This is a genomic window from Rhizobium sp. Leaf262, assembly GCF_001422245.1.
Lineage (GTDB): Bacteria > Pseudomonadota > Alphaproteobacteria > Rhizobiales > Rhizobiaceae > Agrobacterium.
In genome coordinates this window covers 338,042-395,476 of record NZ_LMMM01000016.1, presented here as the reverse complement: position 1 = coordinate 395,476, position 57,435 = coordinate 338,042, and the positions used below count along the sequence as shown (strand labels likewise).

The following is a 57,435-nucleotide window of genomic DNA, read 5'->3' as shown; positions in this document are numbered from 1 at the left end:
CCACCGAAATTGGCAATGCCCGCCGCCGTATTGCCAGCGCTGCCGCCGGAGGCTTCCAGAGCCGGGCCCATCAGCGAATAGAGCAGTTCGGCGCGTTCCGCGTCGATCAGGTTCATCGCACCCTTGGTGATGGCGTTATCGTTGAGAAAGCGATCATCGCAACGGGAGATGATGTCCACGATGGCATTGCCAACGGTCAATACGTCGAATTTTGTCATGAGCCTCTTGTCCGAACCGCATCGACGGATGCGTTATCCGGAACTCGGTCTTAAAGATTTCTGCGGACAAGAAAAGCTAAAACCGCGTGCTGGTTGCAACAGAACCGCGATGCCACAAAAAAAGATCGCGTCATGTGTCTGTCATGCAGCGTTGGTATAGAATGCCCATTGCGTCATCACGGATGTACTGGTGGGGCAAGCGGATGAAAGCGGGGCGACCTCGCTTTTTTCTTTTGTGGACGCGGTTAGCGTTGTTCGGTCCCGATAGATGCGTTAGACCGAAAGCGTCTCAGGCCCGCGAAAGTCTCCCCGCAATGTATGCTGTCGCCGTTAATGTCGCGCCGATCTTCCTTCTCATCCTCATCGGCTGGCTGACCGTCAAAGCAAAGCTTTTCAAAGCGGAAGCGGGCGATGTGCTGAGCGACTTCGTCTTCAAGATTGCCGTCCCGACGCTGATTTTCCGCACGCTGGCCGCAGCGGATTTCCATGGCGCATCGCCGTTTAAGCTGTGGTTGACCTATTTTACCGGCGTGGCGATTACCTGGGCGGCGGGGCAGATGATGACGCGCCACATCTTCAAGCAGGATTTGCGTGTCAGCGTCATCGCCGGCATTTCATCCGCCTTTGCCAACAACATCTTCATCGGCCTGCCCTTGGTGGGCCGTTCTGTCGGCAGCGACGGGATCGTTGCGATCTCCATTCTGCTTGTGGTCCATCTGCCGATCATGATGATTGCCGGGACGATTTTGATGGAGAATGCTACCCATAAGGTCACGGGCGGCGAAAAGCGCAGCGCACTTGCTGTCTTAAAACAGGTTGGCCGCAATCTGGCGCAGAACCCGCTGGTGATCGCGCTGGCGCTTGGCCTGAGCTTCAACATGATCGGACTGCCGATGCCGGTGGTGATGACGACTGTCATCGATCAGATTGCCAGCATGGCGGGCCCGGCAGCTTTGATTTCTCTCGGCATGGCGCTGACCAAATACCCCATTCGCGGCAATCTGCGCATTGCCGTTACGATGACGGCCTTCAAGCTGATCCTGATGCCAGCCTGTGTCTGGCTAATGGCCCATGCGCTGGGCCTCAGCCCCGCTTGGACCGCGGCACTGGTTCTGACATCCTGCGTGCCAACAGGCATCAATTCCTGGCTATTGGCCAACCGCTTCGGCATTGGCCACAGCATTGCCGCCTCCACGATCAGTATTTCCACCCTGTTTGGCGTGCTGAGCGTATCGCTATGGGCCTGGCTGCTGAACTGAGCAGCCGAGGCCGAAGTCCGTTTTTGATTACTTCTGCGCGCTCAGAACCTTGAAGCGCGAGTTGCGGCAGACTTCCTCGCTCTTGCGGAATTCTGTCGAGAGGATCGTTTCGTAAGGTAGGCCGCGATTGGCGACCATCAGCAGCTTGCCGCCGCTGCGCAGCGCCGTTGCCGCCGTCTTGATCAGTGCCTGACCGAGCGCCGGTTCGGCTGCCTGTCCACCCGCATGGAAGGGCGGGTTCATGATGATGAGGTCGTATTTTTCCTTTGGCGGCTCTGCGGCTAGATCCTGCCAGAAGAAGCGGGTCGTCAGGCGCGGGCAGTTTTCCAGAAGATTGGTCTTGGCAAATTCCAGCGCGTTCCAGTCTGCTTCGAACAGGTCGATACGGGCCGTGCGCGAAGACTTCTCAGCGAGCATGATGGAAAGGTAACCCCAGCCAGCGCCGAAATCCGCAGCATTGCCATCGAAATCCGTCGGCAGGCGCGATGCCAGAAGCTCGGAACCGCCATCGATGCGATCATGCGAGAACATGCCGGGCATGGCGGTAAAGCGGCGCTCGATGGTGACGGCGTCCTGCTTGAGCTTGGAAACCGTGGTCGAGACATCTTCGGGACGTCCGAACCAGATGGCCACGCCGTGATATTTCGGTGTCGATTCGGCTTCGATGCCGAGCTTCGACAGTGTCTTGCGGAGTGTGACGATGCCGTCTTCCTTGGAACCGGCAGCAACGATCAGACCGCCAGCCTTGACGCGGGTCAGCGCTTCAGCCAGACGGTTTTCGTTTTCGCCGCGATGCTTGCCGCACAGGATGAGTGCCGCATCGTAATCCTCGCCGGAAATGTCAGGCGTAACCTGCGCGCCCTGCGCCTGCAGCGCTCGGTAGAGTGGGCGCAGGTTCTGGACGGCGGTGATCTCGGCTTCGAAACCATCCAGACGCGGCGCGCCTGCTTCCGCACCCAGAAACAAAACACGCTCGCCTGCTTTGGGCACAGCCAGCATATCTGCGGAAAAGGGGTGGAACAGGGTTTTGACAGCGTCACGGCTCATCGGAGCATCCTTAAGAGCATTTCCAGCAAACGTGCGAAGCGGTTTTGCGTCCGGATAATGCGTTAGAACAATAGAAAAAAGGCGCGGGTAAAATCCCCGCGCCTCGATATCGGTCAGCGCTGACGGCCTTATTCGGCAGCAGCGTCGCCTTCGCTCTTCTTTTCGGCAACGACTTCCTTGCCGGTTGCCTGATCGACAACCTTCATGGACAGGCGAACCTTGCCGCGCTCGTCGAAGCCCATCAGCTTGACCCAAACCTTGTCGCCTTCCTTGACGACGTCGGAGGTCTTGGCAACACGGTCGGATGCCAGCTGAGAGATGTGAACGAGGCCGTCACGGGCGCCGAAGAAGTTGACGAATGCGCCGAAGTCAGCGGTCTTGACGACCGTGCCTTCGTAGATCACGCCGACTTCAGGCTCAGCAACGATGGAGTGGATCCACTTGCGGGCCGCTTCGATTTCCTTGCCCGAGGACGAGGCGATCTTGACGGTGCCGTCGTCTTCGATGTTAATCTTCGCGCCGGTCTTTTCGACGATTTCGCGGATGACCTTGCCGCCCGAGCCGATGACTTCACGGATCTTGTCGACCGGAATGTTCATGACTTCGATGCGTGGAGCGAATTCGCCGAGCTGCGACCGTCCCTCGGTGATGGCGTTGGCCATTTCGCCGAGAATGTGCGTACGACCGCCCTTTGCCTGCTCCAGAGCGACCTTCATGATCTCTTCGGTGATGCCGGCGATCTTGATGTCCATCTGCAGCGAGGTGATGCCGTCAGCAGTACCGGCAACCTTGAAGTCCATATCGCCGAGGTGATCTTCGTCACCCAGGATGTCGGACAGAACGGCGAAGCGTTCGCCTTCGAGGATGAGGCCCATGGCAATACCGGCAACGGGCTTTGCAAGCGGAACGCCTGCATCCATCAGTGCCAGCGATGTGCCGCAGACGGTTGCCATCGAGGACGAGCCGTTGGACTCGGTGATCTCGGAGACGACGCGCAGCGTGTAAGGGAACTGTTCAGCCGATGGCAGCATCGGGCGGATAGCGCGCCATGCCAGCTTGCCGTGACCGATTTCGCGGCGGCCCGGGGAGCCCATGCGGCCTGTTTCACCAACCGAGTAGGGAGGGAAGTTGTAGTGCAGAAGGAAGCGCTCCTTGTACATGCCGGTGAGGCTATCGACATACTGCTCGTCTTCGCCGGTGCCGAGTGTGGCAACGACGATGGCCTGGGTTTCGCCGCGTGTGAACAGCGCCGAACCGTGGGTGCGTGGCAGAAGGCCGACTTCAGAGATGATCGGACGAACGGTGGACAGATCGCGACCGTCGATGCGGCTCTTGGTGTCCAGAATGTTCCAGCGAACGATCTTCGCCTGAAGGTGCTTGAAGACAGCGCCGATGACTTCGGCAGTGTACTTGGCTTCGCCTTCTTCCGGCAGGAAGTGCGCCTTGACCTTGGCCTTGACAGTGTCAACCGCGTTGTAGCGGGCAGCCTTTTCAGTGATCTTGTAGGCATCGCGCAGTTCAGCTTCGGCAAGACCGAGCATTTCCGTTTCGAGAGCGGAGAAATCTTCCGGCTCGAATTCGCGGGGCTCCTTGGCGGCAACTTCAGCCAGCTTGATGATGGCGTCGATAACAGGCTGGAAGCCCTTGTGACCGAACATCACGGCGCCAAGCATGATCTCTTCGTTGAGTTCCTTGGCTTCGGACTCGACCATCAGAACAGCGTCCTGCGTACCGGCAACGACGAGGTCGAGAACCGACTCGTCCATCTCGTCGAGATGCGGGTTCAGAACATATTCGCCGTTGATGTAGCCGACGCGTGCGCCACCGACGGGCCCCATGAAAGGAACGCCAGACAGTGTCAGGGCTGCGGAAGCGGCAACCATGGACAGAACGTCCGGGTCGTTTTCGAGGTCGTGCTGAATGACGGTAACGACAACCTGCGTGTCGTTCTTGTAGCCTTCAGGAAACAGCGGGCGGATCGGGCGGTCGATCAGGCGGGAAACCAGGGTTTCCTTTTCGGAAGGACGACCTTCGCGCTTGAAATAGCCACCGGGGATTTTACCGGCTGCGTATGTCTTTTCCTGGTAGTTGACGGTCAGCGGGAAGAAGTCCTGCCCTGGCTTCGGCGACTTTGCAGAAACGACGGTCGCAAGAACCATCGTCTCGCCGTAGGTTGCGATAACGGCACCATCGGCCTGACGGGCAACTTTGCCTGTCTCAAGTCTCAGAGGGCGGCCTGCCCACTCGATTTCGACGGAATGTTGATTGAACATATCTTGTCCTCAAATGTAGCCTCGGTTCTCACAACAAAGGAAAACACGCGGGCTTTAACACGTCACGGGCAAGACAGCGGGAGGCTTTGAAAAGCGCATTTCTCGCGAAAAATGCGGCAACAGCTGGTCTGTTGCGAAAGCGTCCGGCAATCCTGCCCCATGACAGGTCATCGGTTTGTTTCAGACGGCACCGGCCCATCCGGCCCATCTTCTTTTCGCGTCTTTGAAAAGACTGCGTGTAAGAAAAACCGGCGGGATTTCTCTTCGAAACCCGCCGGTATCAAGTTTTTAGCGGCGGATGCCGAGTGCTGTGATCAGCTTGGTGTAACGGCTTTCGTCCTTCTTCTTGACGTAGTCGAGAAGCGAACGGCGGCTGGAAACCAGCGTCAGAAGGCCACGACGAGAGTGGTTATCCTTCTTGTGATCCTTGAAGTGGCCTGTCAGGTTGTTGATCCGTTCGGTCAAAATTGCGACCTGAACTTCCGGCGAACCGGTATCACCTTCCTTGATGGCATATTCCTTGATGAGGGCGGCTTTGCGCTCTGCAGTAATCGACATCGGACGATCCTTTCTATTTTAAGGAAAAACGGGACGCCAAGGGCCGGGATGTCGTCCAGCACTGGCCATTCATTAGCGCGGGCGCTGCCCAAGCTGCCGCTGCCTATAAACCAATTGGTTCACAAAGGAAAGAGGCGATTGGAACCGCCTCTTCGGGCGCATCGGGCGTTTTCGTGCTTAACCGAAGACGCGCTTTGGGCGGAACTCGCCCTCGGCAATCTCGCCGATGGCGATCAGTTTGCCGCGTGCCGTGGCATAGGCTTCCATTTCCTGCGTCGGCGCATCGCGTCCGCGCAGGAGGATGGCATTGCCCATTTTAAGCCGGTGCGCCTGGTCGTCATTGATGATGAGATGCGGTAGCGACGACAGGGCTTCCGAGGTATCGATGAGATAGGCATCGAGTGCCGCCGATCTCTCGTCACGGTCTTCGATGGCTTCGAACTCGATCAGCTTTGCAAGCGGCACCATGGCCTCTTCCGCGAAAGGAGCGACCATGGAGCGGCGCAGTTGCGAAATGAAGCCGTAGCAGCCGAGATCCCGGCCCATGTCACGCGCCAGCGCACGCACATAGGTGCCCTTGCCGCATTCCACTTCGAAATGCGCGGTATTGGCATCAGGGCAGGCGAGCAGCGTGATACGATGGATTTCGACCTCGCGCGCTGGAATTTCCACCGCCTCGCCACCACGGGCGATGTCATAGGCACGCTCACCGGCGATCTTGATAGCCGAAAACTGCGGCGGAATCTGCTGGATGATGCCGGTGTAATTGGGCAGGAGATCGCGAATGGCCTGTTCGTCCGGGCGGTTCGGCGATGTGTTGAGGACTTCGCCCTCCATATCGTCGGTGGTGCGCTCTTCACCCCAGGAGACCGTAAACTCATAGATCTTGCGCCCGTCCATCACATAGGGAACGGTCTTGGTCGCGTCACCCAGCGCAATCGGCAGCATGCCGGAGGCGAGGGGATCAAGGGTTCCGGCGTGGCCAGCCTTCTGGGCATTGAACAGCCATTTGATCTTGGAAACGGCTTCCGTGGAGCCGAAGTCGAAGGGCTTGTCGAGAATGAGCCAGCCCGAAATCGGCCGGCCCTTCGGCTTACGATGTTGTTGTTTGCGTGGTTTGGACATGCTTCAGTTCTGTTCGTCGTCTTTTTCGTTTGAAGGTCCCAGATCGCGCTGCACCTCCGGCGAACGCAGCAGCGCGTCGATCTTCTTATAATTGTCGAAGCTCGTATCGTCTCGGAAGCGCAGTTCCGGCACGTATTTCATCTGCCGCAAATGCGGCCCAAGTCGCCCACGCAGATATTTGGCGTGACGGTTCAGGGCCTCGATCGTGTCAGTATGATCGGAAACGCCGAGCGGCGTGACATAGGCGGTTGCGATCTTCAGATCGGGCGACATGCGGACTTCCGAAATGGAAATCACTGTCTTTTCGATCAGGTCGTCGCGGACTTCTCCGCGCTGCAGAATTTGCGTCACCGCGGCGCGCACCTGTTCGCCAACGCGCAGCATGCGTTGCGAGGGCGCGGATGATGTTGCTTTTGCCATGTTATCTTTAGCCTCAAACAAAGCGAGCGCCGGTTAAGCCGGCGCCCGACAGTTTATTCTCGTGGGGGCGAAACGCTTAGAGCGTTCTGGTGATGTGTTCTACGCGGAAGCACTCGATCGTATCGCCTGCACGGATGTCTTCGTAGTTCTCGAACGCCATACCGCACTCCTGACCAACCGGCACTTCGCCGACTTCGTCCTTGAAGCGCTTGAGCGTCTTGAGCTTGCCTTCGTGGATGACGACGTTGTCGCGCACCAGACGAACACCTGCACCACGTTCCACCTTGCCTTCGACCACACGGCAACCGGCAACCTTGCCGACCTTGGTGATGTTGAAGACTTCCAGGATTTCGGCATTGCCGAGGAAGGTTTCGCGACGCTCTGGAGACAGGAGGCCCGACATCGCTGCCTTCACGTCATCTACCAGATCATAGATGATGTTGTAGTAACGAATTTCGATACCAGCACGTTCGGATGCAGTACGTGCCTGTGCGTTGGCACGAACGTTGAAGCCGATGATGGCCGCGTTCGATGCCTCGGCAAGCGAGATATCCGATTCCGTGATCGCACCTGCGCCAGAGTGGATGATGCGTGCGCGAACTTCGTCTGTTCCAAGCTTGTCCAGCGATGCGATGATCGCTTCGACAGAACCCTGCACGTCACCCTTGATGAGCAGCGGGAAGTCCTTGCGGCCGGTAGCCTGCAACTGCGTCATCATCTGTTCAAGCGAACCGCGCTGGCCGGTCTGGCGAGCAACGGCCTTGTCACGGGCCAGACGCTGACGATACTCGGAAATCTCACGAGCACGGCTTTCGCTTTCCACAACGGCGAAGCGGTCACCGGCAGATGGCGTGCCCGACAGGCCGAGAATCTCGACCGGCATGGCAGGACCCGCTTCCTTGACGTGGTCACCCTTGTCGTTGACGAGCGCGCGCACACGGCCCCACTGGTCACCGGCTACGATGATCTGGCCCGGACGCAGCGTACCCTTCTGAACCAGAACGGTTGCCACGGAACCACGACCACGGTCGAGCTGAGCTTCGATGACCGTGCCTTCCGCTGTGCGGTTGACATTGGCCTTCAGGTCGAGAATTTCGGCCTGCAGCAGAACGGCTTCGAGAAGCTTATCGAGGTTGAGCTTGTTCTTGGCCGAAACTTCGACGTCGAGAACCTCACCACCCATGGATTCCACGAAAACTTCGTGCTGGAGCAGCTGCTGGCGGACCTTGTCAGGATTGGCCTCATGCTTGTCGATCTTGTTGATCGCCACGATGATCGGCACATTGGCCGCCTTAGCGTGGTTGATCGATTCAATCGTCTGCGGCATCACGCTGTCATCGGCTGCGACCACCAGAATGGCGATGTCAGTTGCCTGGGCACCGCGAGCACGCATGGCCGTAAAGGCGGCGTGACCGGGTGTGTCGATGAAGGTGATCTTGTGACCGTTCTTCTCGACCTGATAGGCACCGATATGCTGGGTGATGCCACCGGCTTCACCCGAAACAACGCTGGTCTGACGGATGGCGTCGAGCAGCGAGGTCTTGCCGTGGTCGACGTGACCCATGATGGTAACGACCGGAGGACGCGACACGAGTTCGCCGCCATCGTCGTCCGACACGTTGAAGATGCCTTCTTCGACGTCGGATTCCGACACGCGCTTGACGGTGTGGCCGAATTCGCCGGCGATCAGTTCGGCCAGATCGGCGTCGATGACGTCGCCCGGCTTCATCATCTGACCTTCCTTCATCAGGTACTTGATCACATCGACAGCCCGTTCGGACATACGCTGCGAAAGTTCCTGAATGGTGATGGTCTCAGGCAGAATGACTTCGCGCATCACCTTTTCACGGGTTTCCTGCATCTGGCCACGACGGAATTTTTCCTGACGGCGACGCATGGCAGAAAGCGAGCGACCACGCGGTGTGCCGTCTTCTTCCAGGTTGGACGTGACCGTGAGCTTGCCACGACGACGTTCTTCTTCCGTTTTCAGACGGGCTGCGGGCTTGGCTGGAACCGGTGCTGCGACCTTGCCGCGAACGGGCATGCCGCCGCGACGGGGACCGCGATCGTCCTCTTCCTCGCCGCCGGGGCGACGTCCGCGTGGACCGGCATTGTCGATCGGTGCCGGAACGGGCGCCGGTATCGTGCGGGTCTGTGGACGCGTATCAGGACGGCTCGTCGTGACAGGTGTACGGCTGGCAACGGGTGCCGGTGCAACCTCGGCGGGTTCAGGCGCCGGAGCCGACTTCGCAGCCAAGGCCTCTTCGGCCGCGCGGCGCGCTGCCTCTTCCTTCTCGGCGATTGCTCGCTGTTCTTCTTCGGCCTTGCGACGGGCTTCGTCTTCGGCACGCTGCTTGGCTTCGATAATATCGCGAGCCTGAGCTTCCGCAAGCGCACGACGGCGTGCATCCATTTCGCCAGCAGACAGGTCGTGCAGAACGTTACCGCGCGGGCGGTCTGGCTGACGCTGTGGCTGCGCAGAAGGAGCTGGACGGCCCTGATTCTGGTTGCCAGACTGGTAAGGTCGCTGAGACTGAGGCTGCTGCGGGCGCTGTGCGGCCGCAGGTGCTGCCGGTCGGGCAGGTTGCGGTGCTGCTGTCACTGTCGGTGTGATGGGCTTCTCGTCTTCTGGACGCAATGGGCGGCGTTTGCGTGTCTCTACGACAACCGCGTTGGTGCGACCACGACCCATATCCTGACGCACAGTTCCCGTCGACGCGCCACTCGGCTTGAGAGTGAGGGTCTTCTTGGGTTGTGCGTTGAGTGTCTTGTCGTCGTTGTTATCGGTCATTCCGTTCCCGTTCCTTCGGACGAGAGCCGGATGACATTCATCAGGCCCTGTCTTTAACTAGCTGCATCCGAACGCGGCGACGGATAAAGTCCGATGACCGCGTCATTGTATTGTCCGGGCAGCGTCTAAATCCGCCTGAGGTTTATCGCCATTGCGATACCGCTCGAGCATCTTTGCGCGCTTCACTACACCTTCACCCGCCTGCCCTGCAAGCGCGCAGGCATGGATAAAAGCATTCTGGCCCATCAGTTCGTCCATTTCCTGCTCACTGAAGAGCCGAAAGGACGGTATTTCCGTCTCGGCGCCTGAGCCGAGGGTCCAGGCCTTGCGGGCCTGATTGATCTTTCTCACGCCATCCGGCGCGGCATCCGTCGCGTGAAACACTGCAAGAGCGTGTCCCGAACGCACGGACGCATCGACTTTTGTAGCGCCACTGATGAACTGTCCCGCTTTCCGGGCCATGTTCATCATACCGGCTACGTTTTGAGCCATCAGCCGGTCCATCATCTCCAGGAGTTCTGGACCAGCTTTGACGTCGGTCTTCAGGGCGCGTGCGAAAAGCTTTTTCGCAATGGCCTTTTCAATCAGGGCACGCTCGGGTGTGACCCAGCATCCGCGCCCTGGCAATTGGCGTTTCAGGTCCGGAACAACGCTTTTGTCCGGGCCTGCGACAAAACGGACCAACTCATCGGGTGTTCCAATCTGCCGCGTTACAATGCACATCCGCTCGCTGCCTGTACCTTCGACCCGCCGCTCGTCGTCCAGCACGTCTTCAGGCTCATGCGCTTGCGAAATCATTCCTGATCGGCGGTATCCGCCTCCTCGGTCGCTGCCTCTTCCTGCTGAGCAGCCAGATCTTCAGCCGTGATCCAGCCAGCCAGAAGGCGGGCCTGAACGATCATGTTTTCAGCTTCGACGCGCGAAACGTCGAGCTTGGAGAAGGTGCCTTCGAACTTCTTGGTTTCGCCATCCTTGCGTTCGCTCCAGCCGACGAGATCGTCCGCCGCGCAGCCTGCAAAGTCTTCGATGGTCTTGACGCCTTCTTCACCCAAAGCGACCATCATCTGCGATGTCAGGCCATCGATCTGGCGCAATTCGTCGGACACGCCGAGTTCCTTGCGCTTGGCGTCCATTTCGGTCTCGATACGCTCGAGATATTCCTTGGCACGGGTCTGGATTTCGACAGCTGTGTCCTCATCGAAACCGTCGATGGAGGAAATTTCGCTGAGGTCGACATAAGCAAGCTCTTCGACCTGGGCGAAGCCTTCGGATGCCAGAACCTGACCGACCATCTCGTCCACATCCAGCGCTTCCATGAAGATGCCGGTGCGTTCGTTGAACTCCTTCTGACGACGCTCGGACTCTTCCTGCTCCGTCATGATGTCGATGTCCCAGCCGGTCAGCTGCGATGCCAGACGTACGTTCTGACCGCGACGACCGATGGCGAGCGACAGCTGCTCATCGGGAACCACGACTTCGATGCGTTCTGCTTCTTCGTCCAGAACAACTTTGGCGACTTCAGCTGGCTGAAGGGCGTTTACGATGAAGGATGCAGGGTCTTGCGACCACGGAATAATGTCGATCTTTTCGCCTTGAAGTTCGCCGACAACGGCCTGAACGCGCGAACCGCGCATACCGACGCAGGCGCCGACGGGATCGATAGAGCTGTCGTTCGAGATAACGGCGATCTTGGCGCGCGAACCCGGATCACGGGCAACCGACTTGATCTGGATGATGCCGTCGTAGATTTCAGGCACTTCCATGGTGAAGAGCTTGACCATGAACTGTGGGTGCGTACGCGACAAGAAGATCTGCGGCCCACGCTGTTCACGGCGCACGTCGTAAACGAAGGCGCGAACGCGGTCGCCGTAACGCAGGTTTTCGCGTGGAATCATCTCGTCACGACGGATGATGCCTTCGCCGCGGCCGAGATCGACGATGACGTTGCCATATTCGACGCGCTTGACAGTGCCGTTGATGATTTCGCCGATGCGGTCCTTGAACTCGTCATACTGGCGGTCACGCTCGGCTTCACGAACCTTCTGCACGATGACCTGCTTGGCGGACTGGGCAGCGATACGGCCGAAATCCATAGGCGGCAGCGGATCGGCAATATAGTCGCCGATCTTGGCATCGACGTTGCGGTCGCGTGCCAGTTCCAGCGGAATCTGCGTGCCGTAGTCTTCAGCCTTCTCGACAACTTCCAGAAGACGCTGAAGACGGATTTCACCGGTCTTCGAGTTGATGTCGGCGCGGATGTTGGTTTCCGAACCATAACGGGAGCGGGCAGCCTTCTGGATCGCATCGGCCATTGCGGCCAGCACGATTTCACGGTCGATGACCTTTTCGCGCGCCACAGCATCGGCGATCTGCAGAAGCTCAAGCCTGTTAGCACTGACTGCCATTTTTATGTCTCCGTAAGTCGTTGTGCCCGCATTGTCAGGGCATACGTTGGAATTAGTCTTCGTCTGCTTCTTCGTTCTGATTGGCGGCAGCGGCCTTGGCCTGCTTGTCCGCTTTCAGTGCGTCGCGAATAAGATCATCGGTCAGGATCAGCTTCGCGTCGGAAAGAGTATTGAACGGGATCGTCACGACCGGTTCTTCACCGTAGCCGATCTGGTCACGCTCAAGCTTGAAACCGTCTTCTTCTACGCTGGCGATCTTGCCGCGAAAACGCTTGCGATTATCGACTAGGATCGATGTCTCGACCTTGACGATATGGCCCTGCCAGCGGACAAAATCCATCTTTCGCACCATCGGCCGGTCGATGCCGGGTGACGACACTTCCAGATGATACGCCTTTTCGACAGGATCTTCCACATCGAGCACGGGCGAAATCGCCATGGAAAGCGCTTCGCAGTCCTGAACGGTCATTGTGCCGTCTTCACGCTCGGCCATGATCTGCAACGTCGAGCCGTTCTGGCTCGACAGCCGAACGCGCACGAGAAGAAAGCCCATGCCTGTCAGGACCGGCTCGATGATCTCGGCGATACGCTGGTCTATACCTGTTTCAGTTATCAGTCTGGGTTCGGCGTCTGCCATTCTGGCCTTCCGGTCTTGCTGTGCACCGAAGGCGTGCCTTCGGTTTTTAGGGCGCCTAACGAAAAAGAGCGGGGCCTTGCGACCCCACTCTTCATCAGACGATCAAGAATTTGAAGGATGATATAAACCCATATGTTGCAAATAGCAAGGATGAGGACGGAAAGGGCGCGAAATTGGCTTTCGTCACAATTTTACCGCCGCATGCGCCGAAACAGTAGCATCCGCGTCGTCGAGGTCTATAGTGACACGCGGATGAACAGCAATTGCATCAATTGGACTGCCCGTGCCCGATAGAAAATCTCCCCTGATGCCGCTCAAGCATCAGACCTACAGAACAATCTGGTTTGCGAGCATCGCCTCGAATTTCGGTGGCCTGATCCAGGCGGTCGGTGCTGCTTGGATGATGACCGCGCTATCGTCTTCGGAAAACATGATTGCGCTGGTTCAGGCCTCCACGTCGCTGCCGATCATGCTGTTTTCGCTCGTCTCTGGCGCGCTGGCCGACAGTTTCGATCGCCGCCGCATCATGATCTCGGCCCAGCTTCTGATGCTGGCCGCCTCCGTCATGCTGACCGCCTTTGCGTGGCTCGGATGGCTTTCACCCTGGTTGCTGCTGTTCTTCACCTTCATGATCGGCTGCGGCACGGCCCTCAATAATCCGTCATGGCAGGCATCCGTGGGCGAAATGGTGCCACGTGAGGACTTGCCTGCTGCCGTGACGCTCAACAGCGTCGGCTTCAACATTACCCGCAGCGTCGGGCCTGCCATCGGCGGCGTCATCGTTGCTGTTGCTGGTGCGGCGGCGGCATTTCTCGTCAATGCGCTCAGCTACTTCACGCTGATCTACGCATTGGCGAAATGGCAGCCGCCCAAAAATACATCGACGCTTCCACGCGAACATTTGTTCGCGGCGATTTCCGCTGGCATGCGCTACGTGGCCATGTCTCCCAATATCGGCAAGGTCCTGTTGCGCGGCTTCCTCTTCGGTCTGTCGGCAAGCGCGATCCTTGCGCTCATGCCACTTGTCGCACGCGATCTGGTCCAGGGCGGTCCCCTGACATACGGCATCATGCTGGGAGCCTTCGGTGTCGGCGCAATCGGTGGGGCGCTGGTCAGCGCCCGTCTGCGCGAGACCATGAGCAGCGAATGGATCGTACGCGTGGCCTTTCTCGGCTTTGCATTCAGTTCGGCCGTCACAGCCATCAGCACAAATGCCGTCCTGACTGCGCTCGTCCTGACGGTATCGGGCGCAAGCTGGGTTTTGGCACTCTCGCTTTTCAACACGATCGTGCAATTGTCCACGCCGCGCTGGGTGGTGGGCCGGGCTCTGTCACTCTACCAGACACTCACCTTCGGCGGTATTGCCGTTGGCAGCTGGCTCTGGGGTTCGCTTGCCGAAAACTATGGCCTGACCTATTCGCTGCTCTGTTCGTGTGTGTTGATGCTGCTGGGTGTGGTGGTCGGCTTCAAGCTGACCATGCCGGCCTTCGCTTCGCTCAACCTCGATCCGCTCAACCGCTTCGTGGAGCCGAACCTGCGTCTCGACGTGAAGCCGCGCAGCGGGCCCATAGCCATTCTGGTGGATTACGAAATCGATGACGCCGATCTCCCGGAGTTCATGTCGATCATGGCGGAGCGGCGGCGTATCCGCTTGCGCGACGGTGCCCAGAACTGGACGCTGATGCGCGATCTGGAAAATCCTGACATATGGACGGAAATCTACCACGTGCCGACCTGGGTGGAATATGTCCGGCACAATCATCGCCGCACCCAAGCCGATGCCGAAAGCTGGGACAGCATCCTGGCGCTGCACCGCGGCAGCACGCGCCCGCGCGTGCATCGCATGATAGAGCGTCAAGCCATTCCGCCACAGGACGATATTTTTCACAAAGCCCATATCGACCCACATTGATCTTGCCGCAGGTATCGTCGCTGACAAGAAATATCGCCAAAGCGCCGGAACCTTTTCGCCTGAAACACTTTTCTGCGTCTCATGTGGTTTAAACAATTGCGCGAGAAGGGGCATGTGCGCGATCAGGGGAGCTTTCCTTTCGCAATCGACTGACAGCCCAGCAACAAGACAGTTCTTATTTTCAAAAAAGTTCTTCGAAAAATAAAACATCGGGCGGCCAAGGCACATGGCCGATACATGGGGTAGAAAATTGCACGAAGAGACGAGTAATATAGGTCCAATTCTCGCCCAACTTTTCAAACAGGCCCCAACTTTCATAGCCCTTTTGCGCGGGCCGGAGCATCGATTCGAGCTTGCCAATCGCAGCTATATGAAGCTCGTGGGCCGCGACGATATTGTCGGCAAAACTCTTGCTGAGGCCTTGCCTGACGCGGTTGCGCAAGGTTTCACGAATATCCTCGACGACGTCTACCGTTCGGGGTCGCCATATTCCGCCTCCGGCGCGCATTACGCGGTTCAGTCCGAGCCCGGCGGACCCGTGACCGAACGTTATCTTGACTTCATCTATCAGCCTATCGTCGGGGATAATGGTCGCGTCGAAGCCATTTTCGTGGAAGGCTCCGACGTGACGGAGCGCACGCTTGCCGAAAGGGAGCGTCGAGAGAGCGAAGCGCTTTACAAGGGCCTGTTCGATGCCATCGATGAAGGCTTTTGCATCATCGAGTTTTTCGATGGTCCGCATGGCCCCAACAGCGACTACATCCATATTCAGGCCAACGAAGCCTATGCCCGTCATGCCGGTATTCCCAACGTGGTGGGGCAGAAACTACGCGAAATGGTGCCGGATGAAGCGGATGCCTGGGTGGCGCGCTACGGAGAGGTGTTGCGCACCGGTAAACCCATCAGGTTTCAGCAGGAACTGGTGGCGACAGGCCGTTACCTCGAGCTGGCGGCAGTCCGCATCGAACCGGAGGAAAAACGTCGGGTCGCCGTGATGTTTCAGGATATTACGGCAAGGCGACGTGCAGAGGCGGCGCTTGCGAAACTCAACGCCACGCTGGAACAGCAGGTGGAGGAGCGCACCGCTGAACTGATGGTCGCGGAAGAGGCGTTGCGGCACAGCCAGAAAATGGAAGCCGTGGGGCAACTGACCGGGGGGCTCGCCCATGACTTCAACAATATTTTGGCCGGCATCAGCGGCAGTCTTGAAATGATGAGCACGCGGTTGGCGCAGGGCCGTGTCGGCGACCTCGAGCGCTACATCAACGGCGCGGTCGGAGCGACGAAGCGGGCAGCCGCACTCACCCAGCGTCTCCTCGCGTTTTCCCGACGGCAGACACTCGACCCCAAGCCGCTCAACATCAACACGCTCGTCGATGGCATGCTGGATCTGATCACCCGTAGCGTGGGTCCAGCCATCGAGGTCGAAACCGTTGGCGCAGCCGGCCTCTGGGCAACCAACGTCGATGCCGGACAGCTTGAAAACGCGCTTCTCAATCTGTGTATCAATGCACGGGATGCCATGCCCGGCGGCGGTAAGCTGACAATCGAGACCTGTAATCGCTGGATAGACGACCGCGCGGCACGCATGCGCGGGCTGGAGCCGGGGCAATATGTGTCCCTATGTGTGTCCGACACCGGCACGGGTATGAGCCAGGAAGTGATAGACCGGGCGTTCGATCCCTTCTACACCACCAAGCCGATCGGGCAGGGGACAGGACTTGGCCTGTCGATGGTCTATGGCTTTGCCGGCCAGTCGGGCGGCGCTGCACGCATTTACTCTGAAGTCGGTAAGGGCACGATGATCTGCCTTTATCTACCGCGGCATTCCGGCGACGTGGAATTGATGGAGATCGAGTCGCTTGCGGTGACGGACGCCCTGCGTGCCGACGGCGGCGAGACCATTCTCGTGGTGGATGACGAACCGCTGGTGCGGATGCTGGCCGTCGAGGAGCTTCAGGATCTCGGCTATTCCGTCATCGAAGCGGAAGACGGTGCGTCGGCCTTGCGGATTCTCAATTCAGCCCGCGATATCAGCCTGCTGATCACGGATGTCGGCCTTCCCGGCGGCATGAATGGTCGCCAGCTGGCCGATGCGGCACGGGTCAAGCGGCCGGAACTGGAAGTGTTGTTCATCACCGGCTATGCCGAGAATGCCGTGCTCAATCACGGCCATCTCGATCACGGCATGCATGTCATGACCAAGCCCTTCCAGCTGGATGCCTTCGCCCAGCGCGTCAAGGCGCTGGTTCACCCCAAGCAATAGGGCTATCGCTCAGCCCCGCAGCGCTTCGACCGGAGACTGGCGGTAGGCAAGCCATGCAGGCAGGATGGCGAGACCCGCAGCCACGGCCAGCAGCACCAGCGCCTGCGCCAGATCGGCCTTGGCAAATTCAACCGGCATGACGACGCCGCTTTTGGCGACGAGCATGCCGGTGATGATCTTGGCCGCTGCAAAACCGATGGCGAAACCAAGCGCGATGCCCGAGGCAAACAAAGCGAAGAGTTCCGTCCAGACGATCAGCGATATGGACGACCGCGGCGCACCGAGCGCACGCAACGCACCGATCTGCTTTCGCCTCTGCACGATATGGGTAAGGGTGACGAGAATGAGAGAGGCAGCGACCAGCAACTGGGCCCCGATGGCCACCACGGACAGAACCTCGCGGGCATCACCCAGCGTCGCATAGAGCTTCGTCAGAACCTCACCCGGAAAGACCGCCAGCGTATTGCCCTGCCGGTATTGCTGGCGCAGCTTATAGGCATCGGCAATCGACTTTGGTTTCACCAGAATGGCGGGAACGCCGGGTGTTTCCGAGGTGAAGACTTCACTCAACGCTTCGGCTTCTTCGCCTGCTCCGTGAGCGTGATCATGGTGTTCATGACCCTCCTCATGCGCGCCGTGGGCGTGGTCATGGCCTTCCTCATGGGTTTCGCCTGCCGTTTCATGCTCATGGTCGTGATCATCGCCGTCCATGCCGTGAATGTGCCAGACGGAGCTGATGGGGACGAGAATGGCGCGATCCCAGGGCGTTCCGGTGGGCTTCAAACGTCCCTGAACGTGATAGACGATCTCGGTATGGGTGTGGCCACCTTCTTCCGCCGTGCCATGCATCGGCTTGATTTCCGCACCGATGGGCAGATCGACGGCAGAGCCGATCACAGCATCCTCACCATCGGCAAAGCCCTCACCTTCCAGAAAGCCACCGGATGTATTGTCGATGAGCGCTGTCGTCGTTCCTACGATTGGATAGCCGGCAAAAGAATCGCCAAAGCCCACGGGCCCGGCCCATGCGACACGCGGATCGTTCGCCAGTGTTGCCAGCGTCGCACCACTGACCAACGGCAGGGGAGCGGCCTGTAGGAACACGGAGGAGAGAACCAGCTGCGTCTCACTGCCAGCGGCACCGATGACGAGATCGAACTTGTCCGCAGCGCGGGCCGTGCCCAGCCGCAGCGCCCGTTCCTGCAATGTCACGGTGACGCCCAGCGCTGTTGCCATGGCTACAAGCAGAACGACGACCAACGATCCAGCCCAGAGGCGTTTCAGATCGGATAAAACAAAACGTATCATATCAAGAATTCCGGGCGCTATCGGTCACGATACGGCCATTGGCCAGCTCGAGACGGCGGTCGAGGCGTTCGGCCAAAAGCCTGTCATGGGTAATGACGATGAGTGTGGAACCCTCCACCCGCGCCAGATCGACCAGCAGGCGGCCGATGGCCTCGCCATTTTCGGGGTCGAGGCTTGCGGTGGGCTCGTCGGCGACGATGACGCCGGGTTTTCTGAGCAGCGCGCGGGCAATCGCCACACGCTGCATTTCGCCGCGCGACATGGTGTCGATTTTCTGATCTGGCCGAGCAAGACCGGTTTTTTCCAGCAGAAACGCGGCGCGAGAGGCATATTGGCTGGACATGGCACGCGACAGGCGGACCGGCAGGAGAATGTTTTCTATGGCGGACAGGCCGGGCAGAAGATGAAACTCCTGCATGACGAGGCCGACATTCTCGCCGCGCCAGCGGTCTCTTTTGGTTTCGGCAAAACCGGCAATATCCTGATCCCGCCACAACACCTTGCCCTGACGAATACGTTCAAGCCCGGTGATGACGTTGACGAATGTGCTTTTGCCGGACCCGGAGGCACCGGTGATGGACATCTTCTCGCCAGCCGCAACCGAGAGGTCATCGACGGATAGCACAGGTGTGGCGAGCCCGGGATAGGAAACCGAAAGGCCTGAAATATTCAAGGACAGCATGTTTAGGAAACTCTGTATTCCGCATCTCTGATGCGCACGAGGCTGACAAATCCGGTTTCCGGGTCTGTCCAGGAGCCGCGCTCCAGAACACCCGTGACCTCGATTGTCGTACTGGGCTGCACGAAGGTCTGTTTTTCCGAGAGATAGACGACGACGATATTGTCCGGCCAGTCGGAATCCGACGAGCAGAACGGGCACAGGGCCATGGGAATTTCGGTCAGAACAAAAAAGGAGGCTTCGGCCTTCAATGGCGGTGCCATAAAGCCTTTCATGCGGATCTGCTGGCCGGTCAGCTGTTTCAGCTTGTCGGAAAACTCCAGACCCAACACGCCAATCTTGCCGTACATTTCATCGAAGGTAAGGGGCGACGTTGCTGCAAGGGTTTCCCGTGCGCAAAGCGTGAAGGCGGAAAGGGTCGCAAGCTTGAGCGACTGCCGACGCGTCAACACGGGGGTAAGTTTCGCCATGACGATCTCCTTTTTCCGAGCGGTCCGGTTGTTCAAACGAAGACGATCCGGCTCGCCTGTGCAAGCCGGATCGTTTTTCTTTTACAAAGATTACTGCGTCTGCTTTGCGCCGAGCGCGAAAGTGTCTGCCAGCACGCGATAAACGTCGCTCTGTTCCATGTAACCCTTGAAGCCTTCCGAGCCAGGGCCGGTGGACTGAAGAACGATATCGTCTACGGCGTGAACACCCGTATCGCCGTCCTTTGGAATATTACCCTGCACGAAGACTGCGCCTGGAACATTCTTGTAGGCTTCGTTGGCGATATATTCCTTCTTCTCGTTCTGGATTGCCGGAACGAAAGGACCATCCATCTTCGGGCGGAATGTTTCGTAATGGTCAGGACCATTATTGGCATTCAGGAACAGGCGGCGGCTGACGTCGATCCGGTCAGGATAACCATCGCCATCCTTGTCTTCGTAGTTCGGGAAGCCGGCTTCGGCATAGGTGCCGACCTTGGCGCGCATTTCATCGCCCGGCTTTTCGTCATCGACGGTGCCGATGATCGAAACGCCATGAGCGTGGTCGCCGGTGACGACGATCAGCGTGTCGGGGTTCTTGGCAGCGAATTCACGAGCAACGCCAATGGCCTTGTCGAATTCGATGGTTTCGACAACAGCGCGGTCCCAATCCAGCGGGTGAGACATCTTGTCGATGTTGGCGGCTTCGACCATCAGGAAGAAACCGTCCTGGTTCTTGGACAGTTCACCGAGAGCTGCCTTGGTCATGTCGACCAGACCGGGCTGGTTCGGAAACTTGTCGACGGTGCCCTTCTTGAGGAAGTTGCGGTCGAGAAGCGTGTCCATGTTGCCGGTGTGGAACAGGCCGAGAAGCTTGCCGGTGTTGGAGCCTTCAGCCTTTTCAAGCTCGTTCTTGTCGGTTGCCAGCGTGTAGCCTGCATCCTGGAACAACTTGATATAGTCCTTGTCGTCCTTGCGCTTGGAACCGGGAACGTCCTTGCCAAGGAAATAGGCCGAGCCACCGCCCAGAACGACGTCAGGCTTGACGTCGAACATCATGCCGGTGATTTCAGCCTTGTCGCCACGCTTGCGGGTGTGGGAAACGATGGCCGCAGGCGTCGCATCCTGCAATTCGGATGTCGTGACGATGCCGATGGACTTCTTCGTCTGGCGGCGCAGGGCCTCGCCGATGGTCTCGACCTTCGGGTCATCGAGGCTTGCAGGCGTGCGGTCGCCGTAAACGCCGAGAGCGTTCACAGGAGCCTTGTGGCCGGTCATGTAGGCCGACATGGTGTTGGCGCTATCGGTGGCGATGGCTTCGGTGGACGACGTGCCGATGAAGGCCATGCGGTCCATTTCGTCCATGTTCAGACGACCGTTCGCCTTACCTTCGGTCATGCCCTTGGACATGATGCGGGCAGCGGTGCGGTGCGCAACAGAGAGGCCGTCACCCAGCAGGAAAATGATGTTCTTGGCCTTTGGCGTTTCGCCGGTGCCATAAACAACCCAGTTGACGCTCTTGGTTTCGGAACCGGCGGAAACTTCGACTTTGTAGTCGCCAGCCTTGGCAATCTTGAGGCCACGCAGGGTGACAGCGGAACCGAGAACCTTGTCTTCCTTGCCCTTTTCTTCGGCGGTGAAGGTGACATCGGCGCCGAAGACGGTCTTGTAATCCTGGCCGTTGACGGTGATCTTCACGTCTTCAGGCTTTACGACATTCTTGAACTCGACTTTGAAGTCAAAAGGAGAACCGCTGAGAATCGTTGCACGATCAAGCGGATAGACGGTTGCGGCCTGTGCAGCACCGGCAAGCACGGTGGTCGCGACGAATGCGGCGATAAGTTTGCGCATGATAACCTCTAAGGAGTTATGTTTTATAGAAAAGCACCCCGCCTATAGGGACCGCGCATGACAGTGAAATGACGATCCGCGCGAATCTGAAGGGCGCTGCACAACCCGGCTGTTTTTATTTCTGCCGTGCCGAAAGGCGCTCAGGGTGCCTCATCTGTTTTATGCAAGCTTTATTTCTTCATTTTTTGGTGCAATCGACGCATTGATCCGCCTTGCAGCGGGAAAAATCGCTCCTTATATACCCCCCAGACAGCAGCAAGAATGCTGCACAAACCGGAAGACCATCCAAGTCAAGGAGTTGTCAGTGGAATGCCTCCCGGGGTTCCGACAACTCGCTTCAAGGAGAGAAGAGAATGGCAAAAGTAATCGGTATCGACCTTGGCACGACCAATTCCTGCGTCGCAGTGATGGACGGCAAGGACACAAAAGTCATTGAAAACGCGGAAGGTGCACGTACGACCCCTTCCATGGTCGCCTTCAGCGACGATGGTGAGCGTCTGGTCGGCCAGCCTGCAAAGCGTCAGGCCGTCACCAACCCGACCAACACCCTGTTTGCGGTCAAGCGCCTGATCGGTCGCCGCTACGAAGACCCGACTGTCGAAAAGGACAAGGGCCTCGTACCGTTCGAGATCGTCAAGGGCGACAATGGCGACGCATGGGTAGAAGCACAGGGCAAGGGTTACTCTCCATCGCAGATTTCCGCGATGATCCTTCAGAAGATGAAGGAAACTGCCGAATCCTACCTCGGTGAAAAGGTCGAAAAGGCCGTCATTACCGTTCCCGCTTACTTCAACGACGCACAGCGTCAGGCGACCAAGGATGCTGGCCGCATCGCCGGCCTTGAAGTTCTGCGCATCATCAACGAGCCGACGGCTGCTGCCCTGGCTTATGGCCTCGACAAGAAGGAAGGCAAGACGATTGCCGTGTACGACTTGGGTGGCGGTACCTTCGATATTTCCGTTCTGGAAATCGGCGACGGCGTTTTCGAAGTTAAGTCCACCAATGGCGATACCTTCCTCGGTGGTGAAGACTTCGACATGCGTCTGGTCGAATATCTGGCCGGTGAGTTCAAGAAAGATCAGGGCATCGACCTGAAGGGCGACAAGCTTGCTCTTCAGCGCCTGAAGGAAGCTGCCGAAAAGGCAAAGATCGAGCTTTCATCTTCGCAGCAGACCGAAATCAACCTGCCCTTCATCACGGCAGATGCGACCGGTCCGAAGCACCTGACGCTGAAGCTGACCCGCTCCAAGTTCGAAAGCCTCGTGGACGATCTGGTCCAGCGCACCGTTGCACCATGCAAGGCAGCGCTCAAGGATGCAGGCGTTTCGGCTGCCGAGATCGACGAAGTCGTTCTCGTCGGTGGTATGAGCCGCATGCCGAAGGTTCAGGAAGTCGTCAAGCAGCTGTTCGGCAAGGAGCCGCATAAGGGTGTGAACCCGGATGAAGTTGTTGCCATGGGCGCTGCCATTCAGGCCGGCGTTCTGCAGGGCGACGTCAAGGACGTTCTGCTTCTCGACGTAACGCCTTTGTCTCTCGGTATCGAAACACTGGGTGGCGTCTTCACACGTCTGATCGACCGTAACACGACGATCCCGACCAAGAAGAGCCAGACCTTCTCGACCGCCGAAGACAACCAGTCCGCCGTGACCATCCGCGTTTCGCAGGGTGAGCGCGAAATGGCTGCGGACAACAAGTCGCTCGGTCAGTTCGACCTCGTCGGCCTGCCACCATCGCCACGCGGCGTCCCGCAGATCGAAGTCACCTTCGATATCGACGCCAACGGCATCGTGCAGGTTTCCGCAAAGGACAAGGGTACCGGCAAGGAACAGCAGATCCGTATTCAGGCATCTGGTGGTCTGTCCGACGCCGACATCGAAAAGATGGTGAAGGACGCCGAGGCCAATGCCGAAGCCGACAAGAAGCGTCGCGCCGGTGTGGAAGCCAAGAACCAAGCCGAAAGCCTCATCCACTCCACCGAGAAGTCGGTGAAGGAGTATGGCGACAAGGTTTCCGAAACCGACCGCAAGGCCATCGAAGACGCCATCGCTGCGCTCAAGACGTCGGTTGAAGCCTCCGAGCCGGATGCTGACGACATTCAGGCCAAGACCCAGACTCTTATGGAAGTATCCATGAAGCTTGGTCAGGCCATCTACGAAGCCCAGCAGGCTGAAGGTGGCGAAGGTGCTGCCGAAGGCGGCAAGGACGACGTGGTCGATGCGGACTATGAAGAAATCAAGGACGACAAGAAGTCCGCATAAGCGTGACGTTTTGAAATCCAATTGATGCTTGACTGAAATCCGGCTGCCTCGTGCAGCCGGAAATCCATTTCCGGGGCGTGTTATTAATGGCGAAAGCAGACTTTTACGAAACACTTGGCGTTGGCAGAACTGCCGACGAAAAAGAGCTGAAAAGCGCCTTCCGCAAACTCGCGATGAAATATCATCCGGACAAGAATCCTGGTGACGCCGAGTCTGAGAAGAAATTCAAAGAACTCAACGAAGCCTATGAAACACTGAAAGACCCACAGAAGCGGGCTGCCTATGACCGTTTCGGTCACGCGGCCTTCGAGCAGGGCGGCATGGGCAATGCGGGCGGCGGCTTCGGCGGTGGCGGCAGCGGTGGCTTCTCCGACATTTTCGAAGACATCTTCGGCGAGATGATGGGTGGCGGGCGTGCGCGTCGCTCGAGCGGCGGACGCGAACGCGGTGCCGATCTTCGCTACAACATGGAAATCTCGCTGGAAGAAGCCTTTGCGGGCAAGACGGCGCAAATCCGTGTGCCGACCTCCATCACCTGCGATGTCTGTTCCGGTTCCGGTGCGAAGCCCGGCACGCAGCCCAAGACCTGTGGCACCTGCCAGGGTTCTGGCCGTGTGCGTGCCGCGCAAGGATTTTTCTCCGTCGAGCGTACCTGCCCGACCTGCCACGGTCGCGGCCAGACGATTACCGACCCTTGCAGCAAGTGCCACGGTCAGGGTCGCGTGACGGAAGAGCGTTCGCTCTCGGTCAATATTCCAGCCGGTATCGAAGACGGTACCCGCATTCGCCTGCAAGGCGAAGGCGAGGCGGGTATGCGCGGTGGCCCATCGGGCGACCTCTATATCTTCCTGTCCGTGCGTCCGCATGAGTTCTTCCAGCGTGACGGTGCCGATCTCTATTGCGCCGTGCCGATCTCCATGACGACGGCAGCACTTGGCGGCACATTCGATGTGACGACGCTTGATGGTACAAAATCGCGCGTGACGGTGCCCGAAGGTACGCAGGCGGGCAAGCAGTTCCGTCTGAAGGGCAAGGGAATGCCTGTTCTGCGGTCTGCGCAACAGGGCGATCTCTATATCCAGATTCAGATCGAAACACCTCAGAAGCTGACCAAGCGTCAGCGCGAATTGCTGCAGGAATTCCATGAATTGTCGTCCAAGGATAACAATCCAGAATCCACCGGCTTCTTTGCCCGGATGAAGGAATTCTTCGACGGCTGATCTCACCGCTTGATGGTTAAGACAAAGCCGCGCTTCGAAAGAATGCTCGGCTTTTTTATGCCCGCCAGATCAGCCAGCAAATCCGCCCTGTTCCAAAAAGAGTTTCTCTTTCTCGGTACTCTTTCGCAGCAGGATGTCATTGCGATGCGGGAAACGACCGAAGCGGTCTATGATGTCGCGATGCTCGACGGCAAAAGGTAGGTAGCGCTCGCCCAGGGGTTCGCACAGCTTGCAACACAGGTGCTGGTCCTCAAGGTCTTCGGAATGCATCAAGGGCAAGTAGAAGAAAATGCGAAGCTCCGCATCGATCGTCACGTCGTGACCCCGGCGCATGGCTTCATGGCCATAATGGCGGGCAAGCGGGTCGGTGGCATACATATGGGCCGTGCCGCGAAAGCAATTGCGCGGAAACTGATCCAGCAGCAACAGCAGCGCAAGACTGCTCTCGTCGCCCTCAAGCCAGCTATCAAGTTCGCGGCGGGCGGCTGAAAAATGCAAATCCCTGAAACGATCATGAAACGTCGCGTCGAAATGGGCGTCCTTGTCGAACCATTTTTCCGGTCCGGCCTCTTTCCAGAATGCCATGACATCAGAAGCGGGCGTTGTGGTGCCTTTGCTCATAATGCGCTCCTCAATAATGCGGTGGCTTGGTAATGGCTGGGGCTTCCAGCGACTGCTCTTCGAGGTTCAAAAAGCGCTCGGTCAGCCGATCCAGTTTGGCGCGGGTCTGCTCGACGACTTTCCATTGCTCGGTCAGTTGATCGGACAGCTCCTCAATGGTCTTTGCCTGATGCGCCACGGTTTCTTCGAGTGCAATGATACGGTTTTCGCTGTCGTCGGCCATGGGCATCTCCTGATCTAGGCCCTGCTTTGCCAGCTTTACATCTCACAGACAAGACAAAGGCCGGACATGATGCCCGGCCTTTGGTGGTTTCGGTGATGCGGTCAAAGATCAATCTTCTTCCTGGAAGACCTCTTCGCGCTTCTTCTTGACGCTGGGCAGGAAGACAACGACCAGAACCGCCAGTGCGATCAACAGCAACGTGGCGCTGATGGGACGCGTGACGAAGGTCGTCGCGTCACCGCGCGACAGGATCATGGCGCGCCGCAGGTTTTCTTCCAGAAGCGGCCCCAGAACGAAGCCGAGCAGAAGCGGTGCCGGTTCGCAGCGCAGTTTGACGAGCGCATAGCCGATGAGCCCGAAGAAGGCGACGGCATAGAGGTCGTAGACGTTGGAATTGACGCTGTAGACGCCAATGGCACAGAACGCCATGATGATGGGGAAAAGCACGTAGTAGGGGATCGTCAGCAATTTCACCCACAGCCCGATGAGCGGTAGGTTGAGAACGACCAGCATCAAATTGCCGATCCACATGGAGGCGATGATGCCCCAGAACAGCGCAGGCTGTTCGGTGGCGACATTGGGTCCGGGAACGATGCCCTGAATGATCATCGCGCCTATCATAAGTGCCATGACCGGGTTGGCAGGAATGCCAAGGGTCAGGAGCGGAATGAACGAGGTCTGCGCACCGGCATTGTTGGCCGATTCGGGGCCAGCCACACCGGCAATGGCACCATGACCGAATTCTTCCGGGTGCTTCGAGACACGCTTTTCCACCGTGTAAGACGCAAAGGCCGCAAGGATCGCGCCGCCGCCCGGCAGAATGCCGAGGGCCGAGCCGATGGCCGTGCCGCGCAGAACCGGGCCGATCATCTGCTTGAAGTCTTCCTTGCTGGGCAGGAGGCCGCTGACCTTGGCCATCAAGACGGAACGTGTCTTTTCATTCTCCAGGTTTCTCAAGATTTCGGCGATGCCGAAGACACCGACGGCGACAGCGACGAAGTTGAGACCATCGGCATATTCACGAATGCCCAGAGTGAAGCGCGGCGTGCCGCTATAGATATCCGTGCCGACGAGACCGAGCAGTAGCCCCAAGACCACCATGGCCAGCGCTTTGATGATGGAGCCGTGGGCAAGGGCTATGGACGAGACCAGCCCGACCACCATCAGCGAGAAATATTCGGCGGCACCGAACTCCAGCGCGATGGCGGTGAGTGGCGGTGCAAAGACTGCCACGAGGAAGGTCGAGACCGTGCCAGCGAAGAAAGAGCCGATGGCGGCAATAGCCAGTGCCACGCCTGCCTTGCCCTTGCGCGCCATCTGGTAGCCATCGATGGCGGTGACGGCAGACGAAGATTCGCCCGGCATGTTGATGAGGATCGCCGTGGTCGAGCCGCCATATTGTGCGCCGTAATAAATACCGGCCAGCATGATGAGCGACGAAACCGGTTCCAGCTGGAAGGTGATCGGCAGCAGCATGGCAATGGTCGCCGTGGCGCCGATGCCCGGCAGAACGCCTATCAGGGTTCCGAGCAACACACCGATGAGGCAGAAGAACAGGTTGTCTATGGAGGTTGCGGTGGAAAAACCGAGCGCGAGATTATTGAACAGTTCCATCATGCACCTCAGAAATTGAGCCAGGGGCCGAAGCGCTGGAAAGGCAGGCCAAGACCGTAGTCGAAGACTGCGACGGAAAAGATGGTGATGCCGACCGACAGCAGAACCGCCATGAGCGGTTTCATCTTATGCGATGCAAAGGATGCGATGAGTGCGCTGAGGAAGAGTGCCGGGACGAAGCCCAGACCACGCACGGTCATACCAAAGAAGATCGGTGCAGGCAGAATGAGAAAGATGCCGCGCCACGCGATCGGCCCCATCGGCTCTCCCTGAACCTTGCCAGCGCGCACGAGGATGAGCGTGCCCAGCCCGACGAGAATGAGCGACAACACCAGCGGAAAATAGCCGGGGCCCATGCGAAAGGCCGTTCCCAGCTCCAGCCCGTAGGATTGCCAGGCAAAGAAGATGCCGAGCAGAATGAAAAAGGCGCCACAAATCGCCTCTGTTGCGTCGAAAGAAATGGATTTCATATGTTTGTCCCCCGCTGGCGAGTGAAGACCGGCGGCATCAAAACGCCACCGGTCGATTGCTTGATAGCAGGCTTAGTCGGCGTACTGGCCAGCGGCCTCGATCACCGTTTTCCAGCGCGGTATCTCGCTTTCAAGCTTGGCCTTGAGCGCCGAGGGCGTGCCATCTGCTTCCGGCGATGGCGTGGTTCCGAGCTCGGCAAAGCGGGCTGCGACATTCGGGTCCTTCAGCGCAAGCTGAAGCGACTTGGACAGGCGCTCATTGATCTCGGCAGGCGTGCCCTTTGGCGTATAGATGCCGTGCCAGACACCAACTTCGAAGTTCGGCAGACCTGCTTCAGCGGAGGTCGGCACGTTCGGCAGCACGTCCAGACGCTTCGGTGTGGTGACGGCATAGGCCTTTACGGTGCCGCCCTGGATTTGCTTGGTGGTGTTGGTGGTCTGGTCGCACATGATGTCGACCTGACCGCCGAGAAGATCGGTCATGGCAGGGCCCGTGCCCTTGTAGGGAACGGTGACGAGCGGCGTTTCGATGGCGCTCATGAACAGCATGCCGCACAGATGCGAGGCAGCACCGATACCGGCATTGGCGACGGTGACCGTATCCTTGTTGGCCTTGGCATATTCGATCAGGCTCTTGAGGTCGTTGGTTTCCAGCGTCTTGCGCGAGAGGATGGTCATCGGCACTTCGGTGACGAGGCCGACATAGTCGAACGCTTCGAGCGTGTTGTAGGCCAGCTTGCGATAAAGCGTGGCGCTGGTTGCCATGCCGATGTGGTGGAGAAGGACGGTGTAACCATCCGGATCAGCGGACGCGACGCGGCCCGCACCCAGCGTGCCACCGGCACCGCCGACATTTTCCACGATAATCTGTTGTCCCAGATCCTTCGACATGGATTCGGCAACGAGGCGCGCAACCGTATCGGTCGGGCCACCTGCGGCGAAGGGAACGACCATGGTGATGTTGCGCTGCGGATAGGTCTGTGCAGACGCGGACAGAGCAAACAGCGATACGGCAGCGGCAGCCACGGCACCTGTGACGGTTTTGAGAATTTTCATCTTTTCCTCCCGATGAAATATGGCCTCATCGACCGTCGCACTCCTATTGCGCCGGTCGGGGTGAGGCTATTTGCAATCGGTGGCGGCGCGGGCGCAATGCAGGGCAGAGCGCAGCGACAGAAAAGCACGTTTCACGGGGTGAAAATGGGTGGAAAGCGAAACATTATCCATTATTGATGGGTGGAAATCCACCCATGCAAATATCTCTAAAGCTTCAGGGCAGCGTTTTCAGGTCTTCATCGACAACGCCATGTTTCGTCAGCGCGTGCTTCTGCATTTTTTCATAGAGTGTCTTGCGCGATATTCCGAGCGTCTCATAGACAGCTTTAAGATTGCCTTTGTGCAGAGCGATCGCTCTTGCGAGAACGGATTTTTCGAACTCTGCGACTTTAGCAGAAAGGCCTTCGACGTTTGCAGATGCGGGTTGCCCATCGGAGGCGCTGCCATCCAACCCCAGCACCAGCCGGTCAGCCGCATTCCTCAGTTCCCGCACGTTACCGGGCCAATCCTGCATGGCCAGCGTCGAGACGATATCGGAGGGGACGTCGAGATCATCCCGACCGTAACGCGCCGCTGCTTCCCGCACCAACTGCAAAAAGAGAAGCGGAATATCGGAGCGGCGCTGCACAAGTGAGGGCACATGCACGGTGGCGACATTCAGCCGATAGAGCAAATCCTGCCTGAAGCGACCCGCCAGCGCCTCCTGCGCCAGATCAGCCTTGCTGGTGGCGATGAAGCGCACATCGAGCTCCACGGTCTCGTTGGAGCCAAGGCGGGTGATCGTACGCTCTTGAAGCACACGCAACAGCTTGCCCTGCATATCGAACGGCATGGAGCCGATTTCATCCAGCAGCACGGTGCCGCCACGCGCATGTTCGAACTTGCCATAACGCGGACGAAGCGCACCGGGAAAAGCACCCGCCTCATGGCCGAACAACTCGCTTTCGATCAGATGCTGAGGCAGTGCCGCGCAATTGATGGCGACGAAGGGCCGGTCCGCACGGGCGCTGATATCGTGGAGTGCGCGGGCCACCACTTCCTTGCCTGCCCCCGTATCACCTATGATAAGCGTATCAGCATCTGCCGCACCGATGGCGCGGATGCGATAGCGCAGATCGACCATGACCTGCGTGCGGCCGGGTAGGCGTGTTTCCAGATCGTCGCGCTTACCTGCCACGGCACGCAGCCGACGGTTCTCCAGCACCAGCGAGCGGCGGTCTATCGCGCGTTTGATGATGCCTGCGAGATATTGGACGCTGAACGGCTTTTCGATGAAGTCATAGGCGCCGTTGCGCATGGCGCTGACGGCAAGCTGTACATCGCCATGGCCGGTGACCAGAATGACGGGAATTTCTGCATCCAGCTCGCGCACCTTTTGCAGCAACGTCATGCCGTCCATGCCAGGCATTCTGATATCGCTGACGATGACGCCATCGAAACTGTAGCCGATCAGTTCGAAGACATGGTCGGCATTGTCGACGGTGACGACATCCAGACCGGCAAGCTCCAGCGCCTGCGCGGTGGAAAGCCGCAAATCCTCTTCGTCATCGATCAGTAGAACACGCGAGGCAGTCATTCGGCAGCAATCTCCATCGGCGCCTGGGCGTCCAGTTCGATATCGAATCGCGCGCCGCCTTCAGGCAGGTTGGTCACGCTGAGGCGCCCGCCGAAATCCTTGACGATATTGTAAGAGATGGAGAGCCCGAGACCCAGCCCTTTGCCCACGCCTTTCGTGGAGAAGAACGGATCGAAAATCCGCTCCATGATGGCGGGCGGCACGCCGGGTCCGCGATCGCGGATCGAGAGGATGACTTTTTCGCCTTCCTGCTGTGCTGTGAGATCGATCCGGCGATCCTCCAACCCTTCCACGGCATCGGCGGCATTGGAGATGATGTTGACCAGAACCTGCTGAAGCCGTACCGGCCCAGCCTTGACGAAGAGCGGCACCGGCCCGAAATCGACCGCCAAGTGCGCATCGGCCGCCTTCAGCCGGGCATTGACGATCTCCAACGTATCGCTGACCACCGCATCCAGCGGCACAGGGCCGAGTTTTTCGTTCGGCTTGCGTGCGAAGTTGCGCAGATGCTTGCCAATGGCGGCCATGCGGTCGATCAGCGCCGAGATGCGCTTGAGATTGTCAGATGCCTCGCCCACCCGGCCACGCTCTATCAGCAAAGAGGCGCTTTCGGCGTAGGTCTTGGCCGCAGCCAGCGGCTGGTTGAACTCATGAGACAAGGCCGCCGACATTTGGCCGAGCGCGGCCAGCTTGCCAGCCTGAATCAGATCCTTCTGGGTCTTGCGCAGCCGCTTTTCGGTCTGGCGACGTTCGGCAATCTCATGCTTGATATCGCGGTTGACGCGCGCGAGATCGGCGGTGCGCTCTTCTACGCGCCGTTCCAGTTCGGCCTGCGCTTCCGCCTGATGGATCAGCCGGTCGCGCAATCGCTTACGCCGCTGCAACATGGCGGCCATCAGCGCCCCTGCAAGGCAGAGGCACAGGACGATGGCGATCATCGTGGTTTTGACCTGTGTGCGTATGGAGCCGGTGTCCATCAGCACATTGACCGTCCATCCAGCGTCGGGCATGTCCTGCGAAAGCGAAATATACTCCCGGTCCTGCTCACCCTCGCGGATGGTCATCAGATCATGATTACCGAAGGTGCTGTGGGTCACCGCAAGCTGTTGTAGATTAGCATCTGAATAGCGGCGTGAGCTCTCGGTCTTGGCAATGCGTTCGGGCGTCAGTGGCTGAATAGCGGAATAGAGCCATTCCGGCGTTCCCGTCATGAAGATGATGCCTTCCGGATCATTGACGAAGATACGGTTCTCACCATTGCCGAAGGATGCCTCGATACCTTCGATATCCACCTTGAAAACGATGACGCCCTTGATCTCGCCGTTGAAGAGAATGGGTGAGGCGAAATAATAGCCGCGCTTGTGCGACGTGGTGCCGAGCGCAAAGAATTTCGATTGCTGGCCTTTGGCGGCATCCTGAAAATAAGGGCGGTAGCTGAAATTCTGGCCGACGAAGCTGGCCGGGCCATCATAATTGCTGGCGGCAATCGTCTCGCCATCCAGTGTCATGATGTAGATATCGGAGGATTTCAGCAGATCGTTGATGGATTTCAGGTAGATATTGGCCCGCAATCGCAACGACTGATCTTGCGGGTGCGCGACAAGCTCCTCGATATCGTCATGATCGGCCATCAAGGCGGGCAGCGGTTCATAGCGGCTGAGATGCCCGCCAAGTGCCGAGACCGCCAGCCGCAGCGTGGTGCCGCCTTGGGCCGCCACTTCATCGAAATAGCTTTCGGCAACGAGATCGCTCCCCTTGGTCAAGGCGATACCGCCCAGCCCCAGGCAAACAATCACGATACCGATCCAGCGATATGTCACCAATCTCCCCCTCCACATTCCCGGGTGCAAGTCTAAGTGGAGGCGCTCGATTTTCCAAGCGGGATCGCAGTGCGAGCCCCAAAACAAAAAAGCCGACCCAAAGGCCGGCTTTTCGTAACTTAAAGAAGGCGCAAAAATTATGCGCTTTCCTTCGGCGTCAGAACCTGACGACCACGGTACATGCCTGTCTTCAGGTCGATGTGGTGTGGGCGACGCAATTCGCCGGAGTTCTTGTCTTCAACGTAGGTTGCGGACTTCAGGCCATCGGCCGAACGACGCATGCCACGCTTGGACGGGCTTGTTTTTCTCTTAGGTACTGCCATTTGTGTAACTCCACTGAAGCGGCGAAACACGGGAACCAGCCAGGACCCAGGCCGAATGTCACATGTTTCTATATCTGAATTTTGGCGCGCTTATACATGCCTCCCGGGGCTTTGACCAGCCCCGGCGTCGATTTTTTCAAGAATGTCCGAATCGCCAAGACAGGTCTTATGCGAAAGCTTTTGACACTGACTATCAGACAGGGTCGAAAACGATCAATTCCTCAAAATGCTTCATATCGCTGAATTCACAGAATGCTGGCGGGCGCATTTCCAGAACCGGAACCGCAGACCGCAGCTGCTCAAGGCTTTCATCCAGCATTCTTTGCCAGCGCGGCAGGCATCCGGGGTCGAACCAGCGCATGATATAGGCGAAGGTGATGTGGAACTCATAGGTCTCGTGGTCGGGATGGCGATAGCCGAAGACATCGGCAAAGGCATTGCGCCATTCGGCAATCGCACGGTCGTCCCCTGCCGTTGCCCCTTTCAATGTCAGGCCCAGAGGTGAGAGGCCGGAAACCTGCATGGCACAGACCGGAAGCTGCGGAAAGGCCTGAAGTTTTTCCAGATAGAAATCCGTCATCGCTTCGATGGACGTATCGTCCGGCATCTCCTTTGGCCAATAGGGCCAGGTGCGGCGATGCTCGATAATGCCCTGAAACACCGTCATGTGCAGGCTGGAGGTGGGCGTGAAGGCCAGATGGCTGTGCGCTTCCGGCATATCGAGAAGCTGCTTGCGGGTCTTGATGATCGCATATTGCGTGCGCGACCCTTCCGCCAGATGACAGACGACCGTGTTTCCCGGTTCATGCAGAAATTCGCCGTTCAGATCATACCGGGTTCCGAGATGACGCGGCGGCGCATCGTTACTGGCGGTGGAAAAGGCGGCAAGCTTTTGTGAAACGAACGGCGCGTGCATGGTGCAAAGGCTCCTTGTAAGCAAGGTAGCCTCCTACTCCCGGCACGCGACACTTCAATGACAGGGCAGCGTCAGTGCGCCTCGTCCCAGTTGGCGGCGGCACGCGCATCCACCTTCAGCGGCACCTTCACGTCGATGGCAGGCATGGCCGCATTTTCCATGATCGAGACCACGACCGGCAAAGTCTTGTCGATCTCGCCCTCTTCCACCTCGAAGATCAATTCGTCATGCACCTGCAACAGCATGCGTGCAGCAAGCTTGGCCTCTTCCAGAGCCGGTTCGATGCGGATCATGGCGCGGCGGATGATATCGGCCGCAGAGCCCTGAATGGGCGCGTTGATGGCAGCGCGTTCATTGAAGGCGCGCACCGAAGGATTGGACGACTTGATTTCCGGATAGTTGATGCGGCGACCGAAGATGGTTTCGACATAACCCTTGTCGCGCGCGATGGCCTTGGTGTTTTCCATATAGTCGCGGATGCCAGGAAAGCGCTCGAAATACTTCTTGATGTATTCGCCGGCTTCCGAGCGCCCGATGCTGAGCTGGTTGGCGAGACCAAAAGAGGAAATCCCGTAGATAATGCCGAAGTTGATGGCCTTTGCGCGGCGGCGCACTTCAGACGGCATGCCTTCGACCGGAACGCCGAACATTTCCGACGCTGTCATGGCATGAATATCGATGCCGTTTTCAAAGGCGTTTCTCAACTGCGGAATATCGGCGACATGGGCGAGAACGCGAAGCTCGATCTGGCTGTAGTCGGCAGACAGAAGCTTGTTGCCGGGCGTAGACACAAAGGCCGTACGAATCTTGCGGCCTTCTGCGGTGCGCACCGGAATGTTCTGAAGATTGGGCTCAGAGGAGGATAGGCGACCGGTGGTGGTCGATGCCAGCGAATAGGAGGTGTGGACCCGCTTCGTATCGGCATGGATATAGCCGGGAAGCGCATCCGTATAGGTGGATTTCAGCTTGGTCAGCTGGCGCCAGTCAACGATCTTGCGCGGCAGTTCGGCACCTTCGGCGGCCAGATCTTCCAGAACCTGTGCGGAGGTGGACCATTGTCCGGTCTTGGTCTTGGAACCACCTGGCAGACCCATTCTGCCAAACAGAATATCTCCCAGCTGCTTGGGCGAGCCGATGTTGAACTTTTCGCCTGCCAGCTCGTAAATCTCTTCTTCGAAGGCCGCAGCCTTTTGCGCGAGCTCGCCGGAAAGACGCGACAGGATTTGCCGGTCGACGGTGATGCCGCGCTCTTCCATGCGGGCGAGAACCGGCAGCAGCGGGCGCTCCAGCCGCTCATAGACGGCAGTCAGGCGGTCGGCCACGAGGCGCGGTTTCAGCACCATCCACAAACGCAACGTGACGTCGGCATCTTCGGCGGCATAGGCGGTTGCCTTGTCGATATCGACGAAATCGAAGGTGACGCCCGATTTGCCCGAGCCTGCGACGTCCTTATAAGCAATCGGCGTGTGGCCGAGCCAGCGTTCGGACAGGGCATCCATGCCGTGCAGGCCTTTGCCCGCTTCCAGCACATAGGACATCAGCATCGTATCATCGAAACTCTGCATGGTGATGCCGAGGCGCTTGACCAGCAGATAGTCGTATTTCAGGTTTTGTGCGACCTTGAGAACGGCGGGGTCTTCCAGAAGCGCCTTCAAGCGATCCAGCGCATCGCGTGCCGGTATCTGATCAGGAGCAAGCTTGATGCCATCGCTGAACAGATCTCCGCCCGAACCAGTCTTGTGGGAGATCGGCACGTAGGCGGCGATGATCTCCGCGCCCGTTGCATCCTTGCGGTTATTGGCAATCGCCAACGAAAAGCCGACCAGTTCGGCCTGCATCGGATCGAGCGAGGTGGTTTCCGTATCGAAGGCAACAACGCCGGTTTCCCGCGCCATGGCCACCCAGCGATCCAGCTCTTCAACCGTACGGATGGTCTGATAGGCGGTGATATCGATCTTGGCAGCGGAAAAATTGGCTTCACGGCTGGAGGAAAGCGCGGCGGGCGTGCTGCCTTCCAGTTTAGAGGCAATGGCAGAGGCGTTTTCGACAGCGCTCTCATCCAGAGGTGTGGCCTTGTCGCCTGCGGGCTCTGCCGGTGCCCCATCCAGATCGGGACCATGCGCCTGCGCGCCGCGTTCCACTGGAACATTGGCGGCATCGATGGCAGCGGCATCCGCGCCTGTGGTTTCGGCCACGCGACGCGTGAGCGTGGTGAATTCCATGGCCTTCAGGAAGGCGATGAGCTTGGGGCCATCCTGCGGCTCCAGTGTCAGTGCATCCAGCGGCAGTTCCAGTGGCACATCGGTTCTGAGCGCCACGAGCTGCCGAGAAAGGCGCGCCAGTTCCGCATTGGCAACAATGTTTTCGCGGCGCTTCTGCTGCTTGATTTCACCAGCACGTTCCAGCAGCGTATCGAGATCGCCATATTCACCCAGCAACTGCGCCGCCGTCTTCGGACCGATACCCGGAATGCCGGGAATGTTATCGGTCGAGTCGCCTGTCATGGCTTGCAGGTCGATCATCTTTTCGGGCGCAACGCCCCATTTTTCGATGACATCGGGCACGCCGATCTGCTTGTCCTTCATCGCGTCGTACATATGCACATTGGCGGTGACGAGCTGCATCAGGTCCTTGTCGGATGAGATGATCGTCACATCCGCGCCGATGGCCTCGGCCTGACGGGCGTAAGTGGCAATGATATCGTCGGCCTCAAACCCTTCCGTCTCGATGCAGGGCAGATTAAAGGCGCGGGTTGCGTGGCGGATCAGGCCGAACTGCGGCACCAGATCTTCCGGCGGCGCCGAACGATTGGCCTTGTAGAGATCGTAAAGCTCATTGCGGAAGGTTTTCGAAGAATAGTCGAAAATCACCGCAAAATGCGTGGGCGTCACGCCGACATCGGTGTTGCGCGCATCCTTCAGCAGCTTCCACAACATGTTGCAGAAACCGGATACGGCATTGACCGGCAATCCATCCGATTTGCGGTTGAGCGCGGGAATGGCATGGAACGCCCGGAAGATGAAACCGGAGCCGTCTACGAGGAAGAGGTGATCGCCTTTTTTCATGGGAAGCATGGATAGCGCGGGCCTGTGTTGGCGTCCATAGAAAGTTCTTGAGGTATCGGACCAACCCACTGTTTCCGGGACACGCTACGCCGGGTTCAAACCTCACCATAACGTTACAAATTTGTAATCCGGGCTTCCCTTGAAAAGCCGCATTTGCAGCCTCATTTCTTGGAGGACGGCGACTGATCACGCCGTGTCTGATTGCAGGCTCGTCCCCCGCCGCATCAGACCGGACAAAGGCCTATCCCCCTCTCCGGGCCTTTGTCCTTCAATATAAACGCCATGGCCGTCCCCTCCCGGCCATGGCGTTTTTTTATGGTGCGTCGTCAAGCGCATGAACGCATGTTTCACGAAAGCCTGCTCACCTAAATAGCGTGATATATAACTGCAGCATCGCTGCATGTTTAGGATGGGACATGCGTTTTTCAAGAAACGACTCGGCGACCTATCTCGCCGCTCAACTGGCGAAGACCTTTTCGAAGGCGTTGAACAAACGCGCGGCTGCCCTGGGCTTTTCGCAAGGGCAGTTTCCCATATTGCTGGAATTGTGGAACGAGGATGGGTTGACGCAACGGCAGCTTCTCGACCGGGTCGACGTGGAGCAGGCGACGCTTGCCAACACATTGGCCCGCATGGAGCGAGACGGCCTCATCGTGCGAAAGCCCCACCCGCGAGACCGCCGCGCCCAGGTCATCGAGCTGACTGAAAGGGGAAGGGAGCTGGAATTGCAGGCCATTTCCGCGTCCAGAGCCACGGACGAGACCGTGCTGGCGGGGCTGTTGCGTTTCGAGCGGCAGTTGCTGCTGGAATATATGGGACGCGCCATCGAAGCCGGGAAGGTTTCGGATTCCAATGCATGAGGCTAATTTTCCAGCTCGATACCGGTGCCGCTTTGCTCTATCCTTGTCAGATCTTTGCATGACAGGATCGCGTAATGACAGATATTTCCCCCGTTCTCTCGGCGGTTGACGACAATCTCAATGCCAGCCTCGACAGGCTTTTCGAGCTCGTCCGCGTCAAATCGATTTCGACTGACCCCGCTTACAAGGCTGAGTGCCGCAAGGCGGCCGAATGGCTGGTTCGCGACTTGACCGCCATAGGGTTCAACGCGTCCATACGCGACACGGCGGGCCATCCCATGGTCGTCGCACACCATGATGCACCAACCGCCGATGCGCCGCATGTGCTGTTTTACGGACATTACGACGTTCAGCCTGTCGATCCCATCTCCCTGTGGGAGAACGACCCGTTCGATCCGGCATTGAAGGACATAGGCGAGGGCCGTCAGGTCATTACAGGCAGAGGCACATCTGACGACAAGGGTCAGCTGATGACCTTCGTCGAAGCCTGCCGGGCATACAAGCAGGTGCATGGTTCCCTGCCGCTGCGCATCACGATCCTGTTCGAGGGCGAAGAGGAATCGGGCTCGCCATCGCTTAAGCCATTCCTCGATGCCAATGCGGAAGAGCTGAAGGCGGACTATGCGCTGGTATGCGATACAAGTATGTGGGACCGCGAAACGCCGGCCATCGCTGCGGCACTGCGCGGCCTTGTGGGCGAGGAGATTGTGATCACCGGCGCAGACCGCGATCTTCATTCGGGTCTTTTCGGCGGGGCGGCTGCTAACCCCATACATATTCTGAGCGGCATTCTTGCCGGTCTTCACGATGAGACCGGACGTGTAACACTGCCTGGCTTTTATGACGGCGTTGAAGAGACACCCTCCAACATCAAGGCGTCTTGGGAAAGTCTCGGGCGGACAGCGGAAAGTTTTCTGGGAGATGTCGGGCTGTCGGTACCGTCAGGCGAGAAAGGCCGTTCTGTTCTTGAGCTGACATGGGCGCGCCCGACTGCCGAAGTCAACGGCATCACAGGCGGCTATACAGGCGAAGGCTTCAAGACGGTCATCGCGGCCAAGGCCTCGGCCAAGATTTCCTTCCGTCTGGTGGGCAAGCAGGATCCAGCTGCTGTTCGCGAGAGCTTCCGCGCCTATGTCCGCTCGAAAATTCCCGCCGATTGTGCGGTCGAATTCCATGAGCACGGCGGTTCGCCAGCTATTCAGCTTTCTTACGATTCGCCTGCCTTGACGAAGGCAAAAAGCGCCTTGTCCGACGAATGGGCAAAGCAGGCCGTGGTCATCGGGATGGGCGGGTCGATCCCGATTGTCGGTGATTTCCAGAACCTGCTGGGCATGGACTCGCTCATGATCGGTTTCGGTTTGACCGACGACCGAATTCACTCACCGAACGAAAAATATGACCTGCAGTCGTTCCACAAGGGTATTCGCTCTTGGGTCAGAATATTGGAAGCGCTAAGCGTCAGATAAAAAGATGGCGCTGCCCTTATCTAAGGGCGGCGCCATGGTTGACGAAAGGCCCGAAAAAGCAAAAAGGCCGGGCAAGCCCGACCTTTCCTTCCGTTTCAGCTGCAGTGCCAGTACATCCGTGGTCAAAGCGCTTAAAACGGTCTGGTATTCCAGCACGGCGCCAGTGTTTTGCTGTCGCACGTGTCTTCCGAAACATGATTGCTCTGCTTTGGTTAATCTTTGGTTAACGCACAAGCCGCAAACACGCGGTTGATTTCCAAATTCGGAAGTTGCTGAAATACCGCTGAACCCTATATCGGAAACAACTACGGCAATTTCAAGGGAGTGGCGGAATAAATCATAAATGCCCGTCGCTGGTCGCTATCGACACTCTTACGCGATCAGTCCGAAACAGAAAAAGGCCAGGGTGACCTGGCCTTTCCGTGCACCGTATCGGCAAAGGCCGACGGAAGCTCTAATTAGGCAGCAACGATGCTGTCTGCAGACATCTTGCCAGAACGACGGTCCTGAACCAGTTCGTAGGTGATCTTCTGACCATCCTTGAGGCCGTTGAGGCCAGCGCGCTCAACTGCAGAGATGTGTACGAACACGTCCTGTGCGCCGTCGTCAGGCTGAATGAAGCCGTAGCCCTTGGTTGCGTTGAACCACTTTACTGTACCAGTCGCCATAACGATGTTCCTTCCGTTGGCAAATTACGTTTGCACCGAAATTCAGTGCGGATGTTCTCGAATTTGAAGGAAAGATCGTCGTATGCGTCTATGAAAACGCCGAAGCTCTGGTCGTCAAACAAATATCGATGGCGAAACACCTAAGATGGTGATGCGGATAAGTCAAGTTTGTTTGATGAAAAGGCGAGATGCGAAAGCCGGATTTTTCAGTGTGCGCTGCACACGAAAAGGGTTGATCTCAGATAGTTAGGGCAAAGTCTGAAAGCAAAAACCCGGCGCGGGAGGAGGTGCGCCGGGTTCTTGAAACTGACTGACAACTGGGAGGAGGAGTGTTGTCAGTCCAATCGGGCGACGCTGGGAGGAGGAGTGCGTCGCTTCGATGATTTGAAAATACACCGATTCCGTATGAAAAACAGAGCTGACATTGCACCGCAGCATTGCATTGAGCGCATATCTCATCGAAAATACTTGTCCATTCTGGCGTCATCGCCTAAAGATTACGCATGAGCCTCCATTCTGTCATAGAATATTTCGCTGTCCATGCACCTGAGATTTCGGTGATAGAGACGCCTGAAAGCTCCGCCACCGTCGATTTGGCTGCGCAGGCGCACGGTGTCGACCCCGATCAGATTGCGAAGACCATTTGCCTCAAAGCGGGTGATCGCATCCTTCTCGTTGTTACAGCGGGAACGAAGCGGCTGGACAATCGCAAGTTCAAAGACCGTTTCGGCGTCAAGCCGCGAATGCTTGGTTCCGAGGATGTCGTGGCAATGACAAGCCATCCCATAGGCGGCGTATGTCCCTTCGGTTTGCCCGATCCCTTGCCGGTCTTCTGCGACATTTCCCTGAAACAGCATTCCGAAGTGCTGCCCGCCGCAGGTGCGACCAACGCCGCCGTTCGCATAGCGCCAGACCACATTGCGGCGCTGACCGGGGCCGAATGGGTCGACGTCTGCCAGTGACGGCAACGTGAAGAGACCTCTTCCTTAACCCCACCTTAAATCGCCGCATTTAAGCTCCATCGGGAAGAAACGTCGATCAGGAGCCGCACGTAGCGCCGCCAAAATATCATGGAGCGATTTCCCGCAGATGGCAGGTAGTGGCAAGTCACGCCAACGCGTAGAACCTTCTTTCGGAGATTTTCACGAATCCGGCGATGACCTGCGCCTGAATGAGACGGACCGAATCAACGGCACCAGGGGCAGCGGTAAAAAGAAAGACGATTTCGAGCCCGAGAGACCGCAGAAGCGGGATCGCAAGACGAAAACGCAAAAGCCGGTTCGCAACACGCGCAGCGAAACTGGCGTCGGCATCATGGGTTTCATCCGCCGTTGCTTCTATTGGTGCATCGTCCTGGGCATATGGGGCGGAATAGCCGTTGCAGGCGTCGTCTTCTATTACGGCACGCGCATGCCCAGTGCCAGCACATGGTCCATTCCCGAACGACCGCCAAATCTGAAAATCGTTGCCGTTGACGGTTCGGTCCTTGCCAATCGCGGCACCACCGGTGGCGAAGCTCTATCGCTTGAGGACATGTCGCCTTATCTGCCGCAGGCTGTGATCGCCATCGAAGACCGGCGCTTTTATTCGCATTTCGGCATCGATCCCCTAGGCCTTGCCCGCGCGATCGTCACCAACGTCGTCAGCGGTCGTACGCTTCAGGGTGGCTCCACCTTGACACAGCAGCTCGCCAAGAACCTGTTTTTGTCCCCGGACCGGACTATCGAGCGCAAGATTCAGGAAGTGTTGCTGTCCTTCTGGCTGGAGCAGAAATACACCAAAGACCAGATTCTGGCGATGTATCTCAACCGCGTCTATTTCGGATCCAATGCCTATGGCGTCGAGGCGGCATCGCGTCGCTACTTCAACAAGTCGGCGCGTGACGTCAATCTGGGTGAAGCCGCACTTCTCGCCGGCTTGTTGAAGGCCCCGTCACGCCTGTCTCCGGCGCGTGATCCCCAGGCGGCAGAAGAGCGTGCGCAGGTGGTTCTTCAGTCGATGCGCGATGTCGGATTCATCACGGAAGACGAGATCAAGACCGCCATGTCGCAGCCGCCGACGAAGGCAAAGCGCTTCTGGTCAGGCGCTGAACACTATGCAGCCGACATGGTGCTGGACGAGGTGCGAGGATTGATCGGCGATGTCAAACAGGATCTCGTCGTCGATACCACCATCGATCTCGATCTGGAGAAAGAGGCGGAAAAAGCGCTTTCGGATGTGTTGAAGGGCGAAGGCCGCAAGCAGGGTGCCTCGCAGGCAGCGCTGGCTTCCATCGATGGAACGGGTGCGATTCGTGCCGTCGTGGGTGGTGCGGACTACGCGCAAAGCCAGTTCAATCGTGCCTCGAAGGCTAAAAGACAGCCTGGCTCGGCATTCAAGCCATTCGTTTATATCGCCGCGCTTGAAAATGGTTTGACACCGAATTCCATCCGCAATGACGCACCGGTCAAAATCGGCAAATGGACTCCTGAAAACTACGACCAGAAATATCGCGGCGAGGTGACGCTGGCGACGGCGCTTGCCAATTCGCTCAATACGATAGCAGCGCAACTCGTCATGGAGGTCGGGCCGGACCGCGTCACGCAGGTCGCCCATCGCATGGGCATCGAGTCCGATCTCCAGGCCAATGCGTCGATCGCGCTCGGAACGTCTGAAGTCTCGCTTCTCGAACTCACCTCGGCCTATGCGCCGATGATGAATGGTGGCTTCAAGGCAACGCCTCACATCGTCAAGCGGATCACCGATGCTGACGGCAAGGTCCTTTACGAAAACAAATACGACAATCCGCCACGCGTATTGAGCGAAGGTATTGCCGCCACCATGAACAGCATGTTGACTGGCGTCATCAACGAGGGCACCGGCAAGGCTGCGCGACTCAAGGGATGGCAGGCGGCAGGTAAGTCCGGAACGACGCAATCCTTCCGCGATGCTCTGTTCGTCGGCTATACCAGCACGCTTACCACGGGCGTCTGGTTCGGCAATGATGACGGCACGTCGATGAAGAAAGTCACTGGCGGCGGATTGCCTGCCAAGGCGTGGAAGGAATTCATGACGGCGGCCCATTCCGGCTTGAGCCCGTCTCCACTCTTCGGACTGGGTGCCTATGGCGCACCTGATGCCGGCCAGCCCATGGCATCCGCCCCCGCGGCTCCGCCGCAGTCGATCGGCGATATCATATCAAATGCATTGGGCGGCGGGTCCGCGCCCGTCCCGCCGGATTATCCGGCAGCGCCCGTCGGTCATGACCAGACGGCGTCCACACCTGCCTATCCACCGGTCGACGCGCCGTCCCAGCAATTTCCCCGCCAGCAATATGGTGGTGGTGACGGCGGCCCCGTTCCACCGGCGGATATAGGCGGCGGTCCACAGCCGCGACAGGCAGCGCCCAAGCAGACAACCCTCTTCGATATATTGATGGGCAATTGATCCTGAGTGCATCGTGCCGTCCGCGCAAGAAAAAGCCCGGTCAGGCCGGGCTTTTCTCTATCAGTTGATGACCTCAGGAGCTGCATTCGGATCTGGCAATGGTGCCGGATTGGCCGAAAGCGAGCGCAGATAAGCGATCAGGTCTGCGCGTTCCGTTTCCTTCTTGATACCGGCAAAGCCCATGGCTGTGCCTGGAACATGCTTCTTGGGGGCCTCGATGAAGTAGCTGAGATGGTCGTAATCCCACTTCACCGTACCGCCCTTGGAGAAATCCTTCATGCCTGCGGAATAGCTGAAGCCTTCGTGGCTGGCGATAGGGCGGTTGACGACGTCGAAGAGATTCGGGCCGACTTTATTGGGGCCGCCGCTCTCCCCGGTGTGACAGCTCGTGCATTTTTTAAAGACAGTTTCGCCCTTTGCGGCATCTGCACTCGCCAAAAGCTTGGCAATCGGCGTGGCCGGAGCTTCCGCTGCGCCGCCTGCACTGTCTGCACCGCTGGTCTCCGCAACAATGGCGTAACCTTCCTTTTCGGGGGCTGGCGCGTGGAAAATTCCTTCCGACGCGATAGACACCGACATCAGGACGAAAATCGTGCCCAAAAGGGCACCGACCGCCATGTTAACCTGTGAATTCATTGATCTGCGCTCCCTCACAACCGTTCGCATCAAACGGACATCTTGAAATTGCTCGAAAGCTATGGCTTTTGCACAGCCTGCGCAACTTGAATATGCTCCCCGCACCGTGACGTATTGCCACTTTTATTGCGGGATTTGAAGGGTGTTGGATGAATAATCGGTATTTCGAAAAGGCTGTTGTGCTGATTCCGGCACGAATGGCCTCCACCCGCCTGCCCGGCAAGCCCTTAGCGGATATTTGCGGCCAGCCTATGATTGTTCAGGTTGCAATGCGTGCGCGGGAAGCAGGTGCCGAGCGTATCGTGGTCGCCGTCGATGACCAACGTGTGTTCGATGCGGTCAAGAATGCCGGTTTTGATGTGACGATGACGCGTGATGACCATCAGTCCGGGTCCGATCGTATCTACGAAGCCCTTCAGAAAGCTGACCCAGCCGGCAACGCTGAATTCGTCATAAACGTGCAGGGCGATTTGCCAACGATAGAGCCGGACACGATCCGCGCCTCGTTGCGGCCTATGGAAAATGCACAGACCGACATTGCCACCCTGACGGTGGAAATCACCGATGAAGACGAGAAGACCAACCCCAGCATCGTCAAGATCGTCGGCAGCCCGATTTCCGAGAAAAGGTTGCGCGCGCTGTATTTCACCCGCGCCACCGCACCCTATGGAAAGGGTCCGCTCTATCACCACATCGGACTTTATACATACCGCCGCGCAGCACTTGAAAAATTCGTCTCGCTCAAACCTTCGACGCTCGAACTGCGCGAAAGCCTTGAACAGTTGCGGGCGCTTGAGGCGGGGATGCGTATCGACGCCGAAATCGTAAACTCGATTCCATTGGGCGTCGATACACAGGCGCAACTCGACAAAGCACGCGAAATCCTCGCAGGCAGATAAATGAATGGCGATAACATGAGCAGCAACCGCATTGCCTTCCAGGGCGACTTTGGCGCAAATTCCGACATGGCGTGCCGGGACGTATTTCCAGACATGGAGCCCCTGCCATGTCCGACATTCGAAGACGCGTTCAACGCGCTTGAAAATGGCGATGCCGGGCTTGCGATGATTCCCATCGAAAATACTCTGGCCGGTCGTGTTGCCGACATCCACCATCTTTTGCCCGAATCGCGCCTGCACATCATCGGTGAGTATTTCATGCCGATCCGTTTCCAGTTGATGGTGCTGCCCGGTGTGGAAAAAAGCGAGATCAAGACGGTCCACAGCCACATCCATGCGTTGGGTCAATGCCGCAAGATCATCCGCTCCAATGGCTGGAAGCCTGTCGTTGCCGGCGATACGGCGGGCGCAGCGAAGCTGGTTGCGGAACTCGGCGACCGCAGCATGGCGGCGCTTGCACCCCGCCTTGCATCCGAACTTTACGGCCTCGATATTCTTGCCGAAAACGTCGAGGATTCGGAAAACAACGTGACCCGTTTCGTCGTGCTGTCCCGGGATGAGGATTGGGCGAAACGGACGGCGCTGGACGAAGTGATCGTCACCACTTTCGTTTTCAACGTTCGCAACATTCCCGCAGCGCTTTACAAAGCCATGGGCGGCTTTGCCACAAATGGCATCAACATGACCAAGCTGGAAAGCTACCAGCTCGGCGGCAAGTTCGTGGCGACGCAGTTCTATGCCGATATTGAAGGCCATCCCGATGACGAATCGGTGCGGCATGCTCTGGACGAGTTGCGCTTCTTTTCGGAGAAGGTGCGCATTCTCGGCGTCTATAAGGGTCACGCGATGCGCCGCAAGCTCAACTTCGTCTGAGATTGCCCTCCGCGTCTATCGAGCGCTATCCCAGTCGATCCAGTCGCGCATCAGGCGATGCGCGATCGCGCCACGGGGCGGTGGTGATCGTCCGTCGGCAGAGGTCATATCCAGCAGCCGTGCCACCTCTTCGCGGTCGAACCAGCGGCAGTCCTCGAGTTCCGCCTCGTCACGCGTGATGTCGCGGGTCAAAGCCGCGGCGTAGCAGCCGATCATCAACGTGTGCGGCATGGGCCAGGGCTGCGAGGCATGATAGCGGACACGCCCGACTTCGATATTGGCTTCTTCATGCGTTTCGCGACGGACGGCGTTCTCTATCGTTTCACCGGGTTCTACGAAGCCTGCAAGGCAGGAATACATGCCCGGTGCAAAGTGCGCCCCGCGGCCCAGCAGACACAGTTCCCGCTCCAGATCGATGGTCAACATAATGACGACGGGATCGGTGCGCGGGAAGATTGTATGTGAGCAGGCTGCGCAAATGCGTTTATAACCGCCGATTCTCAGCTCCATCATGCTGCCGCACCGACCGCAGAACCGGTTGTCACCATTCCAATTGATCAGCGCCACGGCCTGCGCGACTTCACCCAGCAACTCATCGCCGATCAGCTGATCGCGATAAAGCGTTCTGGCATCGACAGGCTTGTAATGGCTTGCCAGCGCATCTTCTGGAATGTTGACCGGTACCGCGACCCGCGGTTCCCCGTTTTCCTTGTGGCCTAGCAGTATGGCCTTTTCGAAATCCGGATCGAGTTCCGCCAGCTCGTAAACTGAAAACAGCGGGTCGAGCACCCGATCGTCGTGTTTGAGAATGAGTTTGTTGCCTGCAAATGCCAGCAGATGCGTTCCTTCGAACTTCAGTGCATCGAGAACGCAGTTTTCTGTGCGTTTTTCGGCCAGACGGTCCAGATTGTTTTGCGCAAAGGCGGTAAGGGTGCTGGGTTCAGGGTGAGGGGAATTGCTGTCGAAGATGCTTGTCGATGTCATCAGAGTGCGCCGGCCAGTTTTTTCATGAAGTCATGTCTGTCGTTGTCCGAATAGGGAATCGCGGTGCCTTGCCCCCATATCGGACCCGGCCAGGAGGGATCGCCTTCGTTTCTGGCGATGACGTGAACATGGAGTTGCCGCACGATGTTGCCAAGGGCACCGACATTTATTTTCGTCGCACCCGTCAGCTCTTTCAAGGCAGATGCTACCTGATTGGTTTCGAAGGTCAGCATCGTCTGGTCGAGCGGCGTCAGTTCGAACAACTCGATCTTATCGTTTCGCTGGGGCACCAGAACCAGCCAGGGCCAGCGGCGATCATTCTGAAGTCGCAATTGGCACAGACCCAGCTTGGTAATCAGGGCGCTGTCTCGCGCCAGTCTTTCGTCAAGCCGGAATGTCTCCAAGGCGTCCTCCCAATTTGTTTTTCTCCTGATAGCAGTTTTTTGAAGGCTTGGCTTGCATTTGCTTTTATTATTGCCGATATGTGCCTTCGGGAGGTTGGTGGTGGACGAGCCACTCGCCAACCGGGTCAGGTCCGGAAGGAAGCAGCCCTAACGAGCCAGGCACGGGTCGCCGTGCCAGCCTCCCACCTTTTCTTTTTGAAGACGTGCTCAGGTTTCGCCGGGCCAGTTCGGCCTGAAAGCGGGCACCACCCAAAGCATGTCTCGCAAAAGTGTGTAGCGGTTTTGCGACCAAGACATGCGATATGTTTTAACGACTGGCGAGGCGATGAGCGAAACCGGAACCAATATGCCCCAGACCAAAGAGCAGGGTACAGGTTACCGGGTTCTGGCGCGAAAGTACCGCCCGAAAGATTTTTCAGATCTCATGGTTGGCCAGGAGCCGATGGTTCGCACGCTGACCAACGCGTTCGAAACCGGTCGCATTGCGCAGGCCTACATGCTGACCGGCGTTCGCGGCGTGGGCAAGACCACCACGGCTCGTATCCTGGCGCGCGCGCTGAATTATAAGACCGATGAAATCGATAAGCCGACGATCGATCTGCGTATTCCCGGCGAACATTGTCAGGCCATCATGGAAGGCCGCCATGTCGACGTGATCGAGATGGATGCCGCCTCGCATACCGGTATCGATGACATCAGAGAGATTATCGAGCAGGTACGCTACCGCCCGGTCTCGGCACGCTACAAAGTCTATATCATCGACGAAGTGCACATGCTCTCGACGCAGGCCTTCAACGGTCTCCTGAAGACGCTGGAAGAGCCGCCGGAGCATGTGAAGTTCATTTTCGCGACGACCGAAATCCGCAAGGTTCCGATCACCGTTCTGTCCCGCTGCCAGCGCTTCGATCTACGCCGCATCAGCGCTGCTGATCTGGTCGGACTGTTTACGGCTATCGCCGCCAAGGAAGGGTTCGATGCCGAGCCACAGGCACTGGCGATGATCGCTCGCGCTGCCGAAGGCTCTGCGCGTGATGGCCTTTCGCTTTTGGATCAGGCCATCGCCCATGGTGGCGGGCATGTCGAAGCCGATACCGTTCGCGGCATGCTGGGTCTTGCCGACCGTGCCCGTATCGTCGATCTGTTCAGCCATGTGGTGAAAGGCGACGTCGCCTCCGCTCTGGAAGAGTTTACCGGCCAATACGAAGCGGGTGCCAACCCGGTCGTGGTCCTGAACGACCTTGCCGATTTCACTCATCTCGTAACCCGCATGAAATATGTTCCCGACGCAGCGGACGATCCGTCGCTTTCGGAGATCGAGCGTGTCAGTGGTGCTGAATTTGCCGATACGATTGCAGTGTCTGCACTCTCGCGCATCTGGCAGATGCTGCTGAAGGGCATTCCTGAAACCGAAAACGCTTCGCGTCCCGCCGGTGCCGCCGAGATGGTGCTGATCCGGCTGTCGCATGCTGCCAATCTGCCTGCACCGGAAGATGCAGCCCGTCGTCTGCTAGAGTTGTCCAATGGCGAAGGTGGCGCGTCCGGCAATGGCGCACCATCCGGCGGTGGCAATGGCGGCGGTGCGCGCGCTTACTCGTCCACGCAGGCCGTCGCCTCCGCTCAAGCATCACCGCAACGCCAGACATCGCCGCAGCCGACGGCCATGCTTCGCGCCGTGCCGGATAGCCGCCCGGAGGAGATGCAGGTCGCAGCGCCCAAGCCGGAAGAGCGGCCAGAGCCCACGGTCCCGGTCAATTCGGTGAGCGACATCGTCGATCTCTGCACCAAATACCGTGACCCGATCCTCAAAGCGAAGCTGCGCAATTTCGTTCATGTGGTGCGGCTTGAGCCCGGGCGGTTCGACCTGCGGCTCGGCGAAGGTGCACCCGGTTCGCTTCCCGGCGAGATCGGCACCAAGCTGAAGGAATGGACCGGGATACACTGGGTCGTGACCATCAGCAAGGAGCAGGGCGAGCCGACACTGGTGGAGGCGGAAGGCAATGCGCGCGAAGCGCGTTTTGTCGATGCACGCCAAGACCCTGACGTCGCTGCCATCATGGCACAGTTTCCCGGCGCCAAAATCACGGACGTTCGCATCCGCGCACCGCTGGTGGATGACGTTGAAGAGATTGCACCGCCATCCGTCGCCGAATCCAGCGAAGGCGACATTCTGCCGGGCGACGACATAGAATTCTAAAGAAAAGACAGGAGTTTCGACATGCGTGACATCATGGGCATGATGGGCAAGGTCAAGGAAATGCAGGCCAAGATGGAGAAGATGCAGGAAGAGATTGCTGCACTCGAGGTCGAGGGCACCTCCGGTGGCGGTCTCGTCACCGTCAAAATGAGCGGCAAGGGTTCGCTGCTGGGCGTCAAGATCGATCCGTCGCTTCTGAAGGAAGACGAAATCGAAATTCTCGAAGATTTGCTGGTGGCAGCCCACAACGATGCCAAGCAGCGCGCCGAAGCCGTCACCGCCGAAAAGACCCGTGACCTGACCGCAGGTCTGCCGATCCCACCCGGTATGAAGCTTCCCTTCTAAACACTTTCAGCCTTCCAGCATGGCTCTGAAACGACTGGCAAGCGGGGTGGTGAGATAGGCGTCCCGCTGCGCTTGCGGCAGTCTACGTGGCCTGAAGCTTTGAAGAATGACAGGTATGGGCAGTTTGATGCCCTGATAGGCCACAAATTTAATGGCCTCACCAGCCGCGATCATGCCGCCTTTCATCACACGACAATAAAACCCTGGTTGCCCCGCCTGTTTGAAGCGGGGCGCAAAACCATCGTCGCCGACGCGGGCCGTCAGTGTCGCACAGGGAATGCGGGCAGCGGTCACTTCCAGCTCCACCTCGGTCGCCATCAACCTGTCGCCCACATGCATTTGGGCGCTGTCGATGCCGTCGATGACGAGGTTCTCTCCAAAGAAGCCGGGCTCGACCGTCACTCCAAGTTCCCTCGACCAGAAATCAAGGTCGACGGAGCCCATGACGTAAAGGGCCTGATCCGGTCCGCCATGGTGCTTCTTGTTGCAGACGGCATCACTGACGATTCCTTCCTGATCCACAAGAACCGCACCCTGCACGGGATGTTTGAAAATTCCGGTTTTCGACGTTTTGCCGGGCAGGATTTCGGCATCGGCCCGGCAGATGGCGCGTATTTTCATGGGATGCTTTCCGCTGGTGATTCCCGTTATGACATTTATGCAGTAGAAAGCGCTCATGGCAAAACGAGTCACCGGCCCCGAAATCGAAAAACTGATCCAGCTTCTGGCCAAGGTGCCGGGACTAGGGCCCCGTTCGGCCCGCCGCGCCGCCCTTCATCTGATCAAGAAAAAAGAACAGCTTTTAGGGCCTCTCGGTCACGCCATGGGCGAGGCCTATGACAAGGTGAAGGTTTGCTCGCGTTGCGGCAATGTCGATACCATGGATCCCTGCACCGTCTGCACCGATGATCGTCGTGATCAGGCCATCATCATCGTGGTGGAAGACGTCTCCGATTTATGGGCGCTGGAGCGGTCAGGGGCAATGAACACCGCCTATCACGTTCTGGGCGGCACTCTGTCGCCCTTGGATGGCGTGGGACCAGAAGACCTGAACATCAAAGGATTAATCGAGCGCGTCAGTGAAGGCGGCATTCGCGAACTGATCATCGCCGTCAACGCCACCGTCGAGGGGCAGGCGACGGCGCATTACATCACCGACCGTTTGCAGGATCTCGGCGTCAAGATCACACGGCTCGCGCACGGCGTGCCTGTTGGCGGTGAGCTTGATTATCTTGACGAGGGAACGCTGACCGCCGCCCTGCGAGCCCGAACCGTCATCTGATTATCTTCGCACGTCTTCCGCACAAAGACGTGCATACTTTTATAAAAGGAAACCGAATGCCCTCCAAGACGATCGGCCTCCTCATCGCTGCAACTGTCTCTCTGCTGTCGGCAACTGCGACCCTTGCGCAGTCCATTCCGACGGGTGCTGCTGCGGCGAGATACGATGCGGACTTCAATACGTGGCTGAAAAAGGAAATTTGGCCTGAAGCGCGCAAGGCTGGCATCTCGCAAAAGACGCTCGAGGCAACGCTGACCGGCCTGTCCATCAACTGGAAACTTCCAGACCTCATCATACCAGGCCAGAAGCCGCCAAAAGAACAGGCGCAGAGCCAGGCTGAGTTTTCATCACCCGGCGCCTATTTCTCCGAGCAGCGCCTTCAGGGCCTAGCGGCCACGGGCCGTTCGCTTGCTGCGACGCATGCTGCTACCCTCAAACGCATCGAGGGCACTTACGGCGTACCCGGCAATATCGTCGTGGCAATCTGGGGTCGCGAGTCCGGCTTCGGTCGCGCAAAGCTGCCTAATGTGGTCATCGACGTCTTGGCAACCAAGGCCTATACGTCCACACGCAAGGACATGTTTCGCATCGAACTGATTGATGCGCTGAAAATCGTCGAAAGCGGCGATATCGCTGCCTCTAAGATGATGGGATCGTGGGCCGGCGCGCTCGGTCAGCCGCAGTTCATGCCCTCCAGCTACCTAAAATACGCCGTTGATTTCGATGGCGACGGCCATCGCGACATCTGGAACTCGGTGCCGGATGCGCTTGCATCGATAGCCAACTATCTGTCCAAGCGCGGCTGGCAGCGCAACCGCGATTGGGGCTTTGAGGTTTCCATACCAGACGATGTATCGTGCGCGCAGGAAGGCCCAGATCTGGCGCGTCCCGTGGCAGACTGGCAGAAGATGGGGATCCGCCGCATCTCCGGAAAAGCCTTTCCGTCCAATGATTTGAGCGCCGATGGCATGATGCTGGTTCCAGCCGGACGCAACGGCCCGGAATTCGTGGTGACGCCGAATTTCTACGTCATCAAGGAATACAACAACTCCGATCTCTACGCTCTCTTCATCGGAAATCTTGCTGATCGCATCGCATACAATGCAGGGCCGTTTCAGGCGAAATGGGGAAATGTCGGTTCGATGTTGCGTTCCGATGTGCTGTCCATGCAAACAGCGCTGGTTGCCAAGGGCTACGACGTCGGAAAGGCAGACGGATTGGCGGGCTTCAAGACCCGACGGTCGATCGGTGACTGGCAGTCCAAAAACGGCTTGCGCCCAACGTGTTTTCCTGACGCAACCCTCAAGGCAAAACTGAGATAGCGCGCTATTTCAGCTGATTCTGATCGCGATGTAGACCAGAACGAGCGCGATGACCCAAAGGGCGAGCCTGCCCCAGCGCGTATGGCGCGCCTCGGCCTTGCCGATGGCTTCCGCCGTGCTGGCATCGAACCGCAGGCCGTGTTCGCTCATATAGACGAGATCGGCATGCAGCTTTTCCGTCTTGGCGGCGATTTCCGGTGCGGCTTCGGCAAGCTTGATGGCGGCTTTCAGGCCGTCCTTCATGTCGGTCACGATGCGTTTGGGGCCGAGATTGTCCCTGATCCAGCTGCTGACGACGGGGTCTGCCGCCTTCCACATATTGAAGCGTGGGTTGAGAATGCGCGAAACGCCCTCCACCACCACCATGGTCTTTTGCAGCATCACCAATTCTGGCCGCGTTTCCATGTCGAAGAGTTCAGTCACTTCGAAGAGAAGCGTCAGCAGCTTGCCCATGGAAATGGTTTCGGCCGGTTGGCCATGGATCGGCTCGCCAATGGCACGGATGGCCTGGGCGAAGCTTGCAATATCATGGTGGCCGGGAACATAACCCGCCTCGAAATGCACTTCCGCCACGCGCATGTAGTCGCGGGTGATGAAGCCATAGAGAATTTCGGCCAAGAACCGCCGTTCCTTTTTGCCGAGACGCCCGGCAATGCCCATGTCGACGGCAACGATCATGCCTTGCGGATCGACAAACAGGTTGCCCGGATGCATATCGGCATGGAAGAAACCGTCCCGCAGCGTATGGCGCAGGAAGGACTGGATCAGCGTATCGGCCAGCGCATCGAGATCGTGGCCCGCAGCCCTCAGGCCCGCCACATCCGACATCTTGACGCCGTCGATCCATTCCATCGTGACGACATCGCGGCCCGTACGCTCCCAGTCCACCTCCGGCACGCGAAAGCCAGGATCGCCCTTGGTGTTTTCAGCGATTTCGGACAGGGCCGCGGCTTCCAGCCGCAAATCCATCTCGATCTTGGTCGTCTGCTCCAGCGCGCGGGTCACTTCCACCGGCCGCAGACGCCGGGCGGATCGAACGAATCGCTGTTGCAGATCGGCAATCAGATACATGGCCTCCAGATCGTTCTGGAAACGCTGGCGCACACCGGGGCGAATGACCTTTACGGCCACCTTCTTTTGCCCCATGGGGGTGCGCACGATGGCTGGATGCACCTGTGCAATCGAGGCGGCAGCGATCGGGTCGCGAAATTCGACATAAAGCTCTGAAACGGGACGTCCAAGCGAACCCTCGATATTGGCCTTTGCCGCAGCATTTGGAAAAAACGCCATGCGGTCCTGCAGTCGGGACAGGTCTTCTGCAAAATCCGCGCCCACCACATCGGGGCGTGTCGCCAAAAACTGGCCCATCTTTACATAGGAGGGGCCGAGACGCTCGACGGCAGTTGCCAGACGATCACGGCGGTCGGCATGTTTGGCACGGTTGCGGGCAAAGGGCTTCAACAGCGCCTTAGCAAATTTGGCCGTGGCTGGCAGGTCTTCCGATGGCAGCGCAAGCACGACACCTTCGCGCACCAGAACCCAGCCGACCTTTGCGAGGCGAAAATATGCGCCGGGAGTGCTCATGCGAATGCCTTCTTCCTGCTGCTGCAAGCCATCATGTCGATCAAAGCTTCCAGCCGGAATGCAGGGCGGCAATGCCGCCGGTATAGTTGGTGTAGCTGACGCGCGAGAAACCGGCATTGCGGATCATCGCAGCAAAATCGTCCTGATTGGGGAATTTGCGGATCGATTCCACCAGGTACTGATAGGGCTCGGCATCACCGGTGATCATCTTGCCAAATTTCGGAATGGCATTGAACGACCAGGCATCATAGACCTTGTCGAGAAGCGGCATGTCCACTTCGGAAAATTCCAGCACCAGCAGACGCCCGCCACGCTTCAACACCCGATGCGCTTCCTTGAGCGCCACATCGATGCGCGGTACGTTGCGAATGCCGAAAGCCACCGTATAGGCGTCGAAGCTATTGGCCTCGAAAGGCAGCTCTTCGGCATTGGCTTCCACGAAGGTCAGATTGTCGGAAAGCTTCTTCTTTGCCGCCCGCTCTTCGCCCACCGCCAGCATCGAGCCGTTGATGTCGAGAACGGTGGAATGGGCGAGGCGATTGGAGGCTTCGATGATGCGAAATGCGATGTCGCCGGTGCCGCCAGCCACATCCAGTGTCTTGTAGGACGGGTCCTTGCGCGGGTTGAGCGCTGCAATCATCGCGTCCTTCCACACCCGGTGCATGCCCGCCGACATCACATCATTCATGATGTCGTAGCGCTTGGCGACCTTGTGAAAGACCTCGTTGACCATGCCCTGCTTCTGGCCTTCGTCAACCTTGTGAAAGCCGTAGGAGGTTTCCATGCCGCCATCTGCGGTGGTGCGGGCTTCGGTCATCAGCGGTCTCCATCTTTAATTGCGGTGCGGACCATAGCGGAAAGGCGATTGCGACGCTATCTGTTGCGACACAACATGCCTGCGACATGTATGCCCGCAGGCATGAGATCACAAGACCGTTGCGGTAAACATGTGGGATAAACTCCATGCCAGAATTGCCCGAAGTTGAAACCGTCCGACGCGGCCTTGCGCCGACCATGGAGGGTGCGCGCGTGGAGAAAGTCGTGCTTGCCCGGCCCGACCTGCGCTTTCCCTTTCCGCCAGGGTTTTCGGCACTGGTGGAAGGCAAGCGCATCGTCTCTCTGGCACGGCGGGCCAAATATCTGCTGATCGAACTGGAAGACGGGCTCACCATCATCGCGCATCTGGGCATGTCCGGCTCCTTCCGTATCGAGGTGCAGACAGGCGCTTCCGAAACGCCGGGTGAGTTTCATCATGCGCGCTCAAAGGATGGCAAGCATGACCATGTCATCTTCCATCTGCAAAAAGAGACAGGGGCGTCCGCCCAGGTCATCTATAATGACCCGCGCCGTTTCGGCTTCATGCATCTGGTGGAGCGGGCCCATATCGACCTCTATCCCGCCTTTGCCGACCTTGGCCCGGAGCCGACCGGCAATGCGTTGAGCGCCGATTATCTCGCAAGCCGCTTCGATGGCAAAAGCCAGCCGCTGAAAAGCACGCTGCTGGACCAGAAGGTCATTGCCGGGCTTGGCAATATCTATGTCTGCGAGGCGATGTGGCGCGCGCATCTGTCTCCTTTAAGAGCGGCAGGGACGCTGGTGACGAAAACCGGAAAGCCCAAGGCACAGCTGGTCGATCTCACCCAGAACATCCGCGAGGTCATTGCCGATGCGATTGCGGCGGGCGGCTCGTCCCTGCGCGACCATATCCAGACAGATGGCACGCTCGGCTATTTCCAGCATTCCTTTTCGGTTTACGATCGCCAAGGTCATGCTTGCCCCACACCCGGTTGCGGAGGTACGGTCGAGCGGATTGTGCAGGCCGGGCGCTCCACCTTCTATTGCGCCGCCTGCCAGAAGTAATAGAGCCAGAAATAATAGGGCCAGAAATGGCGGGAGAGGACCACTCACATGGATTATGAAACGCTGATCGTTGAAAAGCGTGATGATGTCGGCGTCATCACGCTCAACCGACCGCAGGCTCTGAACGCGCTGAACTCGACCCTGCTGAAGGAACTGCGGCATATATTGGCGTCCTTTTCGACAGATGATTCCATCGGCGCCATTGTCCTCACCGGTTCGCCCAAGGCCTTTGCCGCCGGTGCGGATATAAAGGAGATGCAGTCGCTGGATTTCGTAGACGCCTATCTCGGTGATTTCCTAGGCGGCTGGGACGATGTGGCTGCTGCCCGCAAGCCGGTCATTGCTGCTGTCTCCGGTTTCGCGCTGGGAGGCGGCTGCGAGCTGGCCATGATGTGCGATTTCATCATCGCGTCAGAGAGTGCCAAATTCGGACAGCCGGAAATCACGCTCGGCGTCATTCCCGGCATGGGCGGATCGCAGCGCCTGACGCGCGCCGTCGGCAAGGCCAAGGCCATGGACCTGGTGCTGACGGGCCGCAAGATGGATGCAGCTGAGGCGGAGCGGGCAGGACTGGTGTCACGCATCGTGCCGCAGGAGCGGCTGATGGATGAGGCGGTTGAGGCGGCCAGTACCATCGCATCCCTGTCGCGCGCATCCGTGCTGATGGCAAAGGAAAGCGTCAATCGCTCCTTCGAGGTCTCGTTGAGCGAGGGTCTGCGCTTCGAGCGCCGCCTGTTCCAGTCGCTTTTTGCGACGGACGACCAAAAAGAAGGCATGGCGGCTTTCGCGGAGAAGAGAAAACCTGTATTCAAGAATCGCTAATGCAATCCTGTTGGCGGAATAGACACAAAACCTTCATGTGTTTTGGGTTCCAGTGACGCCAAGGATTCGGAATATCAGCGTTTTTGCTGAAAATGCGCGTTGACGGGCAGCAGCTTTAGGGTTATATGCCCGCCCACGGTTAGGAAAAGCCATCCGGCTTGTTCCAATTACTCCCGCACTCTTTGGAACGCGAGGTCTTTGACGGACCTGATCCTGTGGTTGCGGATTTTGGTTTGAATTCGAAGAGAGGCATACATGGCCAATACAACTTCGGCGAAAAAGGCGACTCGCAAGATCGCTCGCCGTACCGCAGTCAACAAGGCTCGCCGTTCGCGCGTTCGCGGTTTCATTCGCAAGGTCGAAGAGGCCATCGCATCGGGTGATCTGGCAGTCGCAACAGAAGCGCTAAAAGTAGCCCAGCCTGAGATCCAGCGCGCAGCTACGCGCGGCGTTCTGCACGGCAACACGGCGTCCCGCAAGGTGTCCCGTCTGGCACAGCGCGTGAAGGCACTTTCCGCCTAATCCGGCTAATCCAAATTTATTATCAAAAGCCTGGTCGTCTGACCGGGCTTTTTTTGTTTCTATCGCATCGTTAATCTTAACGTTTCCCTGCATGACATTTCTGCGTCAATGAGGTGACGGAAAAATACATTTAAAATCAATTAGTTGCGAGAGGTCTCCAAAAGGGCCGCACCCTAACGCCACGGAAGGTTGGGTTAAGTGCGAGTCAAGATAATTTTTATTTTTTCGCCAAAGAGGCCTTCGGAAAAGGCTGAAAATTGAATCTCATTGATTCATAAGAGATTCTCCAGCCGCCCCTTAAATCGATGCAAAACGGCCCCAGTGAGTCAATGCCCGTTCTTCTTTTTCGCAGAAAAAACGCCATTGATCTCCACCCATGATCCTGCCTAAATGCATCTCGACAAGGGGCAAGGATTTCTATCCACAAGCTATCTCGATCCTCAGTTCGAAGGCACAAGCTCCTTGCGAACGAACTCTGTTCGAGTTCGTTTTTTCAAGTATTGGGGTCTATTTGATCGCATTCCACTCGGTTGCGAAAAGGTAGGACTGTGCCCTGATGAGTGTATGTTTAGGTTGTGTTGTGTGGGAGTAGTTGTTGAGTAATCGCAGGCCTCTCCATGATGTAGAGGATAATGGGATAACCGGCTCGCGGTGATACAAATGACTCAAAGACATGCTTTCGAGGGGAATGTCGGAGAGAGAATAAAAACGAGGGGTTTCCCTGATGGACGTTTGTTCGTCAGGCTATGATTGGCAATTTGAAAGGCGGCAATATGCAATTGAATTTGGTGATGGGTGCGGTGGCAAACGGGGACCGCACGCCAAAGGCATGTGATGCAGCTGGAACTGACGCGGCAGGGGACAAACAGGATATGAAGCATGACGCGCTTTTCGAGCGTTTTAGCGCGCG

Annotated in this window: 50 protein-coding genes and 1 other RNA gene (2 of these 51 only partly in view); 20 read left to right on the top strand and 31 right to left on the bottom strand. The window is 58.0% G+C overall.

Annotated elements, in window-relative coordinates:
• Positions 1–218, bottom strand: partial view of an adenosine kinase gene (locus ASF29_RS16075; protein ID WP_062451646.1) — the 5' portion only. It extends 775 nt beyond the left edge of the window; 218 of the gene's 993 nt are visible here — the first part of the coding sequence; it begins with the start codon at positions 216–218; its stop codon lies beyond the left edge, outside the window.
• Positions 219–532: 314 nt separating this feature from the next.
• Here ASF29_RS16075 and ASF29_RS16070 point away from each other — a divergent pair, with 314 nt between their 5' ends.
• Entirely contained in the window at positions 533–1,477 is a 945-nt protein-coding gene (locus ASF29_RS16070) for an AEC family transporter (protein WP_062451645.1), read from the top strand.
• Positions 1,478–1,504: 27 nt separating this feature from the next.
• Here the strand turns inward: ASF29_RS16070 and ASF29_RS16065 are convergent, their stop codons facing one another.
• The 9 genes from ASF29_RS16065 to rimP form a co-directional block, all read right to left on the bottom strand.
• Positions 1,505–2,524, bottom strand: a complete 1,020-nt coding sequence (locus ASF29_RS16065) for a class I SAM-dependent methyltransferase (RefSeq protein ID WP_062451644.1) — start codon at positions 2,522–2,524, stop codon at positions 1,505–1,507.
• Positions 2,525–2,652: 128 nt separating this feature from the next.
• Positions 2,653–4,797 (bottom strand): polyribonucleotide nucleotidyltransferase, encoded by a 2,145-nt coding sequence (gene pnp, locus ASF29_RS16060; RefSeq protein WP_062451643.1) that lies wholly within the window; start codon positions 4,795–4,797, stop codon positions 2,653–2,655.
• A gap of 288 nt (positions 4,798–5,085) precedes the next feature.
• A complete protein-coding gene (gene rpsO, locus ASF29_RS16055; RefSeq protein WP_062451642.1) occupies positions 5,086–5,355 on the bottom strand; it encodes a 30S ribosomal protein S15 in 270 nt (89 codons plus the stop codon).
• 177 nt (positions 5,356–5,532) lie between these two features.
• The gene (gene truB / locus ASF29_RS16050; protein ID WP_062451641.1) at positions 5,533–6,480 is read right to left on the bottom strand and encodes a tRNA pseudouridine(55) synthase TruB; all 948 of its coding nucleotides are present in this window, start codon (positions 6,478–6,480) and stop codon (positions 5,533–5,535) included.
• Between the two features lie 3 nt (positions 6,481–6,483).
• Positions 6,484–6,900, bottom strand: coding sequence for a 30S ribosome-binding factor RbfA (gene rbfA / locus ASF29_RS16045; RefSeq protein WP_062451640.1), 417 nt, complete (start codon positions 6,898–6,900; stop codon positions 6,484–6,486).
• A gap of 76 nt (positions 6,901–6,976) precedes the next feature.
• Positions 6,977–9,691, bottom strand: coding sequence for a translation initiation factor IF-2 (gene infB, locus ASF29_RS16040; RefSeq protein ID WP_062451639.1), 2,715 nt, complete (start codon positions 9,689–9,691; stop codon positions 6,977–6,979).
• Positions 9,692–9,793: 102 nt separating this feature from the next.
• Positions 9,794–10,489 carry an RNA-binding protein gene (locus ASF29_RS16035; RefSeq protein WP_062451638.1) on the bottom strand — a complete coding sequence of 232 codons (696 nt, stop codon included), beginning with the start codon at positions 10,487–10,489 and terminating at the stop codon, positions 9,794–9,796.
• Positions 10,486–12,096, bottom strand: coding sequence for a transcription termination factor NusA (nusA, locus tag ASF29_RS16030; RefSeq protein WP_062451637.1), 1,611 nt, complete (start codon positions 12,094–12,096; stop codon positions 10,486–10,488). Before nusA ends, ASF29_RS16035 begins: the two co-directional genes overlap by 4 nt.
• Before the next feature lie 52 nt (positions 12,097–12,148).
• Positions 12,149–12,733, bottom strand: coding sequence for a ribosome maturation factor RimP (gene rimP, locus ASF29_RS16025; RefSeq protein ID WP_062451636.1), 585 nt, complete (start codon positions 12,731–12,733; stop codon positions 12,149–12,151).
• Between the two features lie 307 nt (positions 12,734–13,040).
• Between rimP and ASF29_RS16020 the strand changes: the two genes are divergently transcribed.
• Together ASF29_RS16020 and ASF29_RS16015 are read left to right on the top strand one after the other, a co-directional pair.
• Positions 13,041–14,645, top strand: a complete 1,605-nt coding sequence (locus tag ASF29_RS16020; protein WP_082453527.1) for an MFS transporter — start codon at positions 13,041–13,043, stop codon at positions 14,643–14,645.
• A 226-nt stretch (positions 14,646–14,871) separates the two neighbouring features.
• The gene (locus ASF29_RS16015) at positions 14,872–16,911 is read left to right on the top strand and encodes a PAS domain-containing protein (RefSeq protein WP_082453526.1); all 2,040 of its coding nucleotides are present in this window, start codon (positions 14,872–14,874) and stop codon (positions 16,909–16,911) included.
• Between the two features lie 9 nt (positions 16,912–16,920).
• Here ASF29_RS16015 and ASF29_RS16010 read toward each other — a convergent pair whose 3' ends face one another.
• The 4 genes from ASF29_RS16010 to ASF29_RS15995 form a co-directional block, all read right to left on the bottom strand.
• Complete coding sequence (locus ASF29_RS16010) at positions 16,921–18,219, bottom strand: ABC transporter permease (protein ID WP_062451635.1); 1,299 nt, start codon at positions 18,217–18,219, stop codon at positions 16,921–16,923.
• 1 nt (position 18,220) lies between these two features.
• A complete protein-coding gene (locus ASF29_RS16005; RefSeq protein WP_062451634.1) occupies positions 18,221–18,901 on the bottom strand; it encodes an ABC transporter ATP-binding protein in 681 nt (226 codons plus the stop codon).
• Between the two features lie 2 nt (positions 18,902–18,903).
• A complete protein-coding gene (locus ASF29_RS16000; RefSeq protein WP_062451633.1) occupies positions 18,904–19,368 on the bottom strand; it encodes a hypothetical protein in 465 nt (154 codons plus the stop codon).
• A 90-nt stretch (positions 19,369–19,458) separates the two neighbouring features.
• Positions 19,459–21,216: an alkaline phosphatase gene (locus tag ASF29_RS15995; RefSeq protein WP_062451632.1), complete on the bottom strand. Its 1,758-nt coding sequence runs from the start codon at positions 21,214–21,216 to the stop codon at positions 19,459–19,461.
• A 353-nt stretch (positions 21,217–21,569) separates the two neighbouring features.
• Here ASF29_RS15995 and dnaK point away from each other — a divergent pair, with 353 nt between their 5' ends.
• Together dnaK and dnaJ are read left to right on the top strand one after the other, a co-directional pair.
• Positions 21,570–23,474 carry a molecular chaperone DnaK gene (gene dnaK, locus ASF29_RS15990; RefSeq protein ID WP_062451631.1) on the top strand — a complete coding sequence of 635 codons (1,905 nt, stop codon included), beginning with the start codon at positions 21,570–21,572 and terminating at the stop codon, positions 23,472–23,474.
• Positions 23,475–23,560: 86 nt separating this feature from the next.
• Positions 23,561–24,694, top strand: a complete 1,134-nt coding sequence (gene dnaJ, locus ASF29_RS15985; RefSeq protein WP_062451630.1) for a molecular chaperone DnaJ — start codon at positions 23,561–23,563, stop codon at positions 24,692–24,694.
• A 69-nt stretch (positions 24,695–24,763) separates the two neighbouring features.
• On the opposite strand, the gene ASF29_RS15980 is transcribed toward dnaJ, so the two are convergent.
• The 10 genes from ASF29_RS15980 to polA all read right to left on the bottom strand — a co-directional run bounded on the left by ASF29_RS15980 (position 24,764) and on the right by polA (position 36,378).
• Positions 24,764–25,315: a DUF924 family protein gene (locus ASF29_RS15980; RefSeq protein ID WP_062451629.1), complete on the bottom strand. Its 552-nt coding sequence runs from the start codon at positions 25,313–25,315 to the stop codon at positions 24,764–24,766.
• A gap of 10 nt (positions 25,316–25,325) precedes the next feature.
• A complete protein-coding gene (locus ASF29_RS15975; RefSeq protein WP_062451628.1) occupies positions 25,326–25,538 on the bottom strand; it encodes a SlyX family protein in 213 nt (70 codons plus the stop codon).
• A gap of 108 nt (positions 25,539–25,646) precedes the next feature.
• On the bottom strand, positions 25,647–27,152 hold the full coding sequence (locus ASF29_RS15970; RefSeq protein ID WP_062451627.1) for a tripartite tricarboxylate transporter permease: 1,506 nt from the start codon (positions 27,150–27,152) through the stop codon (positions 25,647–25,649).
• An 8-nt stretch (positions 27,153–27,160) separates the two neighbouring features.
• Positions 27,161–27,622, bottom strand: coding sequence for a tripartite tricarboxylate transporter TctB family protein (locus tag ASF29_RS15965; protein WP_062451626.1), 462 nt, complete (start codon positions 27,620–27,622; stop codon positions 27,161–27,163).
• 72 nt (positions 27,623–27,694) lie between these two features.
• Complete coding sequence (locus ASF29_RS15960; RefSeq protein WP_062451625.1) at positions 27,695–28,678, bottom strand: tripartite tricarboxylate transporter substrate-binding protein; 984 nt, start codon at positions 28,676–28,678, stop codon at positions 27,695–27,697.
• A 214-nt stretch (positions 28,679–28,892) separates the two neighbouring features.
• Positions 28,893–30,254: a sigma-54 dependent transcriptional regulator gene (locus ASF29_RS15955; RefSeq protein ID WP_062451624.1), complete on the bottom strand. Its 1,362-nt coding sequence runs from the start codon at positions 30,252–30,254 to the stop codon at positions 28,893–28,895.
• Complete coding sequence (locus tag ASF29_RS15950; RefSeq protein WP_062451707.1) at positions 30,251–32,074, bottom strand: sensor histidine kinase; 1,824 nt, start codon at positions 32,072–32,074, stop codon at positions 30,251–30,253. The genes ASF29_RS15955 and ASF29_RS15950 overlap by 4 nt, the downstream gene beginning before the upstream one ends.
• 137 nt (positions 32,075–32,211) lie before the next feature.
• Positions 32,212–32,397: a 50S ribosomal protein L32 gene (gene rpmF, locus ASF29_RS15945; RefSeq protein WP_003507205.1), complete on the bottom strand. Its 186-nt coding sequence runs from the start codon at positions 32,395–32,397 to the stop codon at positions 32,212–32,214.
• Between the two features lie 193 nt (positions 32,398–32,590).
• Positions 32,591–33,313 (bottom strand): DUF1868 domain-containing protein, encoded by a 723-nt coding sequence (locus ASF29_RS15940; RefSeq protein WP_062451623.1) that lies wholly within the window; start codon positions 33,311–33,313, stop codon positions 32,591–32,593.
• 71 nt (positions 33,314–33,384) lie between these two features.
• On the bottom strand, positions 33,385–36,378 hold the full coding sequence (gene polA, locus ASF29_RS15935) for a DNA polymerase I (protein ID WP_062451706.1): 2,994 nt from the start codon (positions 36,376–36,378) through the stop codon (positions 33,385–33,387).
• A gap of 416 nt (positions 36,379–36,794) precedes the next feature.
• On the opposite strand from polA, the gene ASF29_RS15930 reads away from it, so the two are divergent.
• Together ASF29_RS15930 and ASF29_RS15925 are read left to right on the top strand one after the other, a co-directional pair.
• On the top strand, positions 36,795–37,238 hold the full coding sequence (locus tag ASF29_RS15930) for a MarR family transcriptional regulator (protein ID WP_062451622.1): 444 nt from the start codon (positions 36,795–36,797) through the stop codon (positions 37,236–37,238).
• A 74-nt stretch (positions 37,239–37,312) separates the two neighbouring features.
• Positions 37,313–38,704, top strand: a complete 1,392-nt coding sequence (locus ASF29_RS15925) for a M20/M25/M40 family metallo-hydrolase (RefSeq protein ID WP_062451621.1) — start codon at positions 37,313–37,315, stop codon at positions 38,702–38,704.
• 458 nt (positions 38,705–39,162) lie between these two features.
• On the opposite strand, the gene ASF29_RS15915 is transcribed toward ASF29_RS15925, so the two are convergent.
• Positions 39,163–39,372: a cold-shock protein gene (locus tag ASF29_RS15915; RefSeq protein ID WP_045230211.1), complete on the bottom strand. Its 210-nt coding sequence runs from the start codon at positions 39,370–39,372 to the stop codon at positions 39,163–39,165.
• A 503-nt stretch (positions 39,373–39,875) separates the two neighbouring features.
• On the opposite strand from ASF29_RS15915, the gene ASF29_RS15910 reads away from it, so the two are divergent.
• A complete protein-coding gene (locus ASF29_RS15910; protein WP_062451619.1) occupies positions 39,876–40,334 on the top strand; it encodes a YbaK/EbsC family protein in 459 nt (152 codons plus the stop codon).
• A gap of 127 nt (positions 40,335–40,461) precedes the next feature.
• Positions 40,462–42,798: a transglycosylase domain-containing protein gene (locus ASF29_RS15905; protein WP_062451618.1), complete on the top strand. Its 2,337-nt coding sequence runs from the start codon at positions 40,462–40,464 to the stop codon at positions 42,796–42,798.
• 60 nt (positions 42,799–42,858) lie between these two features.
• On the opposite strand, the gene ASF29_RS15900 is transcribed toward ASF29_RS15905, so the two are convergent.
• Positions 42,859–43,434 (bottom strand): cytochrome c family protein, encoded by a 576-nt coding sequence (locus ASF29_RS15900; RefSeq protein ID WP_062451617.1) that lies wholly within the window; start codon positions 43,432–43,434, stop codon positions 42,859–42,861.
• 149 nt (positions 43,435–43,583) lie between these two features.
• On the opposite strand from ASF29_RS15900, the gene ASF29_RS15895 reads away from it, so the two are divergent.
• Together ASF29_RS15895 and ASF29_RS15890 are read left to right on the top strand one after the other, a co-directional pair.
• Positions 43,584–44,333: a 3-deoxy-manno-octulosonate cytidylyltransferase gene (locus tag ASF29_RS15895; RefSeq protein ID WP_062451616.1), complete on the top strand. Its 750-nt coding sequence runs from the start codon at positions 43,584–43,586 to the stop codon at positions 44,331–44,333.
• On the top strand, positions 44,334–45,206 hold the full coding sequence (locus ASF29_RS15890; protein ID WP_062451615.1) for a prephenate dehydratase: 873 nt from the start codon (positions 44,334–44,336) through the stop codon (positions 45,204–45,206).
• Positions 45,207–45,221: 15 nt separating this feature from the next.
• Here ASF29_RS15890 and nudC read toward each other — a convergent pair whose 3' ends face one another.
• Entirely contained in the window at positions 45,222–46,190 is a 969-nt protein-coding gene (gene nudC / locus ASF29_RS15885; protein ID WP_062451614.1) for an NAD(+) diphosphatase, read from the bottom strand.
• Entirely contained in the window at positions 46,190–46,594 is a 405-nt protein-coding gene (locus ASF29_RS15880) for an HIT family protein (RefSeq protein WP_062451613.1), read from the bottom strand. Before ASF29_RS15880 ends, nudC begins: the two co-directional genes overlap by 1 nt.
• An 89-nt stretch (positions 46,595–46,683) precedes the next feature.
• Here ASF29_RS15880 and ffs point away from each other — a divergent pair.
• The 3 genes from ffs (at position 46,684) to ASF29_RS15865 (ending at position 49,133) form a co-directional block, all read left to right on the top strand.
• Positions 46,684–46,780, top strand: an RNA gene (gene ffs, locus ASF29_RS15875) — signal recognition particle sRNA small type.
• Positions 46,781–46,919: 139 nt separating this feature from the next.
• Positions 46,920–48,788 carry a DNA polymerase III subunit gamma/tau gene (locus tag ASF29_RS15870; RefSeq protein ID WP_062451612.1) on the top strand — a complete coding sequence of 623 codons (1,869 nt, stop codon included), beginning with the start codon at positions 46,920–46,922 and terminating at the stop codon, positions 48,786–48,788.
• A 21-nt stretch (positions 48,789–48,809) separates the two neighbouring features.
• The gene (locus ASF29_RS15865) at positions 48,810–49,133 is read left to right on the top strand and encodes a YbaB/EbfC family nucleoid-associated protein (protein ID WP_045230203.1); all 324 of its coding nucleotides are present in this window, start codon (positions 48,810–48,812) and stop codon (positions 49,131–49,133) included.
• 6 nt (positions 49,134–49,139) lie between these two features.
• On the opposite strand, the gene ASF29_RS15860 is transcribed toward ASF29_RS15865, so the two are convergent.
• Entirely contained in the window at positions 49,140–49,754 is a 615-nt protein-coding gene (locus ASF29_RS15860; protein ID WP_062451611.1) for an MOSC domain-containing protein, read from the bottom strand.
• Positions 49,755–49,809: 55 nt separating this feature from the next.
• Here ASF29_RS15860 and recR point away from each other — a divergent pair, with 55 nt between their 5' ends.
• Both recR and ASF29_RS15850 read left to right on the top strand, forming a co-directional pair.
• The gene (recR, locus tag ASF29_RS15855; RefSeq protein ID WP_062451610.1) at positions 49,810–50,415 is read left to right on the top strand and encodes a recombination mediator RecR; all 606 of its coding nucleotides are present in this window, start codon (positions 49,810–49,812) and stop codon (positions 50,413–50,415) included.
• 56 nt (positions 50,416–50,471) lie between these two features.
• The gene (locus ASF29_RS15850) at positions 50,472–51,737 is read left to right on the top strand and encodes a lytic murein transglycosylase (RefSeq protein ID WP_062451609.1); all 1,266 of its coding nucleotides are present in this window, start codon (positions 50,472–50,474) and stop codon (positions 51,735–51,737) included.
• A gap of 9 nt (positions 51,738–51,746) precedes the next feature.
• Here ASF29_RS15850 and ubiB read toward each other — a convergent pair whose 3' ends face one another.
• Positions 51,747–53,321: a 2-polyprenylphenol 6-hydroxylase gene (ubiB, locus tag ASF29_RS15845; RefSeq protein ID WP_062451705.1), complete on the bottom strand. Its 1,575-nt coding sequence runs from the start codon at positions 53,319–53,321 to the stop codon at positions 51,747–51,749.
• A 40-nt stretch (positions 53,322–53,361) separates the two neighbouring features.
• Positions 53,362–54,138, bottom strand: a complete 777-nt coding sequence (gene ubiE / locus ASF29_RS15840) for a bifunctional demethylmenaquinone methyltransferase/2-methoxy-6-polyprenyl-1,4-benzoquinol methylase UbiE (protein ID WP_062451608.1) — start codon at positions 54,136–54,138, stop codon at positions 53,362–53,364.
• Positions 54,139–54,284: 146 nt separating this feature from the next.
• On the opposite strand from ubiE, the gene mutM reads away from it, so the two are divergent.
• The 4 genes from mutM to dnaA all read left to right on the top strand — a co-directional run.
• Positions 54,285–55,181, top strand: a complete 897-nt coding sequence (gene mutM, locus ASF29_RS15835) for a bifunctional DNA-formamidopyrimidine glycosylase/DNA-(apurinic or apyrimidinic site) lyase (protein ID WP_062451607.1) — start codon at positions 54,285–54,287, stop codon at positions 55,179–55,181.
• 48 nt (positions 55,182–55,229) lie between these two features.
• Positions 55,230–56,003: an enoyl-CoA hydratase gene (locus ASF29_RS15830; RefSeq protein ID WP_062451606.1), complete on the top strand. Its 774-nt coding sequence runs from the start codon at positions 55,230–55,232 to the stop codon at positions 56,001–56,003.
• 255 nt (positions 56,004–56,258) lie between these two features.
• Entirely contained in the window at positions 56,259–56,525 is a 267-nt protein-coding gene (gene rpsT, locus ASF29_RS15825) for a 30S ribosomal protein S20 (RefSeq protein WP_062451605.1), read from the top strand.
• Between the two features lie 872 nt (positions 56,526–57,397).
• Positions 57,398–57,435, top strand: partial view of a chromosomal replication initiator protein DnaA gene (gene dnaA / locus ASF29_RS15820; RefSeq protein WP_244473571.1) — the 5' end (the start) only. The gene runs 1,429 nt beyond the window's last position; the window shows 38 of its 1,467 coding nt (coding positions 1–38); it begins with the start codon at positions 57,398–57,400; its stop codon lies beyond the right edge, outside the window.

What these genes read in the sequence shown, in the direction of transcription:
- ASF29_RS15995 (WP_062451632.1), bottom strand. Translation starts at nt 21,216, where the DNA reads ATGCGCAAACTTATCGCCGCATTCGTCGCGACCACCGTGCTTGCCGGT.
- ASF29_RS16035 (WP_062451638.1), bottom strand. Translation starts at nt 10,489, where the DNA reads ATGATTTCGCAAGCGCATGAGCCTGAAGACGTGCTGGACGACGAGCGG.
- ASF29_RS15910 (WP_062451619.1), top strand. Translation starts at nt 39,876, where the DNA reads ATGAGCCTCCATTCTGTCATAGAATATTTCGCTGTCCATGCACCTGAG.
- ASF29_RS15830 (WP_062451606.1), top strand. Translation starts at nt 55,230, where the DNA reads ATGGATTATGAAACGCTGATCGTTGAAAAGCGTGATGATGTCGGCGTC.
- rpsT (WP_062451605.1), top strand. Translation starts at nt 56,259, where the DNA reads ATGGCCAATACAACTTCGGCGAAAAAGGCGACTCGCAAGATCGCTCGC.
- ASF29_RS15865 (WP_045230203.1), top strand. Translation starts at nt 48,810, where the DNA reads ATGCGTGACATCATGGGCATGATGGGCAAGGTCAAGGAAATGCAGGCC.
- dnaK (WP_062451631.1), top strand. Translation starts at nt 21,570, where the DNA reads ATGGCAAAAGTAATCGGTATCGACCTTGGCACGACCAATTCCTGCGTC.
- recR (WP_062451610.1), top strand. Translation starts at nt 49,810, where the DNA reads ATGGCAAAACGAGTCACCGGCCCCGAAATCGAAAAACTGATCCAGCTT.
- dnaJ (WP_062451630.1), top strand. Translation starts at nt 23,561, where the DNA reads ATGGCGAAAGCAGACTTTTACGAAACACTTGGCGTTGGCAGAACTGCC.
- ASF29_RS15960 (WP_062451625.1), bottom strand. Translation starts at nt 28,678, where the DNA reads ATGAAAATTCTCAAAACCGTCACAGGTGCCGTGGCTGCCGCTGCCGTA.
- truB (WP_062451641.1), bottom strand. Translation starts at nt 6,480, where the DNA reads ATGTCCAAACCACGCAAACAACAACATCGTAAGCCGAAGGGCCGGCCG.
- ASF29_RS15930 (WP_062451622.1), top strand. Translation starts at nt 36,795, where the DNA reads ATGCGTTTTTCAAGAAACGACTCGGCGACCTATCTCGCCGCTCAACTG.
- ASF29_RS15925 (WP_062451621.1), top strand. Translation starts at nt 37,313, where the DNA reads ATGACAGATATTTCCCCCGTTCTCTCGGCGGTTGACGACAATCTCAAT.
- ASF29_RS16010 (WP_062451635.1), bottom strand. Translation starts at nt 18,219, where the DNA reads ATGATACGTTTTGTTTTATCCGATCTGAAACGCCTCTGGGCTGGATCG.
- infB (WP_062451639.1), bottom strand. Translation starts at nt 9,691, where the DNA reads ATGACCGATAACAACGACGACAAGACACTCAACGCACAACCCAAGAAG.
- nudC (WP_062451614.1), bottom strand. Translation starts at nt 46,190, where the DNA reads ATGACATCGACAAGCATCTTCGACAGCAATTCCCCTCACCCTGAACCC.
- rbfA (WP_062451640.1), bottom strand. Translation starts at nt 6,900, where the DNA reads ATGGCAAAAGCAACATCATCCGCGCCCTCGCAACGCATGCTGCGCGTT.
- ASF29_RS16020 (WP_082453527.1), top strand. Translation starts at nt 13,041, where the DNA reads ATGCCGCTCAAGCATCAGACCTACAGAACAATCTGGTTTGCGAGCATC.
- ASF29_RS16070 (WP_062451645.1), top strand. Translation starts at nt 533, where the DNA reads ATGTATGCTGTCGCCGTTAATGTCGCGCCGATCTTCCTTCTCATCCTC.
- ASF29_RS15940 (WP_062451623.1), bottom strand. Translation starts at nt 33,313, where the DNA reads ATGCACGCGCCGTTCGTTTCACAAAAGCTTGCCGCCTTTTCCACCGCC.
- ASF29_RS15905 (WP_062451618.1), top strand. Translation starts at nt 40,462, where the DNA reads ATGGCAGGTAGTGGCAAGTCACGCCAACGCGTAGAACCTTCTTTCGGA.
- ASF29_RS16015 (WP_082453526.1), top strand. Translation starts at nt 14,872, where the DNA reads ATGGCCGATACATGGGGTAGAAAATTGCACGAAGAGACGAGTAATATA.
- ASF29_RS15915 (WP_045230211.1), bottom strand. Translation starts at nt 39,372, where the DNA reads ATGGCGACTGGTACAGTAAAGTGGTTCAACGCAACCAAGGGCTACGGC.
- ASF29_RS15965 (WP_062451626.1), bottom strand. Translation starts at nt 27,622, where the DNA reads ATGAAATCCATTTCTTTCGACGCAACAGAGGCGATTTGTGGCGCCTTT.
- ASF29_RS15870 (WP_062451612.1), top strand. Translation starts at nt 46,920, where the DNA reads ATGAGCGAAACCGGAACCAATATGCCCCAGACCAAAGAGCAGGGTACA.
- ubiE (WP_062451608.1), bottom strand. Translation starts at nt 54,138, where the DNA reads ATGACCGAAGCCCGCACCACCGCAGATGGCGGCATGGAAACCTCCTAC.
- nusA (WP_062451637.1), bottom strand. Translation starts at nt 12,096, where the DNA reads ATGGCAGTCAGTGCTAACAGGCTTGAGCTTCTGCAGATCGCCGATGCT.
- ASF29_RS15890 (WP_062451615.1), top strand. Translation starts at nt 44,334, where the DNA reads ATGAATGGCGATAACATGAGCAGCAACCGCATTGCCTTCCAGGGCGAC.
- ASF29_RS15860 (WP_062451611.1), bottom strand. Translation starts at nt 49,754, where the DNA reads ATGAAAATACGCGCCATCTGCCGGGCCGATGCCGAAATCCTGCCCGGC.
- ASF29_RS15970 (WP_062451627.1), bottom strand. Translation starts at nt 27,152, where the DNA reads ATGGAACTGTTCAATAATCTCGCGCTCGGTTTTTCCACCGCAACCTCC.
- ASF29_RS15955 (WP_062451624.1), bottom strand. Translation starts at nt 30,254, where the DNA reads ATGACTGCCTCGCGTGTTCTACTGATCGATGACGAAGAGGATTTGCGG.
- rimP (WP_062451636.1), bottom strand. Translation starts at nt 12,733, where the DNA reads ATGGCAGACGCCGAACCCAGACTGATAACTGAAACAGGTATAGACCAG.
- rpmF (WP_003507205.1), bottom strand. Translation starts at nt 32,397, where the DNA reads ATGGCAGTACCTAAGAGAAAAACAAGCCCGTCCAAGCGTGGCATGCGT.
- polA (WP_062451706.1), bottom strand. Translation starts at nt 36,378, where the DNA reads ATGAAAAAAGGCGATCACCTCTTCCTCGTAGACGGCTCCGGTTTCATC.
- ASF29_RS15900 (WP_062451617.1), bottom strand. Translation starts at nt 43,434, where the DNA reads ATGAATTCACAGGTTAACATGGCGGTCGGTGCCCTTTTGGGCACGATT.
- ASF29_RS16000 (WP_062451633.1), bottom strand. Translation starts at nt 19,368, where the DNA reads ATGGCGAAACTTACCCCCGTGTTGACGCGTCGGCAGTCGCTCAAGCTT.
- ASF29_RS15850 (WP_062451609.1), top strand. Translation starts at nt 50,472, where the DNA reads ATGCCCTCCAAGACGATCGGCCTCCTCATCGCTGCAACTGTCTCTCTG.
- ASF29_RS16065 (WP_062451644.1), bottom strand. Translation starts at nt 2,524, where the DNA reads ATGAGCCGTGACGCTGTCAAAACCCTGTTCCACCCCTTTTCCGCAGAT.
- ASF29_RS15980 (WP_062451629.1), bottom strand. Translation starts at nt 25,315, where the DNA reads ATGAGCAAAGGCACCACAACGCCCGCTTCTGATGTCATGGCATTCTGG.
- mutM (WP_062451607.1), top strand. Translation starts at nt 54,285, where the DNA reads ATGCCAGAATTGCCCGAAGTTGAAACCGTCCGACGCGGCCTTGCGCCG.
- ubiB (WP_062451705.1), bottom strand. Translation starts at nt 53,321, where the DNA reads ATGAGCACTCCCGGCGCATATTTTCGCCTCGCAAAGGTCGGCTGGGTT.
- pnp (WP_062451643.1), bottom strand. Translation starts at nt 4,797, where the DNA reads ATGTTCAATCAACATTCCGTCGAAATCGAGTGGGCAGGCCGCCCTCTG.
- ASF29_RS15895 (WP_062451616.1), top strand. Translation starts at nt 43,584, where the DNA reads ATGAATAATCGGTATTTCGAAAAGGCTGTTGTGCTGATTCCGGCACGA.
- rpsO (WP_062451642.1), bottom strand. Translation starts at nt 5,355, where the DNA reads ATGTCGATTACTGCAGAGCGCAAAGCCGCCCTCATCAAGGAATATGCC.
- ASF29_RS16005 (WP_062451634.1), bottom strand. Translation starts at nt 18,901, where the DNA reads ATGCTGTCCTTGAATATTTCAGGCCTTTCGGTTTCCTATCCCGGGCTC.
- ASF29_RS15975 (WP_062451628.1), bottom strand. Translation starts at nt 25,538, where the DNA reads ATGGCCGACGACAGCGAAAACCGTATCATTGCACTCGAAGAAACCGTG.